General features: G+C 66.9%; 55 protein-coding genes (2 of these 55 only partly in view). 33 read left to right on the top strand and 22 right to left on the bottom strand.

From position 1 onward, the window contains the following. Positions 1–128 carry the 5' end (the start) of a glycosyltransferase family 4 protein gene (locus FB459_RS15400; protein ID WP_168990240.1) on the bottom strand. 892 nt of this gene lie to the left of the window's left edge, so the window shows 128 of its 1,020 coding nt (coding positions 1–128); the start codon lies at positions 126–128; its stop codon lies beyond the left edge, outside the window. A 181-nt stretch (positions 129–309) separates the two neighbouring features. Between FB459_RS15400 and FB459_RS15395 the strand changes: the two genes are divergently transcribed. From FB459_RS15395 to FB459_RS15365, 7 genes are all read left to right on the top strand, one after another. Next, positions 310–1,404 (top strand): glycosyltransferase, encoded by a 1,095-nt coding sequence (locus tag FB459_RS15395; protein ID WP_141929110.1) that lies wholly within the window; start codon positions 310–312, stop codon positions 1,402–1,404. Between the two features lie 52 nt (positions 1,405–1,456). Then, positions 1,457–2,272 (top strand): HAD-IIA family hydrolase, encoded by an 816-nt coding sequence (locus tag FB459_RS15390; protein WP_141929109.1) that lies wholly within the window; start codon positions 1,457–1,459, stop codon positions 2,270–2,272. Positions 2,273–2,303: 31 nt separating this feature from the next. Then, positions 2,304–3,317, top strand: coding sequence for a tryptophan--tRNA ligase (gene trpS, locus FB459_RS15385; protein WP_141929108.1), 1,014 nt, complete (start codon positions 2,304–2,306; stop codon positions 3,315–3,317). Then, positions 3,314–3,859 (top strand): 2'-5' RNA ligase family protein, encoded by a 546-nt coding sequence (locus FB459_RS15380; RefSeq protein WP_246092482.1) that lies wholly within the window; start codon positions 3,314–3,316, stop codon positions 3,857–3,859. The genes trpS and FB459_RS15380 overlap by 4 nt, the downstream gene beginning before the upstream one ends. A gap of 257 nt (positions 3,860–4,116) precedes the next feature. Then, positions 4,117–4,833 carry a succinate dehydrogenase cytochrome b subunit gene (locus FB459_RS15375; RefSeq protein WP_246092481.1) on the top strand — a complete coding sequence of 239 codons (717 nt, stop codon included), beginning with the start codon at positions 4,117–4,119 and terminating at the stop codon, positions 4,831–4,833. Between the two features lie 16 nt (positions 4,834–4,849). Continuing rightward, positions 4,850–6,835 (top strand): fumarate reductase/succinate dehydrogenase flavoprotein subunit, encoded by a 1,986-nt coding sequence (locus tag FB459_RS15370; RefSeq protein WP_141929106.1) that lies wholly within the window; start codon positions 4,850–4,852, stop codon positions 6,833–6,835. Beyond that, positions 6,835–7,575 (top strand): succinate dehydrogenase/fumarate reductase iron-sulfur subunit, encoded by a 741-nt coding sequence (locus FB459_RS15365; RefSeq protein ID WP_129625900.1) that lies wholly within the window; start codon positions 6,835–6,837, stop codon positions 7,573–7,575. Before FB459_RS15370 ends, FB459_RS15365 begins: the two co-directional genes overlap by 1 nt. Positions 7,576–7,630: 55 nt before the next feature. Here FB459_RS15365 and FB459_RS15360 read toward each other — a convergent pair whose 3' ends face one another. Beyond that, positions 7,631–8,713: a glycosyltransferase family 4 protein gene (locus FB459_RS15360; protein WP_239701251.1), complete on the bottom strand. Its 1,083-nt coding sequence runs from the start codon at positions 8,711–8,713 to the stop codon at positions 7,631–7,633. 142 nt (positions 8,714–8,855) lie between these two features. Between FB459_RS15360 and FB459_RS15355 the strand changes: the two genes are divergently transcribed. The 11 genes from FB459_RS15355 (at position 8,856) to FB459_RS15305 (ending at position 20,872) form a co-directional block, all read left to right on the top strand. After that, the gene (locus FB459_RS15355; protein ID WP_141929105.1) at positions 8,856–9,962 is read left to right on the top strand and encodes a mannose-1-phosphate guanylyltransferase; all 1,107 of its coding nucleotides are present in this window, start codon (positions 8,856–8,858) and stop codon (positions 9,960–9,962) included. A gap of 81 nt (positions 9,963–10,043) precedes the next feature. Then, positions 10,044–11,117 (top strand): quinone-dependent dihydroorotate dehydrogenase, encoded by a 1,074-nt coding sequence (locus FB459_RS15350; protein ID WP_141929104.1) that lies wholly within the window; start codon positions 10,044–10,046, stop codon positions 11,115–11,117. A gap of 239 nt (positions 11,118–11,356) precedes the next feature. Beyond that, positions 11,357–12,934 carry an acyl-CoA mutase large subunit family protein gene (locus FB459_RS15345; RefSeq protein WP_141929103.1) on the top strand — a complete coding sequence of 526 codons (1,578 nt, stop codon included), beginning with the start codon at positions 11,357–11,359 and terminating at the stop codon, positions 12,932–12,934. Then, entirely contained in the window at positions 12,934–13,416 is a 483-nt protein-coding gene (locus FB459_RS15340) for a guanyl-specific ribonuclease (RefSeq protein WP_246092480.1), read from the top strand. Before FB459_RS15345 ends, FB459_RS15340 begins: the two co-directional genes overlap by 1 nt. Next, positions 13,413–13,814 carry a barstar family protein gene (locus FB459_RS15335; RefSeq protein WP_129625894.1) on the top strand — a complete coding sequence of 134 codons (402 nt, stop codon included), beginning with the start codon at positions 13,413–13,415 and terminating at the stop codon, positions 13,812–13,814. Before FB459_RS15340 ends, FB459_RS15335 begins: the two co-directional genes overlap by 4 nt. Positions 13,815–13,826: 12 nt before the next feature. Continuing rightward, complete coding sequence (locus FB459_RS15330) at positions 13,827–15,038, top strand: amidohydrolase (RefSeq protein WP_239701258.1); 1,212 nt, start codon at positions 13,827–13,829, stop codon at positions 15,036–15,038. A 189-nt stretch (positions 15,039–15,227) separates the two neighbouring features. Continuing rightward, positions 15,228–16,307 carry a BMP family lipoprotein gene (locus tag FB459_RS15325; RefSeq protein ID WP_141929102.1) on the top strand — a complete coding sequence of 360 codons (1,080 nt, stop codon included), beginning with the start codon at positions 15,228–15,230 and terminating at the stop codon, positions 16,305–16,307. Positions 16,308–16,471: 164 nt separating this feature from the next. After that, complete coding sequence (locus tag FB459_RS15320) at positions 16,472–18,040, top strand: ABC transporter ATP-binding protein (protein ID WP_246092479.1); 1,569 nt, start codon at positions 16,472–16,474, stop codon at positions 18,038–18,040. Beyond that, entirely contained in the window at positions 18,037–19,215 is a 1,179-nt protein-coding gene (locus FB459_RS15315; RefSeq protein ID WP_246092478.1) for an ABC transporter permease, read from the top strand. The genes FB459_RS15320 and FB459_RS15315 overlap by 4 nt, the downstream gene beginning before the upstream one ends. Then, positions 19,212–20,483, top strand: coding sequence for an ABC transporter permease (locus tag FB459_RS15310; RefSeq protein ID WP_141929100.1), 1,272 nt, complete (start codon positions 19,212–19,214; stop codon positions 20,481–20,483). Before FB459_RS15315 ends, FB459_RS15310 begins: the two co-directional genes overlap by 4 nt. Then, positions 20,483–20,872 (top strand): cytidine deaminase, encoded by a 390-nt coding sequence (locus tag FB459_RS15305; RefSeq protein WP_141929099.1) that lies wholly within the window; start codon positions 20,483–20,485, stop codon positions 20,870–20,872. Before FB459_RS15310 ends, FB459_RS15305 begins: the two co-directional genes overlap by 1 nt. A 145-nt stretch (positions 20,873–21,017) precedes the next feature. Here the strand turns inward: FB459_RS15305 and FB459_RS15300 are convergent, their stop codons facing one another. Further along, complete coding sequence (locus FB459_RS15300; protein WP_141929098.1) at positions 21,018–21,503, bottom strand: hypothetical protein; 486 nt, start codon at positions 21,501–21,503, stop codon at positions 21,018–21,020. Between the two features lie 140 nt (positions 21,504–21,643). Here FB459_RS15300 and FB459_RS15295 point away from each other — a divergent pair, with 140 nt between their 5' ends. From FB459_RS15295 to FB459_RS15285, 3 genes are read left to right on the top strand one after another with little or no spacing between them, the layout of a single operon-like run. Further along, on the top strand, positions 21,644–22,927 hold the full coding sequence (locus tag FB459_RS15295; RefSeq protein ID WP_141929097.1) for a thymidine phosphorylase: 1,284 nt from the start codon (positions 21,644–21,646) through the stop codon (positions 22,925–22,927). Positions 22,928–22,939: 12 nt separating this feature from the next. Next, positions 22,940–23,293, top strand: a complete 354-nt coding sequence (locus FB459_RS15290) for a cupin domain-containing protein (RefSeq protein ID WP_141929096.1) — start codon at positions 22,940–22,942, stop codon at positions 23,291–23,293. A 3-nt stretch (positions 23,294–23,296) separates the two neighbouring features. Further along, complete coding sequence (locus tag FB459_RS15285) at positions 23,297–24,388, top strand: adenosine deaminase (protein ID WP_141929095.1); 1,092 nt, start codon at positions 23,297–23,299, stop codon at positions 24,386–24,388. A 672-nt stretch (positions 24,389–25,060) separates the two neighbouring features. Here the strand turns inward: FB459_RS15285 and FB459_RS15280 are convergent. After that, on the bottom strand, positions 25,061–25,891 hold the full coding sequence (locus FB459_RS15280; RefSeq protein ID WP_141929094.1) for an RDD family protein: 831 nt from the start codon (positions 25,889–25,891) through the stop codon (positions 25,061–25,063). A gap of 23 nt (positions 25,892–25,914) precedes the next feature. Here FB459_RS15280 and FB459_RS15275 point away from each other — a divergent pair, with 23 nt between their 5' ends. Next, on the top strand, positions 25,915–26,910 hold the full coding sequence (locus FB459_RS15275; protein WP_141929093.1) for a stage II sporulation protein M: 996 nt from the start codon (positions 25,915–25,917) through the stop codon (positions 26,908–26,910). Between the two features lie 112 nt (positions 26,911–27,022). Here FB459_RS15275 and FB459_RS15270 read toward each other — a convergent pair whose 3' ends face one another. From FB459_RS15270 to FB459_RS15245, 6 genes are all read right to left on the bottom strand, one after another. Beyond that, a complete protein-coding gene (locus FB459_RS15270) occupies positions 27,023–28,318 on the bottom strand; it encodes a DUF58 domain-containing protein (protein WP_141929092.1) in 1,296 nt (431 codons plus the stop codon). Positions 28,319–28,361: 43 nt separating this feature from the next. After that, complete coding sequence (locus FB459_RS15265) at positions 28,362–29,360, bottom strand: AAA family ATPase (RefSeq protein WP_141929091.1); 999 nt, start codon at positions 29,358–29,360, stop codon at positions 28,362–28,364. Beyond that, complete coding sequence (locus tag FB459_RS15260; RefSeq protein WP_141929090.1) at positions 29,360–30,475, bottom strand: DUF4350 domain-containing protein; 1,116 nt, start codon at positions 30,473–30,475, stop codon at positions 29,360–29,362. The genes FB459_RS15265 and FB459_RS15260 overlap by 1 nt, the downstream gene beginning before the upstream one ends. Then, a complete protein-coding gene (locus FB459_RS15255) occupies positions 30,472–31,107 on the bottom strand; it encodes a DUF4129 domain-containing protein (protein ID WP_141929089.1) in 636 nt (211 codons plus the stop codon). The genes FB459_RS15260 and FB459_RS15255 overlap by 4 nt, the downstream gene beginning before the upstream one ends. 19 nt (positions 31,108–31,126) lie before the next feature. Next, complete coding sequence (locus FB459_RS15250) at positions 31,127–32,020, bottom strand: DUF7847 domain-containing protein (RefSeq protein WP_170221960.1); 894 nt, start codon at positions 32,018–32,020, stop codon at positions 31,127–31,129. 239 nt (positions 32,021–32,259) lie between these two features. After that, positions 32,260–32,862: an AAA family ATPase gene (locus FB459_RS15245; RefSeq protein WP_170221959.1), complete on the bottom strand. Its 603-nt coding sequence runs from the start codon at positions 32,860–32,862 to the stop codon at positions 32,260–32,262. An 81-nt stretch (positions 32,863–32,943) separates the two neighbouring features. Between FB459_RS15245 and deoC the strand changes: the two genes are divergently transcribed. Together deoC and FB459_RS15235 are read left to right on the top strand one after the other, a co-directional pair. After that, complete coding sequence (gene deoC, locus FB459_RS15240) at positions 32,944–33,597, top strand: deoxyribose-phosphate aldolase (protein WP_141929087.1); 654 nt, start codon at positions 32,944–32,946, stop codon at positions 33,595–33,597. A 5-nt stretch (positions 33,598–33,602) separates the two neighbouring features. Continuing rightward, positions 33,603–34,229, top strand: a complete 627-nt coding sequence (locus tag FB459_RS15235; protein WP_170221958.1) for a PH domain-containing protein — start codon at positions 33,603–33,605, stop codon at positions 34,227–34,229. A gap of 90 nt (positions 34,230–34,319) precedes the next feature. On the opposite strand, the gene FB459_RS15230 is transcribed toward FB459_RS15235, so the two are convergent. Both FB459_RS15230 and FB459_RS17605 read right to left on the bottom strand, forming a co-directional pair. After that, the gene (locus FB459_RS15230) at positions 34,320–35,951 is read right to left on the bottom strand and encodes a phospho-sugar mutase (protein ID WP_141929085.1); all 1,632 of its coding nucleotides are present in this window, start codon (positions 35,949–35,951) and stop codon (positions 34,320–34,322) included. Positions 35,952–35,964: 13 nt separating this feature from the next. Further along, positions 35,965–36,801: a purine-nucleoside phosphorylase gene (locus FB459_RS17605; protein ID WP_211345210.1), complete on the bottom strand. Its 837-nt coding sequence runs from the start codon at positions 36,799–36,801 to the stop codon at positions 35,965–35,967. A 63-nt stretch (positions 36,802–36,864) separates the two neighbouring features. On the opposite strand from FB459_RS17605, the gene FB459_RS17600 reads away from it, so the two are divergent. Continuing rightward, a complete protein-coding gene (locus FB459_RS17600) occupies positions 36,865–38,268 on the top strand; it encodes an NAD(P)H-quinone dehydrogenase (RefSeq protein WP_211345209.1) in 1,404 nt (467 codons plus the stop codon). 298 nt (positions 38,269–38,566) lie between these two features. Here the strand turns inward: FB459_RS17600 and FB459_RS15220 are convergent, their stop codons facing one another. From FB459_RS15220 to FB459_RS15210, 3 genes are all read right to left on the bottom strand, one after another. Then, positions 38,567–38,797: a hypothetical protein gene (locus tag FB459_RS15220; protein ID WP_129625873.1), complete on the bottom strand. Its 231-nt coding sequence runs from the start codon at positions 38,795–38,797 to the stop codon at positions 38,567–38,569. Positions 38,798–38,879: 82 nt separating this feature from the next. Beyond that, a complete protein-coding gene (locus FB459_RS15215) occupies positions 38,880–39,770 on the bottom strand; it encodes an acetyl-CoA hydrolase/transferase C-terminal domain-containing protein (protein WP_141929083.1) in 891 nt (296 codons plus the stop codon). Next, positions 39,767–39,970: a hypothetical protein gene (locus FB459_RS15210; RefSeq protein WP_141929082.1), complete on the bottom strand. Its 204-nt coding sequence runs from the start codon at positions 39,968–39,970 to the stop codon at positions 39,767–39,769. Before FB459_RS15210 ends, FB459_RS15215 begins: the two co-directional genes overlap by 4 nt. Before the next feature lie 72 nt (positions 39,971–40,042). Here FB459_RS15210 and FB459_RS17445 point away from each other — a divergent pair, with 72 nt between their 5' ends. Next, entirely contained in the window at positions 40,043–40,642 is a 600-nt protein-coding gene (locus tag FB459_RS17445; RefSeq protein WP_170221957.1) for a TetR/AcrR family transcriptional regulator, read from the top strand. A 79-nt stretch (positions 40,643–40,721) separates the two neighbouring features. Here the strand turns inward: FB459_RS17445 and FB459_RS15200 are convergent, their stop codons facing one another. Further along, a complete protein-coding gene (locus tag FB459_RS15200) occupies positions 40,722–42,503 on the bottom strand; it encodes an acetyl/propionyl/methylcrotonyl-CoA carboxylase subunit alpha (RefSeq protein WP_141929081.1) in 1,782 nt (593 codons plus the stop codon). A 94-nt stretch (positions 42,504–42,597) separates the two neighbouring features. Between FB459_RS15200 and FB459_RS15195 the strand changes: the two genes are divergently transcribed. Beyond that, on the top strand, positions 42,598–43,443 hold the full coding sequence (locus FB459_RS15195; RefSeq protein ID WP_141929080.1) for an aldo/keto reductase: 846 nt from the start codon (positions 42,598–42,600) through the stop codon (positions 43,441–43,443). A gap of 109 nt (positions 43,444–43,552) precedes the next feature. Further along, on the top strand, positions 43,553–44,776 hold the full coding sequence (locus FB459_RS15190; protein WP_141929079.1) for a serine/threonine-protein kinase: 1,224 nt from the start codon (positions 43,553–43,555) through the stop codon (positions 44,774–44,776). A gap of 3 nt (positions 44,777–44,779) precedes the next feature. Here FB459_RS15190 and FB459_RS15185 read toward each other — a convergent pair whose 3' ends face one another. Genes FB459_RS15185 through FB459_RS15175 form a run of 3 tightly spaced genes read right to left on the bottom strand, consistent with a single transcriptional unit; the run spans position 44,780 to position 48,394 of the window. Next, positions 44,780–46,117: a hypothetical protein gene (locus tag FB459_RS15185; protein WP_141929078.1), complete on the bottom strand. Its 1,338-nt coding sequence runs from the start codon at positions 46,115–46,117 to the stop codon at positions 44,780–44,782. A 52-nt stretch (positions 46,118–46,169) separates the two neighbouring features. Further along, positions 46,170–47,540, bottom strand: a complete 1,371-nt coding sequence (locus tag FB459_RS15180; RefSeq protein ID WP_246092477.1) for a VWA domain-containing protein — start codon at positions 47,538–47,540, stop codon at positions 46,170–46,172. After that, the gene (locus tag FB459_RS15175) at positions 47,537–48,394 is read right to left on the bottom strand and encodes an AAA family ATPase (protein WP_141929077.1); all 858 of its coding nucleotides are present in this window, start codon (positions 48,392–48,394) and stop codon (positions 47,537–47,539) included. Before FB459_RS15175 ends, FB459_RS15180 begins: the two co-directional genes overlap by 4 nt. 151 nt (positions 48,395–48,545) lie before the next feature. Here FB459_RS15175 and FB459_RS15170 point away from each other — a divergent pair, with 151 nt between their 5' ends. Both FB459_RS15170 and FB459_RS15165 read left to right on the top strand, forming a co-directional pair. Further along, the gene (locus FB459_RS15170; RefSeq protein WP_141929076.1) at positions 48,546–49,727 is read left to right on the top strand and encodes an acyl-CoA dehydrogenase family protein; all 1,182 of its coding nucleotides are present in this window, start codon (positions 48,546–48,548) and stop codon (positions 49,725–49,727) included. After that, a complete protein-coding gene (locus FB459_RS15165; RefSeq protein WP_141929075.1) occupies positions 49,724–51,274 on the top strand; it encodes an acyl-CoA carboxylase subunit beta in 1,551 nt (516 codons plus the stop codon). Before FB459_RS15170 ends, FB459_RS15165 begins: the two co-directional genes overlap by 4 nt. A gap of 54 nt (positions 51,275–51,328) precedes the next feature. On the opposite strand, the gene FB459_RS15160 is transcribed toward FB459_RS15165, so the two are convergent. Then, positions 51,329–51,985 (bottom strand): hypothetical protein, encoded by a 657-nt coding sequence (locus FB459_RS15160; RefSeq protein WP_141929074.1) that lies wholly within the window; start codon positions 51,983–51,985, stop codon positions 51,329–51,331. Positions 51,986–52,110: 125 nt separating this feature from the next. Between FB459_RS15160 and FB459_RS15155 the strand changes: the two genes are divergently transcribed. Further along, entirely contained in the window at positions 52,111–53,175 is a 1,065-nt protein-coding gene (locus FB459_RS15155; RefSeq protein ID WP_141929073.1) for a YihY/virulence factor BrkB family protein, read from the top strand. Between the two features lie 110 nt (positions 53,176–53,285). On the opposite strand, the gene FB459_RS15150 is transcribed toward FB459_RS15155, so the two are convergent. Beyond that, the gene (locus FB459_RS15150) at positions 53,286–53,927 is read right to left on the bottom strand and encodes a Maf family protein (RefSeq protein WP_141929072.1); all 642 of its coding nucleotides are present in this window, start codon (positions 53,925–53,927) and stop codon (positions 53,286–53,288) included. Positions 53,928–54,398: 471 nt separating this feature from the next. Here FB459_RS15150 and FB459_RS15145 point away from each other — a divergent pair, with 471 nt between their 5' ends. After that, positions 54,399–55,376, top strand: a complete 978-nt coding sequence (locus FB459_RS15145; RefSeq protein WP_141929071.1) for a hypothetical protein — start codon at positions 54,399–54,401, stop codon at positions 55,374–55,376. Here the strand turns inward: FB459_RS15145 and FB459_RS15140 are convergent. Further along, positions 55,346–56,619, bottom strand: a protein-coding gene (locus FB459_RS15140) for an IS3 family transposase (protein ID WP_370447369.1) whose coding sequence is annotated in 2 segments (ribosomal slippage) — positions 55,346–56,271 and positions 56,271–56,619 — 1,275 coding nt in all. Because the reading frame shifts where the segments join, the coding sequence is not laid out codon by codon here. The two genes, FB459_RS15145 and FB459_RS15140, sit on opposite strands and share 31 nt — an antisense overlap. Before the next feature lie 259 nt (positions 56,620–56,878). Between FB459_RS15140 and FB459_RS15130 the strand changes: the two genes are divergently transcribed. Next, a protein-coding gene (locus FB459_RS15130; RefSeq protein ID WP_141929069.1) for an HNH endonuclease crosses the window boundary here: on the top strand, positions 56,879–57,379 show its 5' portion. Its footprint extends 30 nt past the window's final position; the window shows 501 of its 531 coding nt (coding positions 1–501); the start codon lies at positions 56,879–56,881; the stop codon falls past the right edge of the window.

The raw sequence follows: 57,379 nt of genomic DNA, 5'->3' as shown, positions 1-57,379 counted from the left end.
TCCCAAGCGATGCGGCCCACAGGGTGCCGAAGCGGACCGGATCCGCCGGGACTGATCGACACGATGTCCTCGTCGTCGCGGGTGAGCGGTCCCATGGCGGCCAACAACTCGCGGATGTACCTGCTCACTCCGGCCTGACGGAAATCGCCTGCCGAAGACAGGAGCGCGGTATTGACCCCGATGCGCATACTTATTCGCCAACCCCCTTGATGGTCTGACCCGGCGTGAGCCTACGGGATCGGGTTCAGGCGTCGGCAACCTCGAACCGGACGCACCAGTACTGCGACAGTCCGGGCATACTGAACGGCGATGAGAATTGCCATCGCACACGACTACCTGACCCAGCTCGGCGGAGCCGAACGCGTCGTCCTTTCACTGATGAAGGCCTTCCCGGGAGCGCCGGTGCACACCACGCTCTACGACCCCGACACCACCTTCCCTGAGTTCCGAGATGCCGATGTGCGCGTGTCTCCACTCAACAAGGTGGGGGCACTGCGAACCAACCACCGCATTGCGCTTCCGTTTCTCGCCCCTGCCGCCTCTCAGGTGATGATCGACGCTGATGTCGTCGTCGCATCGTCCAGCGGGTGGGCCCATGGATTCCCGACCACCGGAAAGAAGCTCGTCTACTGTCACTCGCCGGCTCGGTGGCTCTATCTGCCGGAGGAATACCTAGGTACGAAGGCCGGGGTGATCAAGCCTGCGCTCTCGGCCATGACACCGGCCCTCAAACGTTGGGACGCGCTGGCCGCGAAGACCGCTGATCGCTACCTGGCCAATTCACATGTTGTGCAGGAGCGCATCAAGCAGGTGTACGGGATCAGCGCCGACGTGGTGTTTCCACCGCATCGCGTCGAAACCGACGGTCTGCAGGAGCCCGCCGCTGAAGTGGTCCAGCGTGGATGGCCCGACTTCCATCTGCTCGTGTCGCGGCTACTTCCGTACAAGAACGTGGACAAGGCCATCGACGCCTTCAATTCGATGCCGGACGAACGGCTGGTCATTGTGGGGCGCGGACCGATCGCCGATCGACTCCGTTCGTCGATGGGTGCGAATTGCGTTCTGCTGGAGGGAATTCCGGACGCCCAGCTGAGGTGGCTCTACGCTCACGCGAGGGCCTTGGTCGCGCCCAGCCACGAGGACTTCGGCTTGACGGTGATCGAGGCGGCGGCGTTCGGCACGCCTACCCTCGCGCTGCAATCGGGTGGCTATCTCGACACGGTGAAGCCTGGGGTGAGCGGCTACTTCTTCCCAGTGGCCGAAGCTGACCAGATCGTCGATGCGGTCCGTCGACACGCCTCGTTGCCGCTCGACCGTGCCCACGTGACCGCGCATGCCGCGACCTTCAGTGAGGAAGCGTTCATCTCAGCGATCCGGCGAGCCGTCGGCGAACTCGTGAACTGACTCACCACATCGCAAGTAGTCCCGCCAGCACAAGCGCCGGGATACTGAACTCATGACGAACGACAAGCCTGTGGCGACGTGGCTCACCGACATGGACGGCGTGCTCGTGCACGAAGAACACGCGATTCCTGGCGCGGCCGAGTTCATCAAGGCGCTCCAGGACAGCGGACGCCGCTTTCTCGTCCTCACCAACAACTCGATCTACACCCCGCGCGACCTCCGGGCACGCTTGCGCGCCAGTGGGATCGAGGTGCCAGAGGACGCGCTCTGGACATCGGCCCTCGCGACCGCACAGTTCCTGGACGACCAGCGTCCGGGTGGATCCGCGTACGTCGTGGGTGAGGCGGGGTTGACCACTGCGATCCACGACATCGGCTACGTGATGTCGAGCCGCGACCCGGACTACGTGGTGCTGGGGGAGACCCGCACCTACTCCTTCGAGTCGATCACCCGGGCAATTCGGTTGATCGAGAACGGTGCTCGGTTCATCTGCACCAACCCGGACGCCAGCGGACCGTCGACCGAGGGCAAGCTTCCGGCGACGGGTGCCGTGGCAGCCCTCATCGCAAAGGCAACTGGCGTCGATCCCTATTACGTCGGCAAGCCGAACCCGTTGATGATGCGCAGTGCGCTGAACCAGATCGAAGCGCACTCCGAGACGACCGTGATGATCGGCGACCGCCTCGACACCGACATTCGCAGTGGACTGGAAGCGGGCCTGCGCACGATCCTGGTGCTCACCGGTTCGACACGTCCGGAGAAGGTCGACCGGTATCCCTTCGTGCCGACGCTCATCTGTGACTCGATCGCCGACGTCGTTCCGCTGGTCGACGAACTCGCCCCCGCCGAGGATCGACCGTCGGAGTAACGCACTCGAAATGCCTGACACAATGCTCGGCATGAACTCCGCTCGACCCCGCATCCTCTCGGGCATGCAGCCCACCCACGACTCACTTCACCTCGGTAATTACCTTGGCGCGCAAGTGAACTGGGTGAAGATGCAGGAAGAGTTCGATGCACTGTTCTGCGTCGTCGATCTGCACGCACTCACCGTCGTACCCGATCCGGAACAGCTCCGTATTCGCACCCGGCTCACCGCTGCTCAGTACTTCGCGGGTGGGATCGACCCCGAGCGCTCCACCGTCTTCGTGCAGTCGCAAGTGCCGGAGCACGCGCAACTCGCGTGGGTTCTCAACTGCTTCACCGGCTTCGGTGAAGCCAGCCGCATGACACAGTTCAAGGACAAGTCGGGCAAGCGCGGAGCCGAAGGTACGAACGTCGGTCTGTTCACGTACCCGATACTGATGGCGGCGGACATCCTGCTGTACGACGCGCAGAAGGTGCCGGTGGGGGAGGACCAGCGCCAGCACCTGGAGCTGACCCGCGACCTCGCGCAGCGGATGAACGCGCGCTACGGAGACCTGTTCGTCGTGCCCGAGCCGCACATCCCGGCCGACTCGGCGAAGATCATGTCCCTGCAGGAACCGACCGCGAAGATGAGCAAGTCGGCCGACGACCAGCGCGGCAACCTGATGATGCTCGACGAGCCGAAGGCGAACAGCAAGAAGATCAAGTCGGCCGTGACCGACCTCGACAACGCGGTGCGCTGGGATCCGGAGAACAAGCCCGGTATCGCCAACCTGCTGCGCATCCACCATGCCTTTTCCGGCGAGTCGATCGACGCGCTCGTAGAGCGCTACGCAGGCGAGAACAAGTACGGGGCGCTGAAGACCGACGTCGTCGACCTCTTCCGCTCGGTGCAGGAGCCGTTCAAGGACAAGGTCGACACCTACATGGCTGATCCGGCTCAACTCGACGAGATCCTTGCGCGTGGCGCACAGCGGGCCCGTGAGATCGCTGCTCCGACCCTCTCACGTGTCTACGACGCGGTGGGATTCATCCAAACCCGATGATTCGAGCCGCAGACATGAAGACCATCGGCGTCTCCATCCCGATTCCCACTCCGTACGCGAGCCAGCTGCGCACCGTCCGCCAGGCAGTGGGTGATCCACTCGCGGACGCCGTCCCCCCGCACATCACACTGATGCCGCCGACCGACGTGCGCCTGATCGATTTGCCGGCGTTCGGTGAGCACCTGCGCACGGTGGCTGCGACCTCGAAACCGTTCCGCATGATCCTGCGCGGCACCGGCACCTTTCGCCCGATCTCACCGGTCGTCTTCGTGCAGGTGGCGCGCGGAATCGGCGAGTGCGAGCAACTCGAATCGCGAGTGCGTCAAGGACCCGTCGAGCGCGAGCTGGAGTTTCCGTACCACCCACACGTGACCATCGCGCACCACCTGGACGACGTCGCCCTGGACGAGGCCTTCGACGAACTGGCCGATTTCAAGGCGACCTTCGACGTCGTCGGTTTCGACCTGTACGAGCACGGCCCGGACGGTGTCTGGCGCTCGGTCGACCGCTTCGAGTTCGGCTCGGCACCGCAGGGTGGCTGAGACGACTGCAGTCTGACCTGCGGGGTACGCCGACGCCACAAAGCAGGAGCGGCCCCGGTCAACGCGATGGTGGGAGCCGCCCACGCACGCGGTGAGGGTGGGCCGGCTCGGTCCGCTTTGTTCGGACGCCAGGTTGAGCCCCAATCAGTCTTTCGTCGCGGGCCACTCGGCGTTGCAGCATTGCCGCCCGGCGCAGTGCCGCGATGAAAGGTGCCCCTTATCCGACGACACGTTCAGCCTGGCGATACCCTGCCATCGTGGCAACTCAAACCCTTCCTGCGAAGCGCACAGGCAAGGCCGGCAGCACCATCTTCCTGAAGACCTTGATGGCCGTCAGTGGGCTGATTTTCGTCGGTTACGTCGTGCTGCACATGTACGGCAACCTCAAGGTGTTCTCGGGCGAAGAGGCCTTCAACACCTACGCCCACCACCTGCGTACCTTCGGTGAGCCGATGCTCCCGTACGGCGGCCTGTTGTGGATCTTCCGCGTCGTCCTGCTCCTGGCACTGTTCGCGCACGTCTACAGCGCCGTGAAGCTGTGGAAGCTCGCCAACCAGGCGCGTCCGCAGAAGTACGCGGTCAAGAAGACCGTCGCCGCCTCCTTCTCCTCCAAATGGATGCGTTGGGGCGGCGTTGCGCTGCTGCTGTTCGTGATCTGGCACCTGCTGCACTTCACGATCGGCAAGATCAATGTGGGCGAGGGCGGCCAGGCCGCTGCGATCACCCAGAACCCCTACCAGCTCGTCGTGCACAGCTTCGGCGCCTGGTGGATGGTGCTGATCTACATCCTCGCGATGGTCGCGCTCGGCATGCACCTGCACCACGGCATCTGGAGCGCCTGCCAGACGCTCGGCTTCACTGGCACCCCGCAGGCCCGCAAGATCGCGAAGACCGCGGCCACCGCGATCGCGCTGATCGTCGCCGTCGGGTTCGCGCTGCCGCCGCTGTTCATCCTCTTCGGCGTGATCGACTAAGGGACTTCGAATTCATATGACTGACACGCTCATCGACGACATGTACCGCCTCGGCGACAACATCGCCGACACCAAGGCGCCCACCGACGTTCCGATCGGGGAGCGGTGGACGAAGGCGAAGTTCGAGAACAAGCTCGTCAACCCCTCCAACCGACGCAAGCTGTCGGTGATCATCGTCGGCACCGGCCTGGCCGGAGCCTCCGCCGCCGCCACCATGGGCGAGGCCGGTTACAACGTGAAGGCGTTCTGCTACCAGGACAGCCCGCGTCGTGCCCACTCGATCGCCGCCCAGGGTGGCATCAACGCGGCCAAGAACTACAACGACGACGGCGACTCGGTCTACCGACTCTTCTACGACACCGTGAAGGGCGGCGACTACCGCAGCCGCGAGAACAACGTCTACCGCCTGGCCGAGGTGTCGACGAACATCATCGACCAGTGCGTGGCGCAGGGTGTTCCGTTCGCGCGTGATTACGGCGGCCTGCTCGACAACCGTTCGTTCGGTGGTGTGCAGGTGGCCCGCACGTTCTACGCCCGTGGTCAGACCGGCCAGCAGTTGCTGATCGGTGCCTACCAGGCGATGGAGCGTCAGGTCGCGGCCGGCACGGTCAAGGAGTACGTGCGCCACGAGATGCTCGAGCTGATCGTTGTCGACGGCAAGGCTCGCGGCATCATCGCGCGCGACATGGTCACCGGTGAGATCGAGACCCACCTGGCCGACGTGGTCGTGCTCGCCACCGGCGGATACGGCAACGTGTTCTTCCTGTCGACCAACGCGATGGGCTGCAACGTCACGGCCACCTGGCGCGCGCACCGCAAGGGTGCCTACTTCGCCAACCCGTGTTACACGCAGATCCACCCGACCTGCATCCCGGTCTCCGGCGACCACCAGTCGAAGCTGACGCTGATGTCGGAGTCGCTGCGCAATGACGGGCGCATCTGGGTGCCCAAGCGCAAGGAAGACTGCGACAAGGACCCGCGCGACATCCCCGAGGAAGACCGCGACTACTACCTCGAGCGCATCTACCCGGCGTTCGGAAACCTCGTCCCGCGTGACATCGCCTCCCGCCAGGCGAAGTACGTGTGCGACGAGGGACGCGGCGTCGGCCCGATGGTCGGCGACTTCCGTCGCGGCGTCTACCTCGACTTCGCCGATGCCGTCTCGCGGATGGGTGAGGCTGCGGTGAAGGCGAAGTACGGCAACCTGTTCGACATGTACGCCCGCATCACCGGCGAGGACCCGTACAAGGTGCCGATGCGTATCTACCCGGCTGTGCATTACACGATGGGTGGCCTCTGGGTCGACTACGACCTCGAGACCTCGATCCCGGGTCTGTACGCGGTCGGCGAGGCCAACTTCTCCGACCACGGTGCAAACCGGCTGGGTGCCTCGTCGCTGATGCAGTGCCTGGGGGACGGCTACTTCGTGCTGCCCAACACGATCCGCGACTACCTCGCGGAAGGACCCTTCGAGCCGGTCACCGAAGACCACCCCGCAGTCGTCGAGGCGCGTCAGTCGGTCGAAGGTCGAATCCAGAAGTTGCTGTCGATCAACGGCGAGCGCACCGTCGACTCCTTCCACAAGGAACTCGGCAACATCATGTGGGAGTACTGCGGCATGGAGCGCTCCGAGGAAGGTCTGCGCAAGGCGATCGACCTCATCCGCGGTCTGCGCGAGGAGTTCTGGCGCAATGTGCGGGTGCTCGGTTCGGCCAACACGCTCAACCAGTCGCTGGAGAAGGCCGGCCGTGTCGCCGACTTCCTCGAGCTGGGTGAGCTCATGTGCATCGACGCCCTGCACCGACGCGAGTCGTGTGGAGGCCACTTCCGAGCGGAGAGCCAGACCGAGGACGGTGAGGCGCTGCGTCACGACGACGAGTTCCTGTACGTCGCGGCCTGGGAGTTCGAGGGCGAGCCCTCCGGCGGCCCGAACGCGCCGATCCTGCACAAGGAAGACCTTGTCTACAACTCGATCGAGCTGAAGCAGCGGAGCTACAAGTAATGAATCTGACTCTCAAGATCTGGCGCCAGGACGGCCCCGACACCGCGGGCGAACTCGTCACCTACCCGGTCACGAACATCTCCGAGGACATGTCGTTCCTGGAGATGCTCGACGTGCTCAACGAGGAACTGATCGCCAAGGGCGAGGAGCCGATCGCTTTCGACAGCGACTGCCGCGAGGGCATCTGCGGCGCGTGCTCGTTGATGATCAACGGCGAAGCGCACGGGCCGGAGGTCACGACGACCTGCCAGTTGCACATGCGCTCGTTCCGCGACGGCGAGACCATCACGATCGAGCCGTGGCGCGCGTCCGCGTTCCCGATGGTGCGTGACCTGGTGGTCGACCGTTCCGCGTTCGACCGCATCATCCAGGCCGGCGGCTACATCTCGGTCAAAACCGGTGCTGCCGTCGAAGCCAACAACATGCAGGTGCCGAAGGTCGCCGCCGACCGTGCGTTCGACGCCGCGACCTGCATCGGCTGTGGCGCGTGCGTGGCGGCCTGCCCGAACGCGTCCGGCATGTTGTTCCTCGGTGCGAAGGTCACCCACCTCGGTGAGCTGCCGCAGGGCCAGGCCGAGCGCGACTCGCGCGTGGTGTCGATGCTCAATCAGCACGACCATGACGGTTTCGGTGGTTGCACCAACATCGGTGAATGCGCCGCTGCGTGCCCGAAGGAGATCCCGCTGGACGTCATCAGCCAGCTGAACGCGGACTTCCGCAAGGCCAAGAAGCACGCCTGACGATTGCGCATTTGACCGGCCGGCAGATCGATCTGCCGGCCGGTTGCTTTTCGTGTCAGGCAGCCGGACGAGAGTAGGACGGCGTCACGACCGCTCCGTAGTAACCGATCAGTTCATCGACCACTCCGGACCAGGATCGGGCTTCCATCTTGCGGTGTGCGCTGTCACCCATCCGCTCGCGTAGGGCAGGGTCGATCACCAGGCTGTTCACGCTCGCGCGTAGTGCTCCTGCTGCGTCAGGGTCGAACAGGTACCCCGTGACGCCCGGTTTCACGATGTCGAGCGGACCGCCCGCTGCAGGAGCAACGACCGGGAGCCCGGCAGCCATCGCTTCTTGCAGCGTCTGCCCGAAGGTCTCGTTCACGCCGGTGTGGACGAAGACGTCGAGCGCGGCGTACGCCTGTGCCAGAGGCAGTCCCTGGCGGAAACCGAGGAAGTGCGCCTTCGGCAGCAGTTGCTCGAGCTTCTCCCGTGACGGACCGTCGCCGACGACGACAAGCGACGTGTTCGGTAGGTCGGCGACTTCAGCGAGGCGGTGTACCTGCTTCTCCTGCGCCAACCGTCCCACGTAGCCGACGATCGTCTCTCCGTTCGCTGCGACGCAAGCGCGCAACGCGCGTACCTCGTCCGACGTCTTGAGTTCGGGGGAGTAGAGCGCGGTATCGACACCGCGACTCCACAACGCGGCGCGGGGAACGCCGTGCTTGACCAACTCGGCGAGGGTCGCCGACGAAGGCGCCAGGGTGATGTCGGCGAGTGAGTGCAGGTGGCGGATCCAGCGCCAGGAGACGTTGGAGATCCTGCCACGCAACGGGCCTGCGTGCTGGGCGAGATAGCTCGGCATGTCGGTCTGGTAGATCGCCACCGTGGGAATTCCGAGGTTGCGTCCGGCAGCAAGCCCTCGCCAGCCGAGGCCGAACGGGGATGCCGCATGGACGACGTCCGGCCGGACCTCGTGCAGGATGCGCTCCAGATCGGTCGTCGGTAGGCCGACGCGGAACTGGCGAAGGGTAAGGCCCTGGACAGTGCGTACGGGGAAACCGCGGTACGACTCCGGAGCCGGACCTGGACAGATGACGACGGCCTCGTGGCCACGGTCGGCCAGGTGATCCAGCACCCGACAGACACTTGTGGTCACGCCATTGAGACTGGGCAGGAACGACTCGGTCACGATCGCAACTCGCACGACTTACACAGTGCTGGACGTGAGTGGACGCACAACGCAGACGGGTCGACGGCTAGGTGAGAGTCAGGTGAACGGGATGGGTTAGCGTTCGGGCATGACTGACCTGAGCCCCGGCGAGATCCCGGGCTTTTTCGCTGTTGTTCCGGCCGGGGGGTCCGGGACGCGCCTGTGGCCGCTGTCGCGTGCCGGGTCGCCGAAGTTCCTGCACGACCTGACCGGATCGGGCAAGTCGCTGATCAGGTCGACGGTCGACCGGCTGACGCCGTTGTGCGGTCCGCGGATGATGGTCGTGACCGGGGCGCGGCACGCCGAGGCGGTGCGTGAGCAGGTGCCCGAACTCGGGCCGGACGACCTACTGGTCGAGCCGTCTGCGCGTGAGTCGATGCCTGCGATCGGGCTGGCCGCGGCGTTGCTGGAGCAGGTGGATCCGGAAGCGGTGATCGGTTCGTTCGCGGCCGACCATGTCATCACCGACGACGAGGAGTTCCACCAGTGCGTTCGTGAGGCGGTCGAGGTCGCCCGCACCGGCAAGCTGGTGACGATCGGGATCGAGCCCACCCATGCGGCAACGGGATTCGGTTACATCCAGACCGGTGAGGCACTCGGAATCGAGGGGGCGCCGTCTGCGCTGAGTGTGAAGGCGTTCGTGGAGAAGCCCGACGGAGAAACTGCGGAACAGTACGTAGACAGCGGCGAATACCGCTGGAACGCAGGGATGTTCGTGGTCAAGGCGTCCGTGTTGCTCGACATGCTCGGTCAGTACCAGCCGGTCATGGCCCACCATCTGCGTTCAATCGCGAACAACCCGATGCGCCTCAACGAGCTCTGGCCGCGCCTGACCAAGATCGCGATCGACCCGGCCATCGCCGAGCCGGCCGCTGTCGATGGCAAGGTCGCGGTGGTGCCCGGTGCCTTCGGGTGGGACGACGTGGGCGATTTCGCCTCTCTCGCTTCGGTCTTGGTGGAATCGGCCGATGCGCCCGGCGTGAAGGTGCTCGGCGAGAGCGAACTCGTGTTCATGCAGGACTCCACCGGTGTCGTCGCCCCCCGATCGGGGCGCACGGTTGTGGCCCTCGGTGTGGACGACATCGTCGTGGTCGACACCCCGGACGCCGTCCTGGTGACCACCCGTGACCGGGCCCAGGACGTCAAGAAGATCGTCGAGAAGCTCAAACTGTCCGGCCGCGAAGACCTCACCTGAGCTACACCCGTAGTCGAGGGAAGTGGTTGCAGTAGCCACCACTTCCCGATCCCTCCGGCACGCGTCGTACGCTCGGTGACCATGGCTGACACACGCGCGCGAGTGTTCGATCTGGGCTATCGCAAGCTGATGCGTCCGGTGCTGTTCCGGATGGGTGACGGCGACGCCGAGACTGCCCACCATGCGACGCTGAAGCAGATCCAGGCTTTGAGCGGCCGTCCCTCGGCGCTCAAGGCACTGTCCCGGGCGACGGCGGTGCAGACGGCGCCCGTGACGATCGCCGGTATCCGGTTCCCCAATAGGGTCGGTCTGGCAGCCGGCGTCGACAAGGACGGTGTGGGCGCGAGGGCCTGGGGTGCACTCGGTTTCGGGCACGCCGAACTCGGCACCGTGACCGCGCAGCCGCAGCCCGGCAACGACAAGCCGCGCCTGTTCCGGCTGCCCGAGAGCCAAGCGATCATCAACCGGATGGGGTTCAACAACCTCGGCGCACAGCACCTCGCCGACGCCCTGGCGCTCGCCGGCAAGCTTCCGATCCCGGTGGGCGTGAGCATCGGCAAGACGAAGGTCACCCCGGTGGAAGAGGCGGTCAAGGACTACCTGACCTCGCTGCGCGCGGTCGACGAGTACGCCGACTACATCGCCGTCAATGTTTCCAGTCCGAACACTCCTGGGCTGCGCACGCTGCAGGACAAGGAACCGCTCGCGGAGCTGCTTGCCGAACTCGTCACTGAGACAACGCGATTGGCAGGGACTCGTAAGCGCGCCAAGCCGACGCCGATCTTCCTCAAGATCGCCCCGGATCTCACGGACGAAGCGATCGACGACGTCCTCGAGGTCGCCCAGCGGGCCGACGTCAGCGCGCTCATCGCCACCAACACCACGCTTTCGCGGGACGGACTGGCGGACGCCGATCTGCCCCTCGCTAGTGAGGCCGGCGGCCTCTCCGGCGCTCCCCTCACTCGCCGCGCCCGCTACGTCGTCGAGCGGGTCGCGTCCCGATCGTCTCTGCCGGTCATCGGCGTCGGCGGGGTGATGACCGCAGACGACGGGAAGGCCCTGATCGATGCGGGTGCGTCGTTGATCCAGGTGTACAGCGGCTTCATCTACGGCGGTCCGGTGTTGGTCGGGGACCTCAACCGCGCTCTCGGCTGACCGCTTCCCGAGTGTCAGGCGTTTCGCGTCGTTGGCGACGTTCATCGTCTGACACTCGGTGTTCCGCTTAACAGTTCTCCTGACTGTGCCCTGGACGGGCTGACCGCATTGCGATTCTTCGGCCTGGAGAACTTCGACGACGGCCAGGTGCACGTGAAGGGGACGCCGTTCGGCGAGCCGTCCCGACCGTTCGCCTCGACTCGATCCAGCCGAAGAACCCCGCTGACTAGGCTGTGAACATGGCCACGACTGAGTCCGATCTGCCGTTCGAGGCGCTCTACGACGCGTCCGCGCTCGCCGACTTCGACGCGGCGACGCAGCTTGGGGAGCCGGGCCGGTACCCGTTCACCCGTGGCGTCTACCCGTCGATGTACACCGGCCGTCCGTGGACGATGCGCCAGTACGCCGGCTTCGGCACCGCCAAGGAGTCGAACGAGCGGTACAAGGAACTCGTCGCCAACGGCACCGGCGGCCTCTCGGTCGCGTTCGACCTGCCGACCCAGATGGGCTACGACTCCGACGCCGAACTGGCCCATGGCGAGGTCGGCAAGGTCGGCGTCGCGATCGACAGCATCGACGACATGCAGTTGCTCTTCGACGGGCTGCCGCTCGATGAGGTCAGCACCAGCATGACCATCAACGCCCCGGCCAGCACCCTGCTCCTGATGTACCAGCTGACCGCTGAGCAACAGGGCATCGCGGCCGACAAGCTGACCGGCACGATCCAGAACGACGTGCTCAAGGAGTACATCGCCCGCGGCACGTACATCTACCCGCCGGCCGAGTCGTTGCGCCTGACGTCCGACGTGTTTGCCTACTGCCACAGCGAGATTCCCAGGTGGAACACCATCTCGATCAGCGGCTATCACATGGCAGAGGCCGGTGCGACGCCCGTGCAGGAGGTGGCGTTCACCCTCGCCAACGCCAAGGAGTACGTCCGTGCCGCCATGGCCGCCGGCCTCGCCGTCGACGACTTCGCACCCCGCCTGTCCTTCTTCTTCGTCGCCCGCACCACGCTGCTGGAGGAGGTCGCGAAGTTCCGCGCAGCCCGCCGCATCTGGGCGCGGATCATGAAGGAGGAGTTCGGCGCTCAGAATCCCAAGTCGCAGATGCTGCGCTTCCACACCCAGACCGCCGGCGTCCAGCTCACCGCCCAGCAGCCCGAGGTCAACCTGGTCCGGGTCGCCCTGCAGGGCCTGGGTGCCGTGCTCGGCGGCACCCAGTCGCTTCACACCAACTCCTACGACGAAGCCATCGCACTGCCGACCGCGAAGGCCGCCCGTCTCGCGTTGCGCACCCAGCAGGTGATCGCCTACGAGACCGACGTGACCAAGACCGTCGACCCGTTCGCCGGCAGCTACGTCGTGGAGGCGCTCACCGACGACATCGAGGACGCCGTCAACGCGCTCATGCAGCAGGTCGAGGACAAGGGCGGTGCGGTGAAGGCGATCGAGGAGGGCTTCCAGAAGTCGGAGATCGAACGCTCGGCCTACGCGATCGCACTCGAGATCGACAGCAAGGAGCGCACGGTCGTCGGGCTCAACCGGTTCACCATCGACAAGGACGACAAGTACGAACCGCTGCGTGTGAACCCGGCCATCGAGGCCGAGCAGGCCGCGCGCCTCGAACAGTTGCGCAAGGAGCGTGACAACGCCGCCGTCACCAAGGGTCTGGACGCTCTGCGCAAGGCTGCCGAAGGCACCGACAACGTCCTCTTCCCGATGCGCGAGGCGCTCGCCGCCCGCGCCACCGGGGGAGAAGTCAGCAGCGCGCTGCGCGATGTCTGGGGGATGTACGTCCCGCGCGAACAGTTCTGATGCGAGACCTGGTCAGCGGCACCCGACGTAAGGCGTCCTTCCTCGGCAGTCACTTCATGGCGATCTGCCTGAGTCTGCTGATGCTCGTGCTTGCTGCGACGCTGCTCACCAACTGCCAGGGCGGCGACAGCAAGGACGCGGCCTTGACCCGCACCTACGAACGCACCACCAGCACGTCCAAGAACCCCACCGCGAAAGGCGGCCTGCGCACGGTCGAATACGCCGAGCTGCCCACCCAGGCCAAGGCGACGATCAAACTCATCGACGACGGCGGCCCGTTCCCCTACCCCCGCGACGACGGCGAGACCTACCGCAATCTGGAAGGGCACCTGCCCAAGCAGAAGGCCGGCTACTACAAGGAGTACACGGTCAGGACGCCCGGTGAGTCCGACCGGGGCGCCCGGCGCATCGTGGCCGGCAGGGACGGCACGATGTACTACACGTCCGACCACTACGACAGCTTCCGGAGGATCATCCGATGAGCAGCCTGACCGTCACGCTGGCGCGCAAGGAGTCCGCCGTCCTGCGCTCGCAGCGCAGCGTGCGGGAGATCGCGGCTGTCGGGGAGCGGGCCGGCTGGACCGTGGTCGGCCTTGCTCTGGAGGCACCGACCGACAAGGCCGCCTTCCTCGACAAGTGCGCGGACGCGTTCGACCTGCCGGACTGGTTCGGGCACAACTGGGACGCCCTCGCCGACTGCATCGACGACATCCAGCACGAGCCCGGCACCCTGGTGGTGTTCGACGGTGCGCATCATCTTGCCGAGCACGATCTGGAGGTCGTCCGGCAGATCTTCACCGAGCGGGTCGACCTCGGTCCGCAGCCGTTCGTGGTCGTCGCGACCTCGGGCGCTGCCGGTCGCGATACCGACAAACCGTAGACTCCATCGGTTGTGACCACCACTGCTTCTGCCACCGCGACCCTGATCGACCGGCTCGCTGCGCAGGTCACCGCCCTCGAGCCCGAGCTGATCGAAGTGCGTCGCCACTTCCACCAGCACCCCGAGATCGCGTTCCAGGAGCACCACACCACCCAGCGGGTGCGCGACACCCTCGTCGCCGCGGGCATCTGCGTCCGCGAGTTCGACGGCACCGGTCTGGTCGCCGAGGTCGGCCCGGCCCAGCCGTCCTTCCGCTCCGCACTGCGCGCCGACCTGGACGCGCTGCCGATCCCGGAGCGCACCGGTCTGGAGTTCGCGTCCCGCTCGGCGAACATCTGCCACGCGTGCGGTCATGATGTCCACACCTCTGCGGTGCTGGGTGCGGCGCTGGCGATGAAGAAGCACGAGGACGAACTCACCGAGCTCGGCACCGCGGTCCGGTTCATCTTCCAGCCGGCCGAGGAGGTCGTGCCCGGAGGCGCGCACACCGTCCTTGAAGAGCGCGCACTCGACGGCGTCGACCGCGTGTTCGCCGTGCACTGCGACCCGCACATCGACGTCGGCACGGTCGGCTTGGCCGCCGGCCCGATCACTGCGGCGTGCGACGGCATCCACGTCATGGTCAGCGGACGGGGCGGTCACACCAGCCGCCCGCACCTGACCCAGGACGTCGTGTTCGCGCTCGCGAAGATCATCAGCGAACTGCCCGCCGTCATCTCGCGCCGGATCGACCCCCGCGCCGGGGCCACCCTGGTCTGGGGCGAGGTGCACGCTGGTAACGCCAGCAATGTCATCCCTGCGGTCGGCGAGGCACACGGCACGCTGCGCATCCTGGACGCCCAGGCGTGGGACGAGGTCGGGGCGCTCATCGAGCCGACCATCCACGAGATCGCCGCGCCCTACAAGGTCAAGGTCGAGGTGCGTCACGTCCGCGGCGTCCCGCCGGTCGTCAACGACGCGGACGCGGTCAGCGCGCTTAGCCTGGCGAGCCTGCGCGCTGTGGGGCCGCACTCGGTCGTCCCGACCCGTCAGTCGATGGGCGGTGAGGACTTCAGCTGGATGCTGCGCGACCGTCCCGGAGCCATGGCACGCCTGGGCACACGTACTCCCGGTGGCAAGACGTTCGAGCTGCACCAGGGTGATCTGGTGGTCGACGAACGGGCCATCGGGATCGGCGCTCGACTGCTCGCCGGGGCCGCGCTGGTGCGTCCGACGGAGCACTGAACCGGCGATAGCAGACCTGGTTGGACGGCCGGTGACCGTTCGGTAACGGTTCCCCGGGAACGGGCTGACCGGGCTTCTACCCGGGGGTAGAGTTCGGACCGCTTGCCCGGTACATCATGCGGGCCGGCGGTCCCGGGATGCAATGACACGTCGCGTCCGGGAAACCCCCGAAAACCAGAAGGAGACACCGTGCGCACGGTGAAGAAGCTTGCGGTCGCCTCGGCCGTCACGATGTTGTCGCTCGGCATGACCGCCTGCGGCTCGAACAAGAGCGACGAGAACAGCTCGGCCCCCGCGGGCTCGAACAGCGGCTCGGCCTCGAACTCCCAGGGTGCCCTCAAGGTTGCCCTCGCCTTCGACGTGGGTGGCCGCGGTGACCACTCCTTCAACGACTCCGCCGCCGCAGGTGTCGACAAGGCGAAGAAGGAGTTCAACCTCACCACCGCCGACGTCTCGGCCAACCACGGTGAGAACGACGCCGCCCGCGTCTCGCGTCTGCAGCAGCTTGCGCAGTCGGGCAACAACGCGATCGTCGCCGTCGGCTTCGCCTATGCGCCGGCCATCGGCAAGGTCGCCAAGCAGTTCCCGAAGGTCAGCTTCGCGATGGTCGACGACGCTTCGCCCGACTCCAAGGGTGCGAACGTCGACCAGATCACCTTCACCGAGCAGGAGGGCTCCTACCTCGCCGGTGCCGCCGCCGCGCTGAAGAGCAAGAGCGGACACATCGGTTTCGTCGGTGGCGTCGAGGTGCCGCTGATCAAGAAGTTCGAGGCCGGCTACGTCGCTGGTGCGAAGAAGGTCAACCCGAACATCAAGATCGACCGCACCTACCTGACCCAGCCGCCGGAGTTCAGCGGCTTCGCCGACCCGGCCAAGGGCAAGACCGCCGCGCAGGGCATGTTCCAGAACGGCGCCGACATCGTCTACCACGCTGCCGGCAAGTCCGGTGACGGCGTCTTCGAGGCGACCAAGGCGGCCGGCGCAGGCAAGTGGGCCATCGGTGTCGACTCCGACCAGGCGTTGACCGCCCCGGCAGCAGTGCGGCCGATCATCCTGACCTCGATGGTCAAGGGTGTCGACGTCGGTGTGTACAACTTCCTCAAGGCTGTGCACGAGGGCAAGTTCAAGGGCGGCAACAGCGTCTACAGCCTCAAGGACGGTGGCGTTTCGCTGTCGACCACAGGTGGCCACATCAAGGACATCCAGGGCAAGCTCGACGAGCTGAAGAAGGGCATCGCGGACGGCTCCATCAAGGTCCCGTCCGCCTGAGACGACTCGTTCGGACGATGACCCGCGAGCTGTCGTCCGAGTAGTTCATGAGCAAATGGCCGCGGCCCGGTGCGTCGTATATGGTGCGCACCGGGCTTCGGCTTTTGTGAGGCCGGTCACGGGCTGCCTTCGGGCACCGAGCAGGAGAGTGCATCATCGCCGAGTTGAGCAAGGACGCTCCGCAGGACCGTCCGTCCCCGACACCGTCCACCGGGATCGACAATGTCGTCGAGGTTCGCGGCGTCACCAAGCGCTTCCCGGGCGTCGTGGCCAACAAGGACATCGACATCACCGTCCGTCGCGGCACGATCCACGCGCTCGTCGGTGAGAACGGCGCCGGTAAATCCACGCTGATGAAGATCCTGTACGGCGTGCAGAAACAGGACGAGGGCACGATCGCCATCGACGGCAAGGTCGTCCCGCTGAACAGCCCCTCGGATGCCATCGCCGCCGGCATCGGCATGGTGTTCCAGCACTTCAAGCTTGCCGACAACCTGACGGTGCTCGAGAACGTCGTGCTCGGCGCCGAGAAGCTGCACGGCATCGGCGGCAAGGCGCGCGCCAAGATCGAGGAGATCTCGGCGACCTACGGCCTCGGCATCCGTCCCGGTGACCTGGTCGAGAAGCTCGGCGTCGGCGATCGCCAGCGGGTGGAAATTCTCAAGGTGCTCTACCGTGGCGCGAAGATCATCATCCTCGACGAGCCGACCGCGGTGCTCGTGCCGCAGGAGGTCGACGAACTCTTCGACAACCTCATCGGGCTCAAGGGCGAAGGCCTGACGGTCATCTTCATCTCGCACAAGCTGGACGAGGTGCGCAAGGTCGCCGACGAGATCACTGTCATCCGTCGCGGCACCACCGTCGGCACCGCCGATCCCAAGCAGATCACCTCGCGGCAACTCGCCGAGATGATGGTTGGCTCCGAGCTCCCGACACCCGAGACCACCGAGTCGACGGTCACAGACAAGGTCGTCCTGGACGTCCGCGGCCTCAGCCTGCGCGAACTCGGCGTCGCGCCGGTGCTCAGCGACATCGACCTGACGATCCACGCCGGAGAGGTGCTCGGCATCGCGGGTGTCGAAGGCAACGGCCAGGCGGAGTTGGTCGAGGTCATCATGGGCATGCGCGAACCCAGCGCCGGGCACATCACCTACCTCGGCCAGGACATCACCGACTGGGACACCCGCCGCATCCGTGAGTCGGGCGTGGGCTTCATCCCCGAGGACCGTCACCGTCACGGACTCGTGCTCGAAGCTCCGTTGTGGGAGAACCGGATGCTCGGGCACCAGACCGAGGAACCGAACTCCAAGGGAATGATGTTGTCTCCCAAGGCAGCTCAGGCCGATACCGTCCGGATCGTCGAGCAGTACGACGTCCGCACACCTTCGATCAACGTGATGGCGAGCTCGCTGTCCGGCGGTAACCAGCAGAAGCTGATCGTCGGGCGCGAGATGAGCCACCACCCCAAGGTGCTCATCGCCGCCCACCCGACCCGCGGTGTCGACGTCGGCGCGCAGGCCGCGATCTGGGACCACATCCGCGACGCGCGCCGCGAAGGCCTGGCGGTGCTGCTGATCTCGGCCGACCTGGACGAGTTGATCGGTCTGTCCGACACCATCCGAGTCATCCTGCGTGGACGCCTGTCCGGTGAGTTCGAGCCCTCGAAGGTCACCGCCGAAGACCTCGGCGCCGCCATGACCGGCGCCTCGCACGACGAAGAGAGGGCCTCGTGAGCAACAGCCCGACGTCCGACGCAAAGACCGGCACGAAGGCCAATCCGGCGAACGTGTCAAGGAAGACCGTCGACTGGCAGAAGATCGGACTGGCCGTCCTCGCGCCGTTGTTGGCGATCGCCGTCGCCGTCGTCATCACCTCGCTGGTGTTGTTGATCTCCGGCGACCCGATCGGGCCGGTGTGGAAGGTCTTCCTGTCGACGCCCGCCGAGGGGATGCCGGCCACGATCCTCAACGACACCGCCGTCCTCTACCTGTCCGGTGCCGCGGTCGCGATCGGGTTCCGGATGAACCTGTTCAACATCGGCGTCGACGGGCAGTACCGCGTCGGTATGTTCGCGGCCGCGTGGTTCGCCGGCAACGCCTGGCTGCCCGGTCCCCTCAACGTGATCGTCGCGATCGTCGTCGCGATGATCGCGGCCGCGTTCTGGGCCTGGATCGCAGGCATCCTGAAGGTCAAGCGCGGTGTCTCCGAGGTCATCTCGACGATCATGCTGAACTCCATCGCGACCGGCCTGGTGGCCTGGCTGCTCACCCGCACCGCCACGTCGGTGGAGGGATCGAACGCCACGTCCACCAAGCGGATCCCGGAGAGCTCGCACGTGCCCGCACTGCCGTTCTGGAACACCGACTTCAGCAATGTGTTCGGTCTGTCGCTGCTCGCGGTAGTGGTCGGCGTTCTCTACTGGTTCGTCCTCGGACGCACCCGGTTCGGCTTCGATCTGCGCACCACCGGGTCCTCCGAGACGGCCGCGGTCGCCAGCGGCATCAACGTCAAGAAGATGACGCTGACCGCGATGGTGATCTCCGGCGCGGTGGCCGGTCTGATCGGCATGCCGCAGTTGTTCGGCAATGACTACGCGTACGGCACCAACAGCCAGGCAGGCCTCGGCTTCGCGGGCATCGCGGTCGCGCTGATCGGTCGTAACCACCCGGTCGGTATCGCCTTCGGTGCGTTCCTTTGGGCGTTCCTGAACGCGCAGTCGAACAGCCTGCAGATCAACGCCGGAGTGAGTCCGGCGTTGGTGAACATCATCCAGGGCATCATGGTGCTCGCCGTGATCATCGCCTACGAGATCGTCCGTCGCATCGGTGTTCGAGCCGAGCGTAGGAAGGTGGCCCAGCAGTTGGCCGCCACCCCGTCGCCCGTCGCAGCACAAGGAGCCTCGGCATGAGCTCGGCAACGTTGACCCGCAAGCGCCGCGACACCGGTACGCCTTCGCGTTTCGCACTGCCCGCGAGCAAGTGGGCGCGGGCCGGCCTGGCGATCTTCGCGGTCGTCCTGCTGCTGTCGATCCTGCGCACCATCTCCGGCGCGAACGACATGGACTCCTCCGGTGCGATCGCCGCAGCCCTCGCTCTGGCCGTCCCGATCGCGCTCGCCGCGCTCGGTGGTCTGTGGGCGGAACGGGCCGGCATCGTCAACATCGGTCTCGAGGGGATGATGATCCTCGGCACCTGGGCGGCGGCGTTCGGCACGATCAAGGGTGGCGTGGTCGTCGGCATCATCTGCGGCATCCTCGGTGGCGCCTTCGGTGGCGCACTGCACGCCCTCGCGACCGTGGTGTTCGGCGTCGACCACATCGTCTCCGGCGTCGCGATCAACATCATCGGCCTGGGTCTTGCCAAATACCTCGCCGACCGCGTCTTCTCCACGATGGAGGGCGGCGGTCCGACGCAGTCGCCGGCCTTGGACGACGTCTGGTCGTTCAGCGTCCCGGGGGTGGACGCGCTGAAGGACATCGAGGCCAAACACTGGTTCTTCGTCTCCGACGTCGCCGGCATCCTCGGCGGCCTCGGCACCAACCTGTCGATGCTCACCGTGCTCGCGGTGGCACTGGTCATCGGCTCGATCTTCGTGCTGTGGCGCACCACCTTCGGTCTTCGTCTGCGTTCCTGTGGTGAGAACCCTTGGGCCGCAGAGACTCTCGGTATCAACGTCCTGATGTACAAGTTCATCGCCGTGCTGATCTCCGGCGGCCTCGCCGGCCTGGGCGGTGCGTTCCTGGCGATGGTCGCCGGCAACGGTTACGTCGAGGGACAGACCGGTGGACGTGGCTACATCGGCCTTGCCGCGATGATCTTCGGCAACTGGCAGCCGATCGGCCTCGCCGTCGGAGCACTGCTGTTCGGCTACACCGACGCGATCCAGTTGCGTCAGGGTGGCCCGACGCTGCACGCGCTGCTGCTCGCGGTGTCCGTCACGCTGATCCTGATCGGTCTGTGGCAGCTGATCCGCAACAAGCGGATCATCTCCGGTGTCCTCGGACTGGTGCTCGGTGCCGCGCTGCTGTACTACTACTTCACCAGTGACTCGGTGCCCACCCAGTTCACCTCGATGACCCCGTACGTGACCACCTTGTTGGTGATGGCCGTCGCCTCGCAGCGATTGCGAATGCCCGCGGCCGACGGACAGGTCTATCGGAAGGGACAGGCCGGCTGATGTCTGACATCGACTGGGAAGTGTTGCACCGCAAGGCGATCGAGGCGATGCGCACCGCGTACGCCCCGTACAGCAATTTCCCGGTCGGCGTCGCCGGCTTGGTCGACGACGGACGCATCGTGTCGGGATGCAATGTCGAGAACGCGTCCTACGGCGTCGGCCTGTGTGCCGAGTGCGGGATGGTCAGCGAACTGGCCCGCACCGGCGGTGGACGCCTGACCGCGGTCTATTGCGTCGGCGGTGACGAGTCCGCGCTCATGCCCTGCGGACGCTGCCGCCAGCTCTTGTGGGAACACGGGGGGCCGGCGTGCCTGCTGCAGACGCCGCTCGGGGTGAAGCCGATGTCCGAAGTACTGCCACAGGCCTTCGGTCCCGACAACCTCACCTGACGCTGTCTGAGGTGCCCGGCTACTTCAAAGCCGCTTGAGGACCGGACGCCACGAGAAGCCGACGGCCGGAAGACGATACAAAACCGTCCTTCGAACCGAACGTTCCAACCGGGCGAAGCTCGAAACGTGGTCGCTGAAGAGTTGATCAGCTCGGCAGTGGCAGGTCGGTCGGAAGGGAGCCGTTGAAGCTCTTGGACGCGCACGTACCGCTGACCTGGGTGAACGTCTGCGAGTCGGCCGGGTCGACCTCGCCGGGCTTGCCGTCCTTCATCGCGTTCAGCGTCTTGGCGGAGAACTTCTCGTAGCCCTCGTCCACCATGCACCCCGCGAGTCTGTCGGCGGCGGGACCGGGAATGTTCTGACCCTGGTAGTACTGCTTCAGACCGTTCTTGACCTCGTCCTTGGACGGCTTGCCGGCCGCTTGGCCGTTGGATTCACCGGTCGAACTCGACTCGGGTGACGCCGACTCGCTCGAACCATCCCCGTTCTTGTCTGCGCCTTCGGTCTGTGAGGACGGCTTCGGCGGGTCTGCCTTCTCCGACTCCTCACCGAGACCGCACCCGGTGAGCCCGAGAGGGGCGGCGAGCAACAGGGCGGCGGCAGCCAGGGACAATGAACGCGTACGGGACATGGTGTTCCTCCGGGAAGCAGGCCAGTGGCGGTGACGGTTCTGGATGTAGCCGATGACTCGGCGCACTGGGCCTGTGACGCGGACCTCACGCCGACGGTTCCACGATGACCGCGTCCCGACGAACGTGGTTGGATCGGTGCATGAGTGAGCGCTTCGATGCCGTTGATGTCATCCGCACCAAGCGGGACAAGCAGGCGCTGAGCGACGAACAGATCGACTGGGTCGTCGACGCGTACACCCGCGAGGTGGTCGCCGACGAACAGATGGCGGCGCTGGCGATGGCCATCCTGCTGAACGGAATGACGCGCGAGGAGATCTCCCGCTGGACGAACGCGATGATCGCCTCCGGCGAGCGCATGGACTTCTCCTCGCTGTCGCGTCCCACCGCCGACAAGCACTCCACCGGTGGCGTCGGCGACAAGATCACGCTCCCGCTCGCGCCGCTGGTGGCCGCGTGCGGCGTTGCGGTACCGCAGCTGTCCGGTCGCGGCCTGGGCCACACCGGCGGCACGCTCGACAAGCTCGAGGCGATCCCCGGCTGGCAGGCCTCGCTCAGCAACGAGGCGATGCTCGATCAGCTCGAGGAAATTGGCGCGGTCATCTGCGCCGCCGGCAGCGGACTGGCACCGGCCGACAAGCGCCTCTACGCGCTGCGCGACGTGACCGGCACGGTCGAGGCGATCCCGTTGATCGCGAGCTCGATCATGAGCAAGAAGATCGCCGAGGGCACCGGCGCCTTGGTGCTCGACGTGAAGGTCGGTTCGGGTGCGTTCATGAAGGACGTCGAGAACGCCCGCGAGCTCGCCTCGACCATGGTGCAACTCGGCAAGGACGCAGGTGTCACCACCGTCGCGTTGCTCACCGACATGTCGACGCCGCTCGGCCTCACCGCCGGCAACGGGCTCGAGGTGCAGGAGTCGGTCGAGGTCCTCGCCGGTGGCGGTCCGTCCGACGTCGTCGAACTCACCGTCGAACTCGCCCGCGAGATGCTCAAGGCCGCCGGCAAGGACGACGTAGACCCCGCCGACGCACTCAAGGACGGCCGGGCGATGGACGTGTGGCGCACGATGATCGCCGCCCAGGGCGGTGACCCGGACGCCGAACTGCCGACCGCCAAGGAGGCCCAGGTCATCGAGGCCGACGCGGACGGCGTCGTCACCGAACTCGACGCGCTTGCGGTCGGTGTGGCCGCCTGGCGGCTCGGCGCCGGACGTGCCCGCAAGGAGGACAAGGTGCAGGCGGCGGCCGGCGTCCAGATGCACGCCAAGCCGGGCGACCGCGTCCGCAAGGGCGACCCGTTGCTGACCCTGCACACCGACACCCCCGAGAAGTTCGAGCGCGCGGCCGAGGCTCTCGAGGGCAAATGGGCCATCGGGGAGTCGGCGGACGACCGCCCCGACCTCATCATCGATCGAATTTCCTAGAAGGACGACGACATGGTCGAGCACTACAACCAAGCAATCCGGATCCCCGTCCCGGGCGGGAAGATCATCGACGAGCACATCGGTGCGGCGAGCACGGGCGAGACGTCGATCTCGGTCGCGCACATGGTCGCGCCTGCCGGTTGGGACGAGCCCTTCCAGACCCCGCAATTCGACGAGTACACGATCGTGCTCAAGGGCACCGTGATCGTCGACCACGACGGTGGCCGGTTGGAGGTCAACGCTGGTGAGTCGGTGAAAACCGTTGCCGGCGAACGTATTCGGTACTCCTGTGGACCTCAAGGTGCGGAGTACATCGCGGTCTGTCTGCCGGCGTTCAGCCCCGACACCGTGAACCGGGAGGACTGAGCGATGCACGAGGTTCGTCCGAAGATCAAGGCCCTGCCGAAGGTGCTGCTGCACGACCACCTCGACGGTGGGGTGCGTCCGCAGACCGTCCTCGAACTGGCCAGGGAAGTCGGGTACGACGGTCTGCCGGTCGACGACGTCCAAGGACTCGCGGACTGGTTCCGTGACAGCGCCGACTCCGGCTCGCTCGTCCGTTACCTGGAGACCTTCGCCCAGACGGTCGCCGTCATGCAGACCCGGGACGCGTTGTTCCGGGTGGCGTCGGAATGCGCCCAGGACCTTGCGGACGACGCAGTCGTCTATGCCGAGGTGCGTTACGCACCCGAGCAGCACCTTGAACAGGGCCTGACCCTGGAGCAGGTGATCGAGGCGGTGAACGCGGGATTCCGCGACGGTGAGGCGCGTGCCGCCTCGGCCGGCCACCCGATCCGGGTTCGTGCGTTGCTGACCGCGATGCGCCACGCTGCCAAGAGCCGCGACATCGCCGAACTCGCCGTGCGCTACCGCGACCAGGAGGTCGCTGGGTTCGACATCGCCGGGGCCGAGGCCGGCTACCCGCCCACCCGTCACCTGGACGCGTTCGAGTACCTGCGCCGAGAGAACGCCCACTTCACCATCCACGCCGGGGAGGCGTTCGGCCTGCCGAGCATCTGGGAAGCCATCCAGTGGTGCGGTGCCGAGCGCCTCGGTCACGGCGTGCGGATCGTCGACGACATCGATGTTTGCGAGACCGATCCGAAACTCGGCCGGCTGGCGGCGTTCGTGCGCGACCGGCGCATCCCGTTGGAGATGTGCCCGTCATCGAACATCCAGACCGGTGCCGCCGAATCCATTGCGGCACACCCGATCACGATGCTGAAGGACCTTCGCTTCAGGGTCACGCTGAACACCGACAACCGGTTGATGAGCGATACCTCGATGTCGTGGGAGATGCAGCAACTGGTCGACGAAGCCGGCTGGGACCTGGACGACCTGCGCTGGGTGACGGTGAACGCGATGAAGTCGGCGTTCCTGCCGTTCGAACAGCGACTCGCCCTGATCAACGACGTGATCAAGCCCGGCTACGAAGCGGCGGCCCGCGGCGCCTTGAGCTGAGTTCGTTTTCGCTGGTTCAGCCGGTCTGCGTAGGTCCGTCCGCGGGATCCGAACGTTTCCGCTGGTTGAGCCACGCTGATGACGAAGGAATCAGCGTGCGCCGAAACCTGGTGAGGTTCACGGCTGCTCGGCCACGTGTTGTCGGGTGGGGCGTTGGAGGTCGCGGTGGTTTCGGCGCGCGTGACTTCGTTCCTCAGTCCGGGTTGCGTAGGTCCGTCCGCGGGATCCGGACGTTTCCGCTGGTTGAGCCTGGCTGCGTAGGTCCATCCGCGGGAGCCGAACGTTTCCGCTGGTTGAGCCACGCTGATGACGAAGGAATCAGCGTGCGCCGAAACCCGGTGAGGTTCACGGCTGCTCGGCTACGGGTTGTCGGGTGGGCGTTGGAGGTTGCGGTGGTTTCGGCGCGCGTGACCTCGTTCCTCAGTCACGCGGCTCAACCAGCGGGAGGGGGATGCCGGCGCTGGTTGAGCCGGGTTGCGTAGGTCCGTCCGCGGGATCCGAACGTTTCCGTTGGTTGAGCCACGCTGGTGACGAAGGAATCAGCGTGCGCCGAAACCCGGTGAGGTTCACGGCTGCTCGGCTACGGGTTGTCGGGTGGGCGTTGGAGGTCGCGTTGGTTTCGGCGCGCGTGACTTCGTTCCTCAGTCACGCGGCTCAACCAGCGATGGCGACTCAGCGCAGGACGCGGGCGCGTAGGGCGGCTTCGCGCTGGAGGCGTTCACGGTCACGCTTGCGCCGTTCGGCGAGCACCGCGGCGAGCACGGCGTCCACCGGGGCGCCCGGGGGCGGGGGAGGAGACACCCGCGGCATCACTTCGGCCAGCAGCGCGCGTCCGACCTGCTCGCGTGCGACCGGGCTCAGCATGTCGGTGCGGGTGAGGTACTGCCGGATCTGCATGGCGACGCCGTCGGGTAGCGCGCCCATGTCGGCTCCGGACGCCCACGGAATCAGCGCAGGTGGCATCCAAGGGCCCGGCTGCAAGCGCATCGCGGTCTCTTCGCGTACGACATAGGTGCCGGCGGCGAGGTCGCCGATCCGTTTCGCGCGCGTGGACAACATCGCGCTGACGACTGCGGGCACGCCCATCAGCAACCAGATCTCGATGATGCCGACAAGGCCGCGCACGAACGCATGCCGGAAGGTGATCGGACCACCGTCGTCACGGACCACGCGCAGCTTCATCACGAGCTTGCCGAGGCTGCGGCCTCGGGTCAGCAGCTCAACACCCACCGGGACCACCAGGAAACCGGTGACGGTGAGCAGGATCCCGATGATCGCGGCCTGAGCTTCGGTCACGCTGCCGCCCAGCCAGGAGAGTGCAACTGTGGCGAGGAAAAACCCGGAGAAGATCACGATGTAGTCGATGATCGCGGCAATGACCAACGACGCGACGGAAGTCGCGGGCACATCGATGAGCACACCCTCACCGGTGATCATCGAGTCGACGTCGGACCCGCGTAGCGCACGCTTCGGTGCGGCGGGGGAAGTCGTCGAGTTCGCCATCACCCGCAGCGTACAGTTCGGGTGTGGATCTGGACGCTTACGTGGAGGCGCACGGACACGAGTGGGCCCGCCTGCAGGAGCTGACCACGAAGCGTCGACTCGACGTGTCGGAGTCCGACGAACTCCTCGACCTCTACCAGCGCACCGCCACCCATCTGTCCCATATCCGCTCCACCGCGCCCGATCCCGGTGTGACCCAGTACCTCTCGACGATTCTCGCGAAGTCGCGGGCCAAGGCGATGGGCACGCGATCGAGTTCGTGGACGGCGGTGGCGGGATTCTTCGTCGAGACGTTCCCGGCGATGTTGTACCGCTCCCGCCGCTGGTGGCTGATCACGATGTTCGCCAACTACGCGGTCGCCCTGGCGCTCGGGTGGTGGGTGATGGCGCACCCCGGCGTCCAGTCGTCGATGTTGTCCGCAGAAGAGATCGACCAACTGGTCAACCACGACTTCGAGAACTACTACCACGAGAGTTCGAACGCCGACTTCGCCGCTCGTGTGTGGACGAACAACGCCTGGGTGGCCGCCGTCTGCCTCGCGGCCGGAGCGCTCGGTCTGCCGGTCATCTACATGCTTTGGCAGAACATCTCCAACCTCGGGCTCATCGGCGGACTGATGGCAGATCACGGCCGCCTCGACCTGTTCTTCGGGATGATTCTTCCGCACGGATTGCTCGAACTGACAGCGGTTTTCGTCGCCGCGGGCGCCGGTCTTCGGATGTTCTGGTCGTGGGTCGAGCCAGGGCACCGCAGCCGGGCGAGCAACTTCGCCCGCGAGGCGCGTTCGACGATGACGCTGGCTCTCGGACTCATCGTCGTGCTGTTCGTAACGGGTCTGATCGAAGGCTTCGTCACACCGTCCGGGCTACCGACCTGGGCGCGCATTGCCATCGGCGTCATCGCCGAACTGCTGTTCTTCGTCTACGTGTGGACCCTCGGCAGGGACGCCGCACGACGCGGTGTCACCGGCGACCTCACCGGGGTCGACGCCACCGCCGAAGCGCCGTCGCGCGGCTGAGTCAGATCGAGAGCTGAGTACCGCGGTTCGCGGACTCGGCGGCCTGGGCCACCCGGTCGGGGAGTCGGCCTGCACGCCCGCACCGAGGATCGTCACCGGACTCGCAGTGTGGTCACAGCAACCCCCGACGTTTGAGCAGCAGGTAGTGGTCGACGAGTGCGACCGGCAGTTTGTCGGCGGGCTCGTCGATGACTGTCGCACCCAGGCGGCTGAGCGCGGACGTGGTGCGGGCACGTTGTTGCATCGTGCGTTCGGCGGCAGCGGCTTCGTAGGTCTGCGCGATTCCGTCGCGGTGGGCTGCAGCCTGCACGACCGAGCGGTCGGCCACGGAGGCGACGACGACCCGGTGGTGCTTGGTGAGGCCGGGCAGCACCGGAAGAAGGCCTTCCTCCAGGGCGGCCGGTTCGAGCGGAGTCAGCAGCACGACGAGTGACCGGCGGCGGGTAAGACTGTTGACCGCACCGGCGAGCGTGTTCCAATTCGCTTCCAGCAGAACGGCTTCCAGCGGTGCCATCGTGGTCACCATCGAGTGCAGCAACTCCGAGCGGTCCGACTTTCCGATCACCCGTCCGCGCACTGTGCGGTCGCCTGCGATGAGATCGACGCGATCGCCTGCGCGGGAGGCGACCGCGGTCAGCAGTAGTGCAGCATCCATCGCCGAGTCGAGCCGCGGCATGTCGTCGATGCGTCCGGCGCTGGTGCGTGAGGTGTCGAGCACCAGGATGATCCGGCGGTCGCGTTCGGGTTGCCAGGTGCGCACGACCGGGTGTTGGCGGCGAGCAGTGGCTCGCCAGTCGATGCTGCGCACGTCATCACCGTCGACGTAGTCACGCAACGAGTCGAACTCGGTGCCTTGGCCGCGGATGCGCACCGCCGAGCGTCCGTCGATCTGACGCAGTTGAGCGAGTTTGCTCGGCAGATGCTTGCGGGAGGCGAACGGGGGTAGGCAGCGCACGAACCCCGGCAGCTCGAAGGAGCGCTGTCGAGCCGCGAGGCCCATCGGGCCGAACGACCGCACCGTCACCCGGTCGGCTCGCCGGTCGCCACGCCGGGTCGGTGACAACGTGGTGGTCAATCGGCGGGTCTCGCCGCCGGGTATCCGGGCATCGTGCCGGTCGCGGCCGGCCCCGGCGGACGGCTGCCAGGCGTCCCGGATCAGTGCGTGCAGCGTCCGACCGGTCGGGTTGCGTACCAGCAGACTCGTCGTCGTGCTCTCGCCCAGCCGCACCGACTCGACGGGTTCCCGGCTCAGGGCGAGCTTCTTCGGCGACGGCGCCGACAGCAGGTCGAGCGCGACGAGCACACCGACCAGCGCCAGCCACAGCCAGACCGACGACTGCTGCGGACGCAGCACGACGAACACCAGGCCCAGCAGGGCCAGGAGCACGGTGCGTCCGGTGACAGCCATCAGTGGGTCCTCAGCAGGTCGTCAGCAGGTCGTCAGCGGGTCGTCAGCGCGGCACCGGGACGGCGCCGATGGCCGACCGCAGGACGTTCTCGGTGGTGACGCCTTCGAGTTCGGCCTCCGGGCGCAGCGCGAGACGGTGCGACAGTGTCGGCACGGCCATTGTCTGGACGTCGTCCGGAGTCACGAAGTTGCGGCCGTTCAGCCACGCCCAACCTCTGGCTGTGGACAGCAGTGCCGTCGCCCCGCGCGGGCTCACCCCGAGCGACAGCGACGGGGAGTGCCGGGTGGCGCGCGCGAGGTCGACGATGTAGGCCAGCACGTCCGGGCGCACCTCGACGGTTCGCACCGCCTGCGCGCCGGCGGTCAGGTCGGCAGGCGACGCGACGGCGCGGACGCCCGCGGCGCGCAGGTCCTTGGGATCGAATCCTTCGGCATGACGGCGCAGCACCTGCACCTCGTCGTCGCGCTCGGGCAACGGGATCGAAATCTTCATCATGAAGCGGTCCAGCTGTGCCTCCGGCAACGGATAGGTGCCTTCGTACTCGACCGGGTTCTGCGTGGCGGCGACCATGAACGGGTTCGGCAACGCACGCGGGGTGCCGTCGATCGACACCTGGCGCTCCTCCATCGCCTCCAGCAGCGACGACTGCGTCTTCGGGGGAGTGCGGTTGATCTCGTCGGCGAGCAGCAGGTTGGTGAACACCGGACCGGGCCGGAAGATGAAATCCGAACTGCGCGAGTCGAACACGAGCGATCCGGTGATGTCGCCGGGCATCAGGTCGGGCGTGAACTGCACCCGCTTGGAGTCGATCGCCAGGCTTGCCGCAAGGGTGCGGATCAGCAGCGTCTTGGCCACACCGGGTACACCCTCGAGCAGGACATGGCCGCGCGCGAGCAGAGCGATCACGATCGCCGTGACGGCGGCATCCTGACCGACCACCGACTTCGCGACCTCGCTGCGCACCCGCTGCAACGCCTCGCGGGCCGCTTCGGGGTGAGCGGCATCCGGGTCGGGGGACTGGGACTTGTCCAGATCGGTCATCAGCGGCGGACCTGCCTTTCGAGTGCCGAGAGTTCATCGGCCAGTTTGCTCAACGTCGATTCGTCGATGGTTCGTGGGTCGTCGGCCAGCAGGACGCCTACCTCATGCGGTTCGCGTCCGCTGTGCAGCGCCACCTGGTGGACGAGGTGTTCGTCGTCGATGCCGGGCGGAAGGCCGAGGTAGCGACGCACACGGTCGCGGGTCGCCGAACGCAGCACCGCCGCCGTGCGGGAGGTGTCGCGAGCCTTGCGGTACAGCTGCCCGCGCGCGCCGGTGGTCTCGTTGGCGTGGACGATCACCGGCAGCGGTTCGGTCACCAGACGTCCGAGGCGTCGACCGCGCCAGAACATCAGGAGCAGCACGCAGGCCGAGATCAGCCAGAGCGCCGGCATCACCCACCTCGGGAACACCGTCTCCTGCTGCGCACTGGACGACTTCGGATCGAATCCGCCGGAGTACCAGAGGAGTTCGCTGGTCTGTCCGAGTGCTCGCAATCCGATTGCGGCGTTGTCGCCGGCCTTCATCGTGCTGTTGGTGAGGATGTCGGTGCTGCCGATGATCAGCAGTGCCGGACGCCCGTCGGCGGCCGGAAGTTCGAACACGACGCCCTTGGAGTCGTCACCGAAACAGGAAGTCGCACCCGCCGGAACGGCGTAGCTGACCGAGTCGGCCGACATGGTCAGCGAGCGAGCCCATGCCAGCGAGCATTCCCGGCCTGCGGCCGTCGCGCTCGACGTCCCGCCGGCTTCGGTGTTGATCTCGAACGCGTCCTTCAGCAGGTGCGGGTGTGGTGCGATCAGGATGAGTCGTGCGCTGTCGCGATGGGCTGACGCGATCTCGCGCAGCCGGTCGGCCGAGACGGACGTCGGGTCGCTCACCAGCACGGTCGTGCCCTTGCCCGGCGGTCGGTCTTGCAGCTCGTCGACATCGGTCACTCGATGCACGTCGACACCGTTGGCGCCGAGCACGCTCGCCACGGCCTCGGACCCGCCCTTGCCGGGGTTCTGCGGATCGAGCGGAATTTCGTTGCTGCGGTTGAGCATCGACATGACGCCGGCCACGACCAGCACGAGTGCGAGGACTGCAACGGCAGCGAACAGACGGCGGCGGGTCATCGCGTGACCGCCGGGTGCGCAGGACGGCTACGGGCGAGGGACGCATCGAGGTCACGCATCGCCTCGACGACCGGACGTGGCGGCACACGTCCGCCGTACCGCACCTCGTCGAACGTGCGTGCGGCGGCGTCGATATCGGCCCGGCGGTCGGGAAAGGCGTGCGAGAGCTCGTTCGCGACCTCGTGCGCTGTTGCGCCGGGTCGTGCGGAGACGATCGTGCGGTCGACACCCCGCCGGGCGAGCGCTCGGAAGTACTGCACATGGGCCAGGGCAGTGTCACCGTCCGCCAGCGCGCGGTCGCCCGCCGCGCGTAGTTCGTCCGCGTCGAGTTCGCTGGAGATGACCTCGTCCACGTCGTGGTCCGAGCCGCGTTCGGGTCCTTGACGACGTCGAATCCTGGTGAGGCCGAGTCCGATCAGGGCCGCCAGCATGATCAGTACCAGGCCCAGCCAGAGGGGCGGCAGCGAGCCGGCGCCGTCGGTGAGATCGGCCAGTCGTTCGTTCAGCCAGTCCATCAACTTCTGCAGGAGCGTGCGCCGGTCGCCGTACTTGGGCTTGCTCAGCTCGTGCTCGAGTTGCCTACGCGCGTCGTCGGACGACGGTTGCAGGGGCGGCTCGAGGCGGGCGAACATCGTCAGTGCAGGATCCGAGTCACTTCTGCCCGGCGGCCTTCATCAGCTCGAGGTCGAGCGCCTCACGCCGGATGCGCTGATCGATGTAGAGCAAACCGGTCACGCTGGAGCTGAACGGTGCGGTGATCGCCGTGGAGATGATCGTCATGACCTGCATGAAGACGACGAACCACAACGGCGTCGCAACTCCCGCGTCGGGGTCGGCGCCCGCGAGGAGCACGCCCATCCCGACGAGCATCGCGGGGAACAGGATCATCGAGGCGATCATGCCGACCAGCAATTGCGTGACGAGCGAGATCCCGAAGATCCGCCAGAACTGGCCGCGGGTGAGTTCCCAGGAACGCTTCAGCGACCGGACCGGGCCGACGCCCTCCAGCGTGACCGCAGCGGGGGAGAGCATCGTGCGGGTGCCGAGCCAGATCAGCAGAGCCAAACCGGCGACGACGGCCAGGATGCCGACGATCACGGCAGCAATCTCACCACCGGCCAGGTAGGCGAGCAGGGTCACGCCGACCAGGACCGCAACGATCAGGATGCCGCCCAGCATCAACAGCAGGGTGGCGCCGAGCAGCGCCCAGATGCGCGGTTTCACCCGAGTCCATGCCTCGCCGATCGAGGCGCGGTGACCGAGCACCGCCTCGGCCACGACCACGATCAACATGCCCGACAGCAGGATCGAGGCGAAGACCCCGACCAGTTGACCGACCGAGTTGGCGATCGACACCAGGGCATCGCCGGTGTTGTCCGCACCGAACGCGGTGTTGGTGATGAGCAACGTCAGCAACAGCGTCGGGATCGCGAACAGCGTCGAGATGACCAGCGACATGCCGAGGGTCGCCATCGGGTTGCCGCGGACCGTCCGGAACGCGCCCTCCAAGATGTCGCCGAGCACGAGCGGCCGCAACGGGATCACACCGGGTTTGGGGGCGAACAAGCCTGGGGCAGGGCCGTATTGAGGTTGAGGCGAGGGTGGACCGCCGTATGGACCAGTTTGCGGCGGCGGATACTGCTGGCCGTATCGAGGGCTCTGGCTGTGATCGGGTTGCGGGCCGCGTCCCGGTGCGTACTGGCCGTACTGCGGAGTGGGTGGCGGCGGGCCGTGGTGCGCCGGCTGCTCAGGCTGCCGTTCTCCCGAAGGACTGGCCCAGTTCGTCATGCACCGACCCTAACCTCCCGCTCCGCCTGCTTCGGGGTGACTGCACGCGCGCCACGCCGCACATGCGCGGCGACGATCCGCGGCTCGTCCATCGCCAACCGCAAACCTCGACGCGCGAGCACCTGTACCGACTTGCGCCGCTCGGACACGTCGCGCACGAACCGGCGTCCCATCGTGACCCAGCGGTTCTGCCGGACGCAGAACGCATCGCGCAACAAGTCCGCATCTCGCAGCAGGGCGATCAGGTCGGCGGCGAAGATCCCCTCGGCCACGACAGTGTCGGCGCTCGCCAGTTCGACGGTCGAGTGCCCGGCCGCCCGGGAGGTGGAGATGTCGTAGTCCGGCACCACGGTCCGGCCGGTCGTGCACAGATCCTGCAACGCGGCGAACGCGGCATCGATGTTCCAGGAGCCGACGACGTCCCAGTCGGGGATGCCCAGTGACGACATCGCCAGCGACGGATCGTCGCCGTCCTTGTAGAAGTCGTCCAGGCGCACGATCGGCCAGCCGTAGGAGCGGTGCAGGCGTTCGGCCAGGCGGGACTTCCCCGATCCGCTGGGGCCGCACAGGATCAGCACGCGTGCTCGTCGTTCGGACATCGATCGGGTTGCTCCTCGAGCATCGCTTGGGCGTTCTGGTGGCGCGACGAGAATACGGCAGCCCCCAGGTAGCCTGGCCGGGTGACGAAACCGAACCGTTCCCAGGTCGCGCAGATGGTCGACCACACCCTGCTCAAGCCCGAAGCCACCACGGACGACGTGAGTGCGCTCGTCGCCGACGGTGAGCGGCTGGGCGTCTACTCGGTGTGCGTGTCGCCGTCGATGCTGCCGCTGGAGACCTCGCTGCCCGTCGCAGTCGTCTGCGGGTTCCCGAGCGGGAAGCACACCTGCGCGGTGAAGGCGGCTGAGGCTGCCGAGTCCGCGAAGCTCGGCGCCGCGGAGATCGACATGGTCATCGACATCGGAGCCGCCCACGCCGGAGACTTCGACGCGGTCCAGGCCGACATCGCCGCGGTGCGCCAGGCTGCTCCGGACGTCGTCCTGAAGGTCATCATCGAGTCCGCCGCCCTGACCGACGAGCAGATCGTGGAGTGCTGCCAGGCGTCCGAGCGCGCCGGTGCGGACTTCGTGAAGACGTCCACCGGTTTCCACCCGGCAGGTGGCGCGAGCGCACACGCAGTGCGGCTGATGCGCGAGACCGTCGGCGACCGTCTCGGCGTCAAGGCGTCGGGTGGCATCCGCACCCCTGAAGCCGCTGCCGAGATGATCGAGGCGGGCGCGAACCGCCTCGGTCTGTCCGGCACCGAGTCCGTGCTCGCCGGTTTCGACGCCTGACCTCAGTGTCACAGGACAAGAATCCGGGCAACCCCGTCCGCACTTTCCGCCAGCGGGGTGCGTACGTGACCGGTTGGGTGTTGGTCGGCGTCTTCCTGGTCGTGCTCGTCGCGCTCGCGGTCGCGTCCGGGCTCGAGGTGGGTGCGACCGCGTTCCTGTTGGCTGCGGCGGGGGTGGTCTGGTTGATTCTCGTCCGTCCCGCAGTGCGGTTGAGCGCCGACGGGGTCCGTCTGGAGAATCTCGTCCGTGACATCCGGATGACGTGGCCGGCGGTCGACATGACCGAGGCCCGCTGGAACCTCAAGGTGGTTTCACCGGAAGGCGACGCGTACTCCTCCTGGGCCATCTCGGCGCAGCGTCCGAAGATGACCGGGGGTGTCACCCCGACGCCGGGTGGACAGTTGCTCCCGACCACCGGCACCGATGTGCCGATGGGACAGGAGCACCGGTCCGGGTCCGCCGGCGCGGTCGCCTCGGCCATCGACGAGGCCAAGGCCGACTACGAGCGAGCCGTCGCCAAGGGTGCGATCGCCGAACAGAAGCCCGAGATTCACCGCACCGTCTCGCCGGTGGCCGCAGCAGGCTGGGCCGCGTGCCTGCTGGCCGTCGTGATCGGCTTCCTCAGCCTGTAGTCGGCCGCTTCGGACGAGGGCTGGTCGAGCAGGTGCGAGCGCCGCGATCGAGACCTCGTGCGGTTCGGTGGAAGGCGAGAACCGTCCCGGTCAGGCGGTGGTTAGACCCTCCATCTCGGCCCGGACGGCCGCGAGTCGTTGCGCGGTCTCGGCAGCGTCGTCACCGATGGCTTCGAGGTAGATCTTGAGCTTCGGTTCGGTGCCCGACGGTCGCACGATGATGCGTGTGTCGTCGGCCAGGTAGTAGCGTAGGCCCTCCGTCGGGGGCAGCGCGTCCGACCCTTCCGCAAGATCCTCCCTGCGGGAAACCGACTGTCCAGCAACGTTTTCCGGCGGATTGTCGCGCAGTCGCTGCATGATGCGTCCGATGATCGACAGGTCATCGACCCGCACCGAGAAGCTGTCGGTGAGGTGGGCGCCATGGGTGCGGGCGAGTTCGGCGAGGACGTCGGGGATCGAACGCCCCGTGGCCTTCAAGTCCGCAGCCAATTCGGCGATCAACAGACCGGCACTGATGCCGTCCTTGTCCCGGACGCCTGCGGGATCGACGCAGTAGCCGAGCGCTTCCTCGTAGCCGTACCGCAGACCGGGGACGCGGCTGATCCACTTGAACCCGGTGAGTGTCTCCTCGTGGGCGATGCCCGCGGCGCGGGCGATGGCGCCGAGCAGACGAGAGCTGACGATCGAGTTGGCGAACACCGAGCCTTCGGCGACACCGCGTTGCACCAGGTGGTGACCCAGGAGCGCACCCACTTCGTCGCCGCGCAACATCCGCCAGGTGCCGGCGTCCTCGATCGCGACGGCGCACCGGTCGGCGTCGGGGTCGTTGGCGATGACGATGTCGGCACCGACCTTCCGCGCCTGGGCGAGCGCAAGATCGATCGCTCCCGGCTCCTCGGGATTGGGGAAGCTGACGGTCGGGAATTCCGGATCCGGCTCCGCCTGCTCGGCGACAGGCTGGACGTCGGTGAAGCCGGCGCGGTGCAGGGCGTCGATCATCGTGGCCGACCCGACGCCGTGCAATGCGGTGTGCACGATCCGCAGGTCGCGCGGGCCGCCCGCCTCGACGACCGACGTCACCGACGCCAGGTAGTCGTCGATGATCGAGTCGTCGACCGTCTCCCAGCCGTCGTCGGCCTGAGCGACATCGGCCGCGCGCGGGAAGCGGTCGATCGCAGCGGCGATCTCGGCGTCCGCGGGTGGAACGATCTGGCTGCCGTCGCCGAGGTAGACCTTGTAACCGTTGTCCTGCGGCGGGTTGTGGCTGGCGGTCACCATCACTGCGGCGTCGGCGCCCAGGTGGCGAATCGCGAACGCCAACAACGGCGTCGGCAACGGATGGCTGAGCACGAGCGCGCGTCCGCCGGCTGCCACGACGACGGCCGCGGTGTCGCGGGCGAAGACGTCTGAGTTGTGGCGGGCGTCGAATCCGATCACCACGGTCACGTCGGGGCGACCCTGCGATTCCTGCAGGTACGCGGTCAGGCCGGCAGCAGCACGCAGCACGACGACGCGGTTCATCCGGTTCGGTCCGCCACCGAGCGCGCCGCGCAGCCCGGCGGTGCCGAACTCGAGCAGACCGGAGAACCGGTCGGCAAGCTCGGCGTCCGCGCTCTCATCGCCGCTTTGGGCGCGCTCCAGCAGGCTGGTCAGGCCGGCAGCGGTCTCGGCGTCGGGGTCGTCGGCGATCCACTCGCGGACGTCGTCGTGCACCTGGGTCATGACGGAACCTCGCTCAGAGCTTGCGGACGATCTGCGACAACAGGTCGGCGCAGCGACTCGCTGCAGCCTTGCCGGCGTCGATGACTTCCTCGTGCGACAGCGGCACCTCACTGATGCCGGCGGCCGCATTGGTGACCAGGCTGATGCCGAGGACCTCCAGGCCGACGTGGCGCGCGGCGATGGCCTCGAGCGCGGTCGACATGCCGACCAGATCGGCGCCGAGCACCTTGGCCATCTGTACCTCGGCGGGCGTCTCGTAGTGCGGCCCACGGAACTGCGCGTACACACCCTCGGGCAGGTCCGGGTCGACCGTGCGGGCCAACTCCCGCAGGCGCGAGGAGTACAGGTCGGTGAGATCGACGAAGGTCGCGCCCTCGAGCGGCGAGTTCGCGGTGAGGTTCAGGTGGTCACTGATCAGCACCGGCGTGCCGGGAGTCCAGTCGGGGTTCAACCCGCCGCAGCCGTTGGTCAGCACGACGGTGTCGCACCCGGCGGCCTTGGCGGTGCGGACGCCGTGCACGACCGCGCGCACCCCGCGTCCCTCGTAGTAGTGCGTGCGGGTGCCGTAGACCAGCGCGTGCTTGTCGGTGCCCTCGATGCGGATCGATCGCATCGTGCCCTTGTGGCCGGCGACGGCGGCCTTGGCGAATCCGGGCACCTGCTCGTTGTCGATCGTGGCGACGGTTTCGCCGAGCCGGTCGGCGGTGTCACCCCAACCGGAACCGAGCACCAGGGCCACGTCGTGCTTGTCGACGCCGGACAGCTCCCGGATCCACCGTGCCGCCTGATCGGCGAACTCGAAGGGGTCGACGTCGGCGAAGTCGGCGGTCTGCGTCTTGGTGTTCGTCACGGCCGCCACAGTACCCAGCCGGACCCCCGGAGCACACGACCTACTGCGTGGTTGGATGGGCGGGTGACTGGTCGACAGAAGTCAGTGGTGGTCATCGGCGGCGGTCCCGGTGGCTACGAATCCGCGTTGGTGGCCGCGCAACTCGGCGCCGCCGTCACGATCGTCGAGAGGGACGGACTCGGTGGCGCTGCGGTGCTCACTGACTGCGTCCCGAGCAAGACGCTGATCGCGACCTCCGACTTCATGTCGCGCTTCAAGGCGGCCGGACGTCTGGGTGTGCACTTCGAGGGGCACGAGGAAGACCAGCACGCCGAGGCGCACATCACCGAGGTCAACACCCGCGTGCTGAAGCTGGCCAAGGCACAGAGCTACGACATCCGCGCTCAGGTCGAGAGCGTCGGCTGCCGCGTCGTGCACGGTTCGGCCTCGATCGTCGACAGTTCCACCGTGCGTCTGGTGCGGCAGGACGCCGAACCCGAGGAGATCAAGGCAGACGTCATCCTGCTGGCGGTCGGCACCACACCGCGGGTGATGGAGTCGGCGATGCCCGACGGCGAACGCATCCTGACCTGGCAGCAGATCTACGACCTGAAGAAACTGCCGGAGCACATGATCGTCGTCGGTTCCGGTGTCACCGGTGCCGAACTCGCCCACGCCTACCTCGGCCTGGGTTCGAAGGTGACGCTGGTGTCCTCCCGCGATCGCGTGCTTCCGGGCGAGGACGCCGACGCCGCCACCGTCATCGAGAACGTCTTTCGTCGCCGTGGCATGCAGGTGCTCAACCGCTCGCGTGCCCAGTCCGCGGTACGCGACGGCGACAAGGTGACGGTCACCCTCGAGGACGGCCGGACGGTCGAGGGTTCGCACGCGCTGTTGGCCGTCGGTTCGATTCCGCAGACCAAGGGCATCGGACTCGAGGAGGTCGGTGTCGACCTCACGCCGTCGGGTCACATCAGCGTCGACCGTGTCTCCCGCACTTCCGTGCCTGGTATCTATGCCGCCGGCGACTGCACCGGCGTGCTGCCGCTGGCGTCCGTGGCCGCGATGCAGGGACGAATTGCCATGGCGCACGCACTCGGCGACGCGGTCGCCCCGCTGAACCTGCGCGGTGTCTGCGCGAACATCTTCACCGACCCCGAGATCGCCACGGTCGGTTACTCCCAGGCGGACGTCGACGAGGGCCGGATCGAGGCCCGCGTGGTCACGCTGCCGCTGTCGACCAACCCGCGCGCGAAGATGCGCAACATCAAGGACGGCTTCGTGAAACTGATCGTCCGTCCCGGCTCGAACACGATCGTCGGTGGAGTGGTCGTGGCGCCCCAGGCGTCCGAGTTGATCTACCCGATCGGCCTGGCCGTACAGAACCGCCTGACTGTCGATCAGATGGCCCAGACCTTCTCGGTCTACCCGTCGATGACCGGTTCGATCGCCGAGGCCGCGCGCCGGCTGCACCAGTCGGAGATCTGAGGCCGGTCCCCGCGGGGAGGCACGAACAAGGCGAGAACCGACGAATGCCGCTGGCTCAACCAAGGTGCGACAACGCGAGAACCCGACGAATGCCGCTGGTTGAGCCCTACGGATGACGAAGGAATCCGTAGGCGCCGAAACCAAGGTGCGACAACGCGAGAACCCAGCCACGTCGGGCTGGGTTCTCGTTGTTCCTACGGTGGTTTCGGCACCTCGGCCTTCGTTCCTCAGGTCGAGGGCTCAACCAGCGAAGGTGGCGGGGTTCTCGTTGTTCCTGCCGTGGTCGATCAGCTGAGAATCAGTGAGAGAAGGAGTGCTGGCCGAGGTTGCTGTAGTAGCGGACCAGGGGCTGACGGGTGGCCACGCGCTGCTGACGGTTGCGGGCGAAGAACTGCACCGTCCAGGTACCCAGGACGGCAATCATCGCGACGAGCGCAATGGCGGTGATGATGGTGAAACCGGTGAAGAAGCCGGGGATCATGTTCATGATGACGACTGCCTTTCTACAGGTGTAGTGCTCGATCTGCATACAACACTACACCTGTAGTGAGCGAGGTCGAAGCGAACGGCGCGTGACCTCGGTCACGCGCGGTGCGGACGCGCCATGACGGTCAATAGGTCGGGTTATCCAGCCCGAATTCTGCTGCAGCGGAACGCAATTCATCCCGAACGTCCGGGTGTGCTGCCTTCTCGATGATCTCGGTCGCCTGCTGCTTCTCGTCATTACCGAGCAGGAACGCGATGCCCTGTTCGGTCACGATCGCACTCTGCTGGAAGCTCGTCGTCGTGTCCGCGAGGCGGGGGACGACGGTCGACACGTCCGCCTTGGGGTGCCAGGAGCGCAGCGCGATGAACGAGTGTCCGCCGGGGGAGTGCATCGCACCGACGATGAAGTCGGTCTGACCGCCGAACCCCGAATGGATACGTCCGTTGATGCGGGAGGCGTTGGCCTGGCCGAACAGATCGACCTGCAGCGCGGTGTTGATGCTGACCATCCCGCGCTGTCGCGCGATGAGCGCCGGGTCGTTCGTACGCTCGGTGCGCTGCATGAGCACGCGACGGTTGCCGTCCAGCCAGTCGTACAAGCGCTGCGAACCGGCGACGAACGAGGTGATGATCGGCGTGGTGTGGTCCATGGCGCCGCGTTCCTCCAGATCGAGAACACCGTCGGAGAACATCTCCGTCCAGACGCGCAGGTCCTTACGGTCACGCAGTGCGGCCAGCGTCGCGTCCGGCACCATCGATAGGCGGCAGGGAACGTAGGACAGTGCCGGGTGGTGGCGCTGACCGGCTCCGACGAAGCAGGTCTCGGCGATGACGCCCTCGCGGGTCGGGATCCCCTCGGCGCCGTTGAGGATGTTCAGGATGTAGGTCGGCACCGCGTGGTCGAGGGCTTCGACGGCCTTCCACGGTGTGGCCAGGTTGCCGCTGACGACAACCCTCGGGCGTCCCTGGAGCATCGACAGCCGCGACCGCAGTTGCGCCGTCGTGACGGTCTTCATCGACGGTCCCGGCCGGGGTCGTCCGCCACCGCGCCTTCGGTCCGGCCGGACGGTGCCTCGTGGTCGATCTGGTGCGGCATCAGGCCGGCGTCCTCCCACACCTTGTGCCGGTTGCGCCGGGCACGGGGAACGGCGACGAACAGCACCGCCGCGATGACAGCGGTGAACAACAAAAGTGGGATCACGTTGCCCCAGGACATCGGCTACCTCGTCTCGGTCTCGACCGGTCACCCTGACGGGTGTCGGCTCGTCGATTGTGACAGTCTCTTGCGGTGACCACGCCACGACCTGAAGGAACCCTCGCCCGCCAGACCCATCTGCTCGACGCAGCGATCGGAGTCGTCGGCGAATCAGGATTGCGTGGCCTGACTCACCGAGCACTCGACCGCGCCGCGGGCCTGCCCGAGGGCAGCTGCTCGGTCTACTACCGAACCCGGCTGGCGTTGCTCACCGCTCTCACCGACCACGTCGCCGGACGTATGATGCACGACGTCCAGCAGCTCACCGATTCACTGCCGGTGGGCACGGACGACCCGACCTGCGCGATCGACGGCACGACGCAGTTGCTGCTCGGCTGGGTTCGCGACCCGGCTCTGTTGCTCACGATCAGCGAGCTCAGCCTGGAAGCCGTCCGCACCCCCTCGTTGCAGGATTCGATGCGTGCCTGGCGGCGCGGGCTGGTCGACCTGGTCGGTAGTGTCGTCGAACGTGAGCACAAGGGCGCATCGCACCAGCGCGCGCAGACTGTCGTCGCGGCCCTTGAAGGTGTTGCGATCGGTTCGCTGAGCCTGCCCGCGGACGAACGCGAGGCCTATCTCGCCAGCACCGTCTCGCTGTTGGTGAAGGCGATGTCCGACCTGGAGACTGACTGAGCGCAATAACGACCAGGCCCTTGACTACGGGGGTAGTCAAGGGGCCTGATCGTCATAGCGACCGGAGTTGCGCAGGTGGTTACTCGGCGTCCTTGATCTGCGCGATCACGGCGCCTGCACTGACGGTCTCGCCGATGTTGGCCTTGAGGCCCGAGACGACGCCGTCCTTGTGGGCGGTGATCGGCTGCTCCATCTTCATCGCTTCGAGCACGACGATCGTGTCGCCGCTGGAGACGGTGGCACCGTCCTCGACCGCAATCTTGACGATCGTGCCTTGCATCGGAGCGGTGACCGAGTCGCCGCTCGCGGCCTGCCCGCCGCCGCTGGACCGGCCGCGCTTCGGGGCCTTCTTCGGGCCGCCTGCTGCGCCGCCGCCAGCGCCGAGCTGCAGGTCGCCGGGCAGCGACACCTCGATGCGCTTGCCACCGACCTCGACCACGAGCGACTGCCGCGGTGCGGCCTCGGGAGCCTCGCCGGCGGCGCCGCCGAAGGGCTCGATCTGATTGTCGAACTCGGTCTCGATCCAGCGGGTGTGGATCGTGAACTTCTCGTCCGGGTCGTTCGGTGCGAATGCCGGGTCGCAGACGACCGCGCGGTGGAACGGCGCGACCGTCGGCATGCCCTCGATGACGAGTTCGTCCAGCGCGCGGCGGGACCGCTCGAGCGCTTCCTGGCGGGTGCGGCCGGTGACGATCAGCTTGGCGATCATCGAGTCGAACGCGCCGGCGATCGTGTCGCCCTCGACCACGCCGGCGTCCCACCGCACGCCGGGGCCGCTCGGCACGACCATCTTGGTGATGGTGCCGGGGGCGGGGAAGAAGTTGCGGCCGGCGTCCTCGCCGTTGATGCGGAACTCGAAGGAGTGCGCGTGCGGCTCGGGGTCGTCGAAGTCGAGCGCCTCGCCGGCCGCGATCCGGAACTGCTGGCGGACCAGGTCGATTCCGGTGACCTCCTCGGAGACCGGGTGCTCCACCTGGAGGCGGGTGTTGACCTCGAGGAAGGAGATGTGGCCCTCCGGCCCGATCAGGAACTCGCAGGTGCCCGCGCCGACGTAACCGGCCTTGCGCAGGATCTCCTTGCTCGCGCGGACGAGTTCGGCGTGCTGCTCGTCGGTGACGAACGGAGCCGGTGCCTCTTCGACGAGCTTCTGGTTGCGGCGCTGCAGCGAGCAGTCGCGGGTGGAGACGACCACGACGTTGCCGTGCTGATCGGCCAGGCACTGGGTCTCGACGTGGCGCGGGTGATCGAGGAAGCGCTCGACGAAGCACTCGCCGCGCCCGAACGCGGTGACCGCTTCACGGACCGCGCTGTCGAACAGTTCGGGGATCTCCTCGATGGTGCGGGCGACCTTCAACCCGCGTCCGCCACCGCCGTACGCCGCCTTGATCGCGACCGGCAGACCGTGTTCCTTGGCGAACTCGACGACCTCGTCCGGGCCCTCGACCGGATCCTTGGTGCCGGGCACCAGCGGAGCGTCGGCGGCCAGTGCGATGTGACGCGCCTTCACCTTGTCGCCGAGGCTGTCGATCGCCTCGGGGCCCGGACCGATCCAGATCAGGCCGGCGTCGATGACCTTCTGCGCGAAGTCGGCGTTCTCGGCCAGGAAGCCGTAGCCGGGGTGCACCGAGTCGGCACCCGACTGCTCGGCGATCTCGAGCAACTTCTCCTGCACGAGGTAGGAATCGGCCGGTGTCGAGCCGCCGAGGGCGTATGCCTCGTCGGCGACCTTGACGTGCAACGAGTCACGGTCGGGCTCGGCGTAGACGGCGACCGATTCGATGCCGGCGTCCTTGCAGGCGCGGGCGATTCGGACGGCGATCTCGCCACGGTTGGCGATGAGAACCTTGCGCAATTCGGGCATGGCCTGAGCCTATCCGGATGTGGGCGAGGCCACATTCGAGGGGCAAAACCGAACGGTAGGAAATATCGGGCGGCGATGCATCGCTGCACCGGGCATGACTGGTAACCCCACCATCCCCAACATTTCCCTGCGCGCCGGCGACACCTCGGTCGAGATGCCGCAGCTCGGTTTCGGCGTCTGGCAGGTCGAGGACGACGCCGCCGCCCCGGCCGTCGCCGAGGCCCTGCGCGTCGGCTACCGCAGCATCGACACCGCCCGCATCTACGGCAACGAGGCCGGCGTCGGCCGCGCGCTCGCCGACAGCGAACTGGCGCCGTCCGATGTCTTCCTGACCACCAAGGTGTGGAACGACGACCAGGGCTTCGACAAGACCCTCGCGGCGTTCGACGCCTCGCAGGAGCGCCTCGGCCGGCCGATCGACCTCTACCTCATCCACTGGCCGGTGCCGTCCAACGCAGCCTTTGTCGACACGTACAAGGCGATGATGCAGCTGCGAGACCAGGGCAAGGTGCGAGCGATCGGTGTCTGCAACTTCAACATCGAGCACTTGCAGGAGCTGCACGACGCGGTCGGTGAGTATCCCGCGATCAACCAGGTCGAACTGCACCCGGACTTCCAGCAGAAGCAGTTGCGCGAGTTCCACGACAAGTTCGGCATCGTCACCGAGGCGTGGAGCCCGCTCGGTCAGGGCGGCGACATCCTCGCCGACGCCACGATCACCGATATCGCGTCGCAGTACGGCAAGACGCCCGCCCAGGTCATCCTGCGCTGGCACCTGCAGCTCGGCAATGTCGTGATCCCCAAGTCGGTGACGCCGGAACGCATCGCCGAGAACCTGGACGTCTTCGACTTCGAGCTCTCCCAGGCTGCGATGGAGGCGATCGAAGCCCTCGATTCGGGCAAGCGTCTCGGCCCGGACCCGGCGGAGTTCAACGCCTGATCTCTGCTTCTTCTCACCGAGTGGCCGGGTTATGAACCGGTGGCCGGGATATGACCCGTCCGCTGGTTCACAGCCCGGCCACTCGGCGGTTCGCCTAAGGTTCTGCTTCGTGGGAGAAGTGATTGCGGGGCGCTATGAGCTGATCGACATGATCGGCGAAGGCGGCATGGGGGGAGTGTGGCGCGCATACGACCTACGTGACGGCACCGTGGTCGCAGCGAAGGTGCTGCGCCAGTCCGACGCCGGTTCGCTACTGCGCTTCATGCGCGAGCAGGGAATGCGCATCCACCACCCCAATGTGGTGACGCCGCTCAGCTGGGCCGGTGTCGACGACCGCGTGCTCATCGCGATGCCGCTGGTCGAAGGTGGATCCGTCTCGGGGCTGGCCCGCCGGTACGGCAAGCTGCCCGCACCGTATGCGGCCGAGTTGCTGCGTCAGTTGCTGGATGCGTTGACCGCCGTCCACGAGCAGGGCGTCGTGCACCGCGACATCAAGCCGGCCAACATGTTGCTGTCCGCGACCGGCACCGACAAGCCGCACCTGTGGCTCACCGATTTCGGCGTGGCCGTGTCTGTCGACGCGCCCCGTCTGACCAGCCACAGCATCGTCATGGGTACCCCCGGCTATCTCGCCCCCGAGCAGCTGCGCGGCTACGACCCTGACCCGAGGTCCGACCTGTACGCCGTCGGCATGATGGGCATTCAGTTGCTGACCGGGCACAAGCCGCGGGCACACGTCCGCACCGACGCGCTCGACCTGCCGCCGCGACCGGACGGTGTGCCGGATGCCCTGTGGGACACAGTGATTCGCCTTGCCGACCCGGACATCGACCGCCGTCCGGCCAGCGCGGTCGAAGCGCGCCGGGCCATCGAAGCGGTGGCGTGGGAGAAGCAGTCGGCGATCGACGTCCGCAGCGACCTGCCACCCATCGGCGAAGCAGCCGGTGATTTCCGACCGATCGACGGCAGCACCGCGCCCCTCGGCGGCGATCACACCGTCATGCGCCGTCCGACCGCGGCGATGCCGATGGCCGGCAATGTCGCAGCGCCCGCGCAGTCGACGAATCGTGCACACCGCGCGGTCGATCGCGCCGCACGAGCCAAGAAGCTTCAGCGCGTTGCGGTCCTCGTCGGTGCGCCCCTGGTCGCCGCAGCGGCGCTGGCCGCGATCTGGGTCCCCAAGGAGAACGGGCCCACGGACGAGCCGGGCAAGGCCCGCCTCGGCGCCGAGTGCATCTGGTCGGACGTCGGCACGTCCGAACGCGACCAGAACGGCGTGCTGCGCACCTGCTTGGAGCAGGACGGTAGGTACGTCTGGAGCGCTACGAGCTGAGGCTCAGGCCTGCCGCCGAGAACGCAGGGCCCACAACACTGCTGTCGCTGCCGCCAACACGGCGAGCGCACTGAGCGCGACCTTCGCCGACGGGAACGGGGCCTCGGTCTGCACCCCCTGGCCGATGCTCATCTCGCCCTTGCCCGGCTGAGCAAGCTTTGCGCCGCCTGTGTTCACGAAGGTCGGCCCCTGCTGGACGTCGCCCACCACAGCGATGTTGAGGTCGGCCGGGATCGGGGGCACGGAGTCGGGCATCGGCTCATCGCTGGATGAGAAGGACGCCGGACGGGTCCACACCGTCACGTAGTACCAGCCCGGCGTGGTCGTCCACTGCAGGCTCGCCTGCGGCACCTCGTTGCCCGACTCCGACTTCGCAGACCGATTGGCCCACAGCACAGGTGCGGTGTAGGTGCCGATCGTCGCGCCCTTGGAACTGTTGGCCGACATCGAGAGGGAGTCGGAGTACTGGTAGTCCTTCGGGTTCGCGTCCAGAGCGATCCGCTGGGGCGTCCAGATCCTCGTCGAGACCTCGACAGCGATCGGGGAGGCGAAGTTGGTGTCCTTGCCGGGCACGCGCAGGGTGGCCGCCAGGCGCTGTCCCCAGTCGAGGCGGACCTTGTAGAAGGCTTGCGTACCGACGCCGAGTTTGAGTGAATGCGTGCCGGCAACCAGGGTCACGGCGTCGCCGAAACCCTTTCCGGGTGCGACCTCGCCCCGGACCTTCCCGTCCGGTGCCTTCAAAGTGGCTGTCTGGGCGACCGTCGCGGGTGACCCGACGCTGCCGGTGCCCTTGGGCTCGTCGGTGAGCAGGATCTCGGCCTTCGTCCTGCCGTTCGCGGGAATGCCGTTGTGCTCGATCGAGATCGACAGCTTGGTCGATTCGCGGCAGGTGCCGCCCAGGTAATTGCCGCGGGACACGTCCTCATCGTCGTCCACCCCGACGTTCACGTTGAGGAAGGTGAGCGCGGCGTCCTTGCTCAACGTGTCGGTGTCGGAGGTGCAATCGTCGCCCTTGGCGTCGAGGATCGACACCTTGGTCTTGTGCTCACCGGTTGCCTTGAGCGCCTTGCCCTCGCGTTCGTCGGTGAGCACGCTCGCCAGGAAGGTGCGCATCTGGTTGCGGTTGATCGTGAAGGTGCGCGGGGATCCGTCGTTGGGGAGTTCGGCCTGGTAGAGACCCGCCTTGAGTTCCGGGCCCCCGGTCTTGTCGGTCGCGAGAGTCACCTGCTTGCCGGACGTGCCGTACGCCTGCGGTTCGATCGCGGCATGCGCGGGTGCAGTGCCGGTCGCGACGAGGGCGACACTGGTCAGAACGGCGGCAGCAGACTTCCGGAAACGCACGCGCACAGTATGACCCGCGGACGCCTGTGATCCGTTGACCGGCGCGTGGATCTCACACCAGATGACGTTCGACGAACAGGCGCAACTGCGCGACATTGCGGCACTCGTGCATGGTGATCACCCGTGCATAGTCATCGGCCGCGGAGTCGCCGGTGCCCCAGGAGGAACTGCGTTCCGGGTTGAGCCACACCGTGGTTCGTGACTTCCGGCCGATCTCCCGCAGGGCGTCCACGCCGGGGTCGGCGTAGTTCGTGCGTCCGTCACCGAGCACGAGCACGGTGGTGCGATGGCCGATCGCATCACCGTGTTCGGCCAGGACGTCGGCGAACGCGGTGCCGTAGCTGCTGCTGCGTCCACGCGCCGTGAGAGCCGCCTGGGACAACGCCCACGAGGTGAGCGAGACGCCCGGGGGCGCGTCCTTCACGACGTGCGTGATGTCGGCCGCACTGCTGACGAAACCGAGCATCTTCACGTGTCGGAACTGGCTCTGCATCGCCTGCATCAGCAGCATGGTGAACCCGCTGAAGCCGCCCACGGACCCCGACATGTCGGCGATCAGCACAATGTCAGGACGGTGCCGGTTGCGTTGCTCGTACACCGGGTCGAGCGGGACGCCGCCGGTCGCCATCGCAGCACGCAGCGTGCGACGGACGTCGATGCCCCCGCGGTGCGCCCGGCGCCTCCTGCTGAGCTTGGCCTCGAGTTTGCGGGCCAGCGGATCGAGCTGGCGTTTCATGGCGTCGAGGTCCTTGCTGGACATCGCGAGGAAGTCGCGCTGATCGGCCGGCCCTTCCACGCCGTACCGGGCGATCCGCTCCTTCGGACGCACCGCGGTATTCCGTCGACGCGCCTCCGACTCCACGCGCTGCCTGAATTCGGCCACCCGCGAACGCAGTTCATCGCGGTCGATGCGGTCGGTGAACCCGCCCGAACCTGACCCCTGCCCTTCGCCCTGTTCGTCCCCGTTGCCGCGCCCCAGTTCCTGGGCCGGCGCGATGAGCCTTTGCGGCGCGAGCGCGTCGACCGCCTGGGCCGAGGACCAGCCCCGTGATTCGTCATCGGGGGAGACCCGGCCGAGCAGTTCGAGTGTGGCCGCGGCGATCTCGTCCATCCGTCGTTCGTCCGCGTCGGCGAGTGCCCGGGTCAGCTCCTCGCGCAGGGCGTCGACGTCGGCGTCCGCGAGATCAGTGGCACGGGCGCCGGGGGCGGACGGGAACCACAGGTCGAAGAGCTGATCGAAGACCGGGCGGCCGTCGGCCGAGCGCACCATCGTCGCGGCGAGCGCCTCCCGCAGGGTGCGGCGGTCGTCCAGACCGAGCACCTCGATCGCCTGTGCGGCGGTCGTCGTCTCGGTCGAACCCACCTCCAGACCATGCGTCCGCATCGCCTCGGCGAGGCCGACGAGGTTTCGCGGAAGGCTCACAATTTCAGTGCGGTTCGGGCGGATTCGATGTCGTCCTGGTGCTTCAGCAGCACCCCCAGCGTGGCCTCGACGAACTCTGCGTCCAATTCGTCGGCGCCGAGCGAGAGCAGGGTGCGAGCCCAGTCCACGGTCTCGGAGACGGATGGCGGCTTGCGCAGATTGCCCTCCCGCAGCGCGCGAACCACGCGCACCAGCGAGGCACGAGTGGCCTCGTTGACGCCGGGAGCATGCAGTTCCACGATCCGTTGTTCGAGTTCGGCGCTCGGGTAGTCGATGTGCAGGAACAGGCACCGTCGGCGCAGGGCCTCGGACAGTTCACGCGTCGCGTTGCTCGTCACGACGACCAGAGGGTGGTGGCGGGCTGCGATCGTGCCGAGTTCCGGAATCGTCACCTGGAAGTCCGAGAGCAGCTCCAGCAGCAGGCCTTCCATCTCCTCGTCGGCCTTGTCGAGTTCGTCGACCAGCAGCACGACGGGGGCGTCGCTGCGCACGGCCTTGAGCAGCGGCCGCTCCAGCAGGAACTCCTCACCGAAGACGTCCGTGCGCACGTGCTCCCAATCGGCGTCCTTCTCGGCGGTGATGCGCAGCAACTGCTTGGCGTGGTTCCACTCATACAGCGCACGCGCTTCGTCGACGCCCTCGTAACACTGCAGCCGGACGAGGTCACGACCCGTCGCGGTGGCCATGGCCTTCGCGAGCGCGGTCTTGCCGACGCCCGCGGGCCCCTCGACGAGGATCGGACGGCCGAGCGCAGCGGCGAGATAGACGGTGGTCGCGATCGCGTCCGAGGCCAGGTAGCCGGTGCCGGCCAGACGCTCGCGGGAGTCGTCGACGCTGCTGAAGGTGTCACTCATGCCTCCCATCCTGCTGGCTATCGCGCCCTTGCCGTTGCACTGGTCCGGTCGGCGGCAGCCCTCGGGCAGGTGGGCAGGCGGCGAGGGACCGCTGTTACCTTGACGACACCGCGCAATCGTGACCCACACCACAAGTGAAAGGCCGCACCCGATGTTCGAGCTGTCCAAGGACCACGAGGACTTCCGGCGCCTCGTGCGTGACTTCGCCGAGGCCAAGATCGCGCCGCATGTCGCGCAGTGGGATCGCGAGCACCACTTTCCGTCGGAGCTGGTGCCGCAGATGGGCGAGCTGGGCCTGTTCGGGCTCGTGGTGCCGGAGGAGTTCGGCGGGGCCGGATTGGACGGGGGCGGCTTCACCTACCTCTGTCTGGCGATCGAGGAACTCGGCCGTGTCGACCAGTCGATGGGCATCACGCTGTCGGCGGGAGTCGGCCTGGGAATCAACCCCATCCTCACGTACGGCACGCAGGAACAGAAGCAGCAGTGGCTGCCCGACCTCGTCGCCGGCAGGACGCTCGCCGGCTTCGGCCTGACCGAGCCCGAGGCAGGTTCGGACGCCGGCGGCACCAAGACGCGCGCCTCGTTGGCCGACGGTCAATGGACCGTCAACGGTGCGAAGGCCTTCATCACCAACTCCGGCACCGACCGCACCTCCGTCGTCACCGTCACCGCCAGGACCGGTGAGACCGCGGACGGCAAGGCTGAGATCAGCGCGATCATGATCCCTTCGGGCACAACGGGATTCACCGTCGAGCCGCCGTACGACAAGCTCGGTTGGCACATCTCCGACACCCACGGGCTCACGTTCGAGAACTGCGTGGTGCCGGAAGACAACCTGCTCGGCGAACGCGGTCACGGGTTCAAGCAGTTCCTGAAGACCTTGGACGATGGACGCATCGCCATCTCGGCGCTCGCTGTCGGCCTGGCCCAGGCGTGTCTGGAAGCGGTCACCGAATACTCCAAGACCCGCATCGCGTTCGGCCGTCCGATCGGCGTCAACCAGGGCGTCTCGTTCCAGGTAGCCGATCTCGCCGTGATGGTCGAGGCGTCGCGCCTGCTGACCTACAAGGCCGCCTGGCTGAAGGACGAGATGGAGGCCGGACGTCGCAGCCTCGGTGAGGTCAAGCAGGCCGCGTCCATCGCCAAGCTCTATTCGTCCGAGGCCGCCGTGACGGCGACCCGCATCGCGACGCAGATCTTCGGTGGCAACGGCTTCATGGAGGAGTACCCGGTGGCGCGGTTCTACCGCGACGCGAAGATCCTGGAGATCGGTGAGGGCACCTCCGAGGTGCAGCGCATGCTGATCGCCCGCGGTCTGGGACTGCCGTCGTGACCCACCCCAAGGACGCACGGGTCGAGGATGTCCGCGGTCGTCTGAAGGCGGCGCACGAAGCGTCCGACGCGCCCTCGGAAGCAGCCCGGGCTAAGCTCGACTCGCAGAACAAACTCTATGTGCGAGAACGTATCTCGCTGCTCTTGGACGAAGGATCGTTCGTCGAGGACGGGCGGTATGCGAATGCGACGGCGACCGGTCTTCCCGCCGATGGTGTGGTGACCGGCCACGGCACGGTGGACGGGCGTCCGGCGATCGTCATCGCCAACGACCCCACCGTGAAGGCCGGGTCGTGGGGCTCGCGCACCGTGGAGAAGATCGTCCGGGCCACCGAGATGGCGCTGCGCGAGGATCTCCCCGTCTTCTGGCTCGTCGACTCCGCCGGTGCACGCATCACCGACCAGGTCGAGATGTTCCCCGGGCGCCGCGGGGCCGGACGCATCTTCCACAACCAGGTCGCGTTGTCGGGAAAGGTGCCGCAGATCTGCTGCCTGTTCGGCCCGTCGGCCGCCGGTGGCGCGTACATCCCGTCCTTCACCGACCTGATCATCATGGTCGAGGGCAACGCCTCGATGTACCTCGGTTCGCCGCGTATGGCCGAAATGGTTGTGGGTGAGAAGGTTTCACTCGAACACCTGGGCGGCGCACGGATGCACTGCACACAGTCCGGCGTCGGTGACCTGCTCGCGCAGGACGACACCGAGGCCATCGAACTGGCGAAGTTGTTCTTCTCCTACCTCCCGCTGAACTGGCACTCCGAGGGGCCGGTGTACCACCCGGAGGAGCCGAGCGAACCGCTCACCGACGACACTGTGCCGGAGGTCGAGAGCCAGCCGTTCGATGTCCACGAGGTGATCGACGGCCTGGTCGACGACGACAGTTTCTTCGAGGTCAAGCCGCTGTTCGCCCCCGAGCTCGTCGTCGGGTTCGGTCGGATGGAGGGCCGCACGGTCGGCATCCTGGCCAACAACTCGGCGGTCAAGGGCGGCGTGCTGTTCACCGACTCCGCCGACAAGGCCGCGCGATTCATCTGGATGTGCGACGCCTACAACATCCCGATCCTGTACCTGGCCGATGTGCCCGGCTTCATGATCGGATCCGAGGTCGAGCGGGGTGGCATCATCCGGCACGGCGCGAAGATGGTGTCCGCAGTGTCGTCGGCGACCGTCCCGCAGTTCTGTGTTGTGATCCGAAAGGCTTACGGTGCCGGGCTGTACGCGATGGGTGGCCCGGGCTTCGATCCTGACGCCACGCTCGCACTTCCCACCGCGCGCATCGCCGTGATGGGTCCGGAGGCCGCGGTCAACGCCGTCTACGCCAACAAGATCGCTGCGATCGAGGACGAGGCCGAGCGCGAGGCGTTCGTGCGAGCCCGCCGCGAGGAGTACCTCGAGGACGTCGACCTCGAACGTCTGGCCGCGGATCTGGTGATCGACGGAGTCGTCGAGGCGTCCTCGCTGCGCACCGAGCTGCTGCACCGGTTGCGCTACGCGGCCGGCCGCGACCGACACTTCAGCACCCGGCGCCGTTCGATCCCACCGGTCTGACCGGCGAAGCACGAAAGCCCCCGCTCGATCGAGCGGGGGCTTCGTACGTATGCGTCAGTTCTGCCCAGGGGGCACGACGACCGTCGTGGTGACCGTCACGGTGCTGGCCGGCGGGAGCGGGGGTGGTGGCGGCGCCGGTGCGGTGACGGTCTGCGTCGTGGTCACCGTGCTCACCTGAGGGGCAGCGGTCGCCGTCGTGGTGACGGTCGTAGCGGCGGCACTGCTGGTCACGGTGCGCACGGAACCTGGCTGCGTCACGGTGCGGGCCGGCACGGTACGGGTGACGGTGCCACCCGGCTGCACGACCGTCGTGGTCACAGTCGTTGCATTCGGCGCGGCACCCGGCCGGGTGCTCGACGGGGCACTCGTGGAGGGCGGGGCTGATGGTCCGGACGGGCTCACCGTCACCGTCTGCGCCGGCTGGGTCACGGTGGTGGACGCTTCCCCGTCCCCGGACGCGCTCGCGCGCCCGGCCCACCAGGTGAATCCTGCGAGCAGCAGAGCCAGCACGCCGGCAGCGGCGGCGAGTGCCGGACTGATGCCACCGCCGGCGGAATAGCGTCCGCCGCCCTGCGCGTCGTCGTCCTCGGCGTAGTACTGCTCGCCCGCGTACTCCTGGTCATCACCGGAATCGGAGTCGAAGAAGTCCATGATGCCGGGCCGGTCGTCGTCGACCGGCCCGGTCTTGTCGGGGTCGTGCAGATCAGGCATCGAGGAATCCAAACCATTTCTGGGGTGAGAGCGGTGCAGCCCGCTCCTGGTGCGACTCGCTGGACACGCTACGCGACCCGGTCGCCCCGCGCAGGCCAGTGGCGTCCCCGGGATAGGTTGCCAGCATGTCCTTCTCCGACCGGGTCGACGCGATCCAACGCCGCTATCCGGTGTTGGGCTACCCGATCGCGGTCGGTTACAAGTTCTTCGACGATCTCGGCGCCTACCTGGCGGCGTTGCTGACCTACTACGCATTCATCTCCCTGTTCCCCGTGCTGTTGCTCGCCTCGACCGTGCTCAGTTGGATCCTGCGTGGCCGGCCGGAGTGGCAGGAGACGCTGCTCAACTCGGCATTGGGGGAGTTCCCGGTGATCGGTGACCAACTCAAGGCACCGGCAGCCCTGGACGGCGGAACGGGAGCCGTGGTCATCGGTGTGCTCGGTGCGCTGTACGGAGCACTCGGCGCCGCACAAGCTCTGCAGTACGCGGCGAACACCGTCTGGCAGGTGCCGCGCAACAGCCGTCCCAACCCGTTTGCGGCGCGCGGCCGCTCGTTCATCCTGCTGGTCACGGCCGGCTTCGGACTACTGCTGACCACCGCAGCCTCGATTTTCGTGACGCGGTACATCTCGGGCACACCGGCGACGCTCGCGATCCACCTGCTCAGCGTGCTGATGTCGACCGCAGTGTTCCTCGCCGCCTACCAAATGGCCACCGCCGCTTCGTTGCGTCTGGCTGACCTCTGGGTGGGTGCGGTGGTCACGGCGATCGGGTGGGAGGCGTTGAAGGCCTACGGAGCCACCTACGTCAACACCGTCATCAAGCACGCGTCTGCCATCAACAGCATTTTCGCGTTCGTGCTCGGCATGATCGCGTTCATCTATGCGGCTGCCGCACTAATCGTGTTGTCCCTGGAGATCGACGTGGTGCGTCGTAAGCATCTGTACCCGCGGGCGCTGCTCACTCCGTTCACCGATGACGTCGAGCTCACCGAGGGCGACCAGAAGGCCTACGTCGGCCAGGCCAAATCGATGCGTGCCAAGGGTTTCGAGGAGATCGACGTCAGTTTCGAGGTCAAACGCGCGCAGCGCCGACGAGCCGACCAGGAAGAGCAACTGCGGGAGGGCGAGACCCAGGAGATGCCGTCCCGGGTGTTCACCCAGCGGGACGATCGGAACTCGGACGGGTGACTAGATTCACGTTGTGACCGAGGGTCCATAGCTTCGGCGTCGTCTCCGTTCCGGCGGGCGGCGCGACGAAGCCATGGACCGCGCGAGGTTCCCCCGCGAAGGGTGGAACCTCACACAGATTCTGTTGGTGCAGGGCGCAGTTCGTGCCAGGAGATGCCGATCTCCTGCAGCAGTTCGCGTAGAGCGGGCAGGCTGACTCCGACGACGTTGTGGTAATCGCCCTCGATGCTGGTGACGAACGGACCGCCGAGTCCGTCGACGGTGAATGCGCCTGCCACGTACAGAGGTTCGCCGGTGGCGACGTACGCCTCGATCTCCGCGTCGTCGATGTCGGCGAAGTGCACGACAGTGCTCGCGGTGACACCGAAGGTGGCACCCGTGCCGTCGTCCCGGTTGTCGATCAGCCAGTGGCCCGAGTGCAGGATGCCCGACTTGCCGCGCATCCGCTGCCAGCGGGCGATCGCATCGCTCGAGTCGGACGGCTTACCGTGGGCCGCCCCCTCGAACTCCAGGACGCTGTCGCAGCCGAGCACGAGCGCGTCGTCCGCTTCGTCCCGACCGGCGACGTCCTCGCATTTGGCACGCGCGAGGATCAACGCGACACCGGCGGGTTCGAGTGCGCCGTACCGCTTCTCGGCCTCGGCGGTCGCCGCCGGCTCGTCGACGTCGGAGACGAGGACTTCCGGTTGGACGCCGGCCGAGCGCAAGGTTGCCAGGCGGGCAGGGGAGGCAGAAGCAAGGACGAATCGCACCCGCTCACCGTACTGTCCGGGCCTTGATCGTGAGCACCACCGGTGGAGCCGAACGCCCGTCGCCGCTGGTTGAGCCGAACGCCCGAGGGACGAGGGCGTACGCACCGCCGCTGGTTGAGCCGAACGCCCGAGGGACGGGGGCGTACGCGCCGAAACCACGGCACCCTCCACGGCCACACCCGACCACCCGTTCTCCACAACCCGCGAGTAACCAATCCGGTTGTCCACAAACACAATTGATCCGTTCGAACCCTTCAACTGAGTTCGAACAGGTGTACGATGAAGGCATGTCGAACACCACGACGAAACCCCTCGGACAGGACGCGATCACCCCGCGTGACCTGCTCGAAGCAGTGATGCTTCGAAGACGGTGTCGACGCCGCCATCGAACTGGCATCGCACCCCGAACTGGTACCAGGCGCGAACCCCGCCACCATCCAACTGCTCATCGCACAACTGCTGGCACACAACGTGTTCGAACGCCTCAACAGCGACGACCCGTTCACCGTGGACGCAGCCGGCGACAAGTTCTTCACCCGGGACGACCTCACCGGCCTGAGCGGGATCGAGCACGCGGATCAGAACTCGGATGAGGATCACTGGGTGACACAGACCCGGCAGTTCGAGGAATCGATCCGGGTGGCGCACTCGGTGATGAACACCGCCGGCGCCGTCCGGGCGATCTCGATCAGTCAGTACGCCCGCTGGGACGCCCACGACGTGACCTGCACGCAGTTCGTGCAACACGAGCCGGGGCATGTGGGTGAATTCGCAGCCGATGGTGTCGCCGCCGAACTGCGCCTGTCTTGCATCGCCGCGTCGCAGCTGGTGCGCAAATCGGTGTGGGCAGCCACCAAAACACCGGTCCTGCTCACGGAGGTGGCTGCTGGTGTGGCGAACCTGGACACCGTGACCGCGGTCGCGACCGAACTGCAGGACGCCCGCCCCGACACCTGCGAACTCATCGAAGACAAGATCCTTCAACGCAGGATCCACTGCCGGGGTGCGGCGTCCGCACGCCGCTCGACCCGCACCCTCGTCACCAGGTTCGAGGCGCCAGCCGCCCGGAAGACGCACAAACGCACCAAAGCGCAGCAGAGCGGGGTGTGGTTCGACCCCCACCCCACCCCAGGGTTGGCGTCCTTCACCGCGGTCCTGCCCGATGCGCAGGTCGCGGAGATCTGTGACCTGGTCGAGAAACGCGCCTACGATCTCAAACGATCCGACACCAGCGAAGACGCTGCCGACAAACTCCTGGGTGAGTACCGGGCCGACGCGTTGTACGAGATCGTCACCCGCAACCTGAACTACACCCTCGACATTCAGGTCCTTACTCCCACCACATGCCAGGGCTGCAGCAACAACTCTGCGGACGCCAACAGGGGGCCCTACCCCCGGATCTTGGACACGGGGTGTGATTACGCAGCAGGTCGCAGCGTAGCGGTGTAGCCGGTCTCGAAGGCGACCGGCGAGGTGTAGCGACACCACGAGTGGCGTCGCTTGGTGTTGTAGCGGACGAGCCATCTGAAGACCTGCCGACGGCAGGTCAGCTCGTCACTCCAGCAGGCGGCGTCTTGGAGGACTTCACGCTTCATCGTGGCGTTGAACGACTCTGCGAGGGCGTTGTCCGCGCTGGATCCGACGGCGCCCATGGACTGGGTCACGCCGAGCTTGCGGCAGAGCTTGGCGTAGGCCTTCGAGCAGTAGACCGACCCGTGGTCGCTGTGGAACACAGCGCCCTTGAGGCTGCCCCGGGTCGCGGCGGCGGCCTTGAGGGCGTCCTCGACGAGTTCGGTGCGCATGTGGTCGGCGATGGCCCACCCGGCCAGCCGACGGGAGTAGCAGTCGATCACGGTCGCCAAGTACAGGTTCGTCCCGTCGGCCAGCGGCAGGTAGGTGATGTCGCCGACATAGCGCTCGTTGGGGCGCTCGGCGGTGAAGTCACGCTGGAGCAGGTCGGGGTACTTCTGCCCCGACGGCTCGGGGATCGTGGTGCGGACCCGGCGCTTCTTCATGTAGCCGCGGATGCCCTCAAAGCGCATCACCCTCGCGACACGCTTGTGGTTGACCCGCTCACCGGCAGCCGCGCTGTCACCGAGTTGAGCGTTGAGCTCGGCGGTGATCCGCGGCGCGCCCTGAGTGTTGTCCTCGGCATGGACCGCTCTGATCCGCTCAGCCAGCGCTGCGTCGTCAGCTGCTCTGGCTTCGCGGGCCGGCGCGGCCTTGAGCCAGGCGTAGTAGGACGAGCGCTCGATCTCGACGAGCTCGCACAGTCGCTTCACCTCGAAGGTGGCGGAGTTGTCGGCGACGAACTGGAAGCGACTCACCAGCGCGTCTCCCCGGCGAAATACTTGGCCGCCCGCTGCAGGATCTCCCGCTCGGTCGTGAGCTTGGTGGTCTCCGCTCGCAACGCCGCGTTCTCGGCCTCGAGCCGGGCGATCCTCTGCTCCGGCGTCTCGTCCGTCGGTGCCGACGAGCTCGCGGCGGACGTCTTGGCTTGCAGCGGGCTGGAGGTCAACGTCCCGTCAGCGGCGGTCTTCTTGCCGGTCCCGTAGACCTCGAGCCAACCCCGCAGCGTGCCACGCACGATGCCGAGGTCCTCGGCGATGCCGCGGACCGTGGCGCCCGGGGTGGACTCGTACAAGTCGACGGCCTGACGACGGAACTCCTCGGAGTAGTTCTTCCTGGCCATGATTCTCGGATCATCTCGCTTCCCCAGCACCAGGTGCTGGATTCAGCGTGTCCAAGAACCGGGGTCAGGCCCCAGGAACGGCGATTCCGGTCGTGACCGCGGCAACGAGGACAGTGGCGATGACGGCGATGACGGCGATGACAGCGATGACGGCGATGACGGCAACCCAGGAGGCAACCCAGGCGGTGGCGGGAACGGTCCCGGCGGCACCGGCGGTGACACACCCGGTCCCAGCAAGGGGAGGTCATCCAAGAAGACCGTGACCCGCGGTGAAGCACTCGGACTGTTGACCAGCAAACGCAACGCCAAGAACTGCGGGGCGAACAGCGTCACGAACAGCACTGCGTTGGGGATCCATCACCGCGTCGGCGCACTGTCCGGGTACGGGATCGAAGCACTCATCCAGAACGCCACCACGATCACCACCACCGGGGTCGAATTCAACCCACTCACCGGTGAACTCATCCACCAGGACACCTCACAGGCGTACCGACCACCCGAGACGATGCGCCGCAGGATCCAAGCCCGTGATCAACACTGCCGAGCACCCGGGTGTGCCCGGCACGCGGTGTTCACCGACACCGACCACGTCACCGCCTACCAACGCGGCGGACCCACCACCGACACCAACCTGCAATGCCTGTGCCGACACCACCACAAAATGAAACAAAACGGCTGGCAGGTGGTCATGAACACCGCCGGCGTGTGCACCTGGACCACACCCACCGGCCGTACCTACACCACCGAACCCGGACTCCTA

Source organism: Yimella lutea (genome assembly GCF_006715095.1).
GTDB classification, from domain to species: Bacteria; Actinomycetota; Actinomycetes; order Actinomycetales; family Dermatophilaceae; genus Yimella; species Yimella lutea.
This window is presented reverse-complemented; position numbering and strand designations above follow the sequence as displayed.

Excerpts from the sequence above, each read along its gene's own strand:
- FB459_RS15285 (WP_141929095.1), top strand. The coding sequence starts at position 23,297 with ATGCACGAGGTTCGTCCGAAGATCAAGGCCCTGCCGAAGGTGCTGCTG.
- FB459_RS15350 (WP_141929104.1), top strand. The coding sequence starts at position 10,044 with ATGGCTGACACACGCGCGCGAGTGTTCGATCTGGGCTATCGCAAGCTG.
- trpS (WP_141929108.1), top strand. The coding sequence starts at position 2,304 with ATGAACTCCGCTCGACCCCGCATCCTCTCGGGCATGCAGCCCACCCAC.
- FB459_RS15230 (WP_141929085.1), bottom strand. The coding sequence starts at position 35,951 with ATGACCCAGGTGCACGACGACGTCCGCGAGTGGATCGCCGACGACCCC.
- FB459_RS15255 (WP_141929089.1), bottom strand. The coding sequence starts at position 31,107 with ATGTTCGCCCGCCTCGAGCCGCCCCTGCAACCGTCGTCCGACGACGCG.
- FB459_RS15260 (WP_141929090.1), bottom strand. The coding sequence starts at position 30,475 with ATGACCCGCCGCCGTCTGTTCGCTGCCGTTGCAGTCCTCGCACTCGTG.
- FB459_RS15175 (WP_141929077.1), bottom strand. The coding sequence starts at position 48,394 with ATGAGTGACACCTTCAGCAGCGTCGACGACTCCCGCGAGCGTCTGGCC.
- FB459_RS15245 (WP_170221959.1), bottom strand. The coding sequence starts at position 32,862 with ATGTCCGAACGACGAGCACGCGTGCTGATCCTGTGCGGCCCCAGCGGA.
- FB459_RS15390 (WP_141929109.1), top strand. The coding sequence starts at position 1,457 with ATGACGAACGACAAGCCTGTGGCGACGTGGCTCACCGACATGGACGGC.
- FB459_RS15395 (WP_141929110.1), top strand. The coding sequence starts at position 310 with ATGAGAATTGCCATCGCACACGACTACCTGACCCAGCTCGGCGGAGCC.
- FB459_RS15345 (WP_141929103.1), top strand. The coding sequence starts at position 11,357 with ATGGCCACGACTGAGTCCGATCTGCCGTTCGAGGCGCTCTACGACGCG.
- FB459_RS15280 (WP_141929094.1), bottom strand. The coding sequence starts at position 25,891 with ATGGCGAACTCGACGACTTCCCCCGCCGCACCGAAGCGTGCGCTACGC.
- FB459_RS15305 (WP_141929099.1), top strand. The coding sequence starts at position 20,483 with ATGTCTGACATCGACTGGGAAGTGTTGCACCGCAAGGCGATCGAGGCG.
- FB459_RS15170 (WP_141929076.1), top strand. The coding sequence starts at position 48,546 with ATGTTCGAGCTGTCCAAGGACCACGAGGACTTCCGGCGCCTCGTGCGT.
- FB459_RS15215 (WP_141929083.1), bottom strand. The coding sequence starts at position 39,770 with ATGAAGACCGTCACGACGGCGCAACTGCGGTCGCGGCTGTCGATGCTC.
- FB459_RS15265 (WP_141929091.1), bottom strand. The coding sequence starts at position 29,360 with ATGACCGATCTGGACAAGTCCCAGTCCCCCGACCCGGATGCCGCTCAC.
- FB459_RS15310 (WP_141929100.1), top strand. The coding sequence starts at position 19,212 with ATGAGCTCGGCAACGTTGACCCGCAAGCGCCGCGACACCGGTACGCCT.
- FB459_RS15295 (WP_141929097.1), top strand. The coding sequence starts at position 21,644 with ATGAGTGAGCGCTTCGATGCCGTTGATGTCATCCGCACCAAGCGGGAC.
- FB459_RS15380 (WP_246092482.1), top strand. The coding sequence starts at position 3,314 with ATGATTCGAGCCGCAGACATGAAGACCATCGGCGTCTCCATCCCGATT.
- FB459_RS15270 (WP_141929092.1), bottom strand. The coding sequence starts at position 28,318 with ATGGCTGTCACCGGACGCACCGTGCTCCTGGCCCTGCTGGGCCTGGTG.
- FB459_RS15365 (WP_129625900.1), top strand. The coding sequence starts at position 6,835 with ATGAATCTGACTCTCAAGATCTGGCGCCAGGACGGCCCCGACACCGCG.
- FB459_RS15340 (WP_246092480.1), top strand. The coding sequence starts at position 12,934 with ATGCGAGACCTGGTCAGCGGCACCCGACGTAAGGCGTCCTTCCTCGGC.
- FB459_RS15335 (WP_129625894.1), top strand. The coding sequence starts at position 13,413 with ATGAGCAGCCTGACCGTCACGCTGGCGCGCAAGGAGTCCGCCGTCCTG.
- FB459_RS15355 (WP_141929105.1), top strand. The coding sequence starts at position 8,856 with ATGACTGACCTGAGCCCCGGCGAGATCCCGGGCTTTTTCGCTGTTGTT.
- FB459_RS15210 (WP_141929082.1), bottom strand. The coding sequence starts at position 39,970 with ATGTCCTGGGGCAACGTGATCCCACTTTTGTTGTTCACCGCTGTCATC.
- FB459_RS15370 (WP_141929106.1), top strand. The coding sequence starts at position 4,850 with ATGACTGACACGCTCATCGACGACATGTACCGCCTCGGCGACAACATC.
- FB459_RS15220 (WP_129625873.1), bottom strand. The coding sequence starts at position 38,797 with ATGCAGATCGAGCACTACACCTGTAGAAAGGCAGTCGTCATCATGAAC.
- FB459_RS15300 (WP_141929098.1), bottom strand. The coding sequence starts at position 21,503 with ATGTCCCGTACGCGTTCATTGTCCCTGGCTGCCGCCGCCCTGTTGCTC.
- FB459_RS15195 (WP_141929080.1), top strand. The coding sequence starts at position 42,598 with ATGACTGGTAACCCCACCATCCCCAACATTTCCCTGCGCGCCGGCGAC.
- FB459_RS15200 (WP_141929081.1), bottom strand. The coding sequence starts at position 42,503 with ATGCCCGAATTGCGCAAGGTTCTCATCGCCAACCGTGGCGAGATCGCC.
- FB459_RS15155 (WP_141929073.1), top strand. The coding sequence starts at position 52,111 with ATGTCCTTCTCCGACCGGGTCGACGCGATCCAACGCCGCTATCCGGTG.
- FB459_RS15160 (WP_141929074.1), bottom strand. The coding sequence starts at position 51,985 with ATGCCTGATCTGCACGACCCCGACAAGACCGGGCCGGTCGACGACGAC.
- FB459_RS15290 (WP_141929096.1), top strand. The coding sequence starts at position 22,940 with ATGGTCGAGCACTACAACCAAGCAATCCGGATCCCCGTCCCGGGCGGG.